Raw genomic sequence first — 56,486 nt, 5'->3', positions numbered from 1 at the left:
CGATGCGCACCAATACCACGCGCTGCCACATCGCGGTATCGATAGCGGAAGCGTCGAGCCAGCGATCGGGACGGCCGTCGCCGTCGCTGTCCACGGCGTAGCGCAACTGCATCGCTTCCACGCCGCGCGCGAGCGCATCCGAGGTCCAGGCGCCGGACTTGCCCTGATAGCGGCAGCGCAGTTCGGGTTCGTTGCCGGTGCCTGGCGCGATGTAGTAGATGACCCAACTGCGCGCGGTTTCGTCCAGCGGTCCGTTCGGTACCACAGCGCCGCTGCAGTTGACGATGCTGCCGGCAGCGTGGTCCGGAGCGCCAAAAAATCCCAGCATCAGGATGTCGCTTTGGTTGAGGCCGCGGCCGGTGTCGGCGGTGACAAGTCCCTGTGCCGGATCGAGCCCGTTGGCCTGGCTGCTGTTGTCGATGCCGCGCAGGCCCGGTGCCGATGCCGGCAGCTTATCCAATGCCGTTTCCCACGGCAGGTGGTTGGCCTGGCGCACGGCGTCGGCAAGGTGTGCCATGGCCATGCGGCCGGTTTCCTGTACACGTCCGGCATCGTCGATGTCCTGGTAAGCGGCGCGTGCGTTCTGCAGCAGTGCCGTGGCGGCCAGGATCACCAGCAGGCCGACGGTTAGCGCGGCCATCATTTCGACCAGCGTCAGGCCCCGTTGGAAATGGTGTTGATGCATCTTCATGGTGGCGTGTTCAGCGATCGATGAAGAGCTGAATCAACGGCGCTGCATTGGATGCATCATCAGGCGCAGAATCGGCGCGGCGCCAGCCCAGTTTGACCATGACCGGCGATGTCGGACTGTCGTCGCAGCGCCAAGCGGGCTGCTTGCCGGCGCTGCTGTCGCGGCAGACTATGGCGCGGGCGGCAGGGAAGTCGCGCGCCAGCCGTGCGGACCAGTCAGCGATGGCGGCGTTGGCAAAGCCGGTGGCATCGCATGGCGAGGATGAACAAGCGGCGATGGAGGAGGGCGACGTTTTTCCTGCGTCGAACGCGAACAGGTAGGGATCGGCGCCGCCGGTTGCAACCGCGTGGTAAGCCGCGCGCAATTCGGCCAGCTCGCCTGCCATGGCTGCGGCCCTGGCCTGCAGGCTGTTGTCGCGGCTGCTGCGCAAGGCATGCAACTGCAGCATGACCATCGCCAGTGCACCGGTGCCGATGACGAGCATGGCGACCAGCACTTCTATCATCGTGAAGCCGGAGGAGCGGTGGGGCATGGCCGGATGGCGAAAGAGATAGGGAAAGCGGCGAGTGTAGGGAAAGAAAAAGCGCCTTCATATGGAAGGCGCTTATTTTTACGGCGGCGTCGAACTAGTTCAGCCCGAGCTTCGAATCTGGCAGGTTCAGAAGGAAGAACCTGGCTGTTGCAGGAAGGCGCTTTCCTCGGCAGTGGAGGCGCGTCCGAGGATCTGGTTGCGGTGCGGGAAGCGGCCGAAACGCTCGATGATCTGGTGGTGCTTCTTCGCATAGTCAGCGAAGTGGGCAAAGATTTCCCGGTCGGCTTGGCCGGCTTGTTTGGCCAGCGTGCGGAACAGCTCCAGCGAATATTGCTGGTCGTCGATGTCTTCCGAATGTTCCAGCGGCAGGTAGACGAACACGCGGGCGATGGCCGGCAACTGCTGGTCCAGGCCCATGGCCAGCGCCAGGTGGCAATGCTGGCGAGCCAGTTCATCGAAGGCGAATGCCTGCGCGGTATCGCGGTAGATGTTGCGCGGGAATTGGTCCAGCAGCAGGAGCAGCGCCAGCGTGGTGCGCGGCGCATCGGCCCAGTCGGCCAGCCGGTTGGCCGCGGCATCCATGAGCAGCGGCTCGAAGCGGGTACGGCAGTCGGCGTCGATCTCCGGATTCTTGCTCCACCACAGCACCGACTGGCGCGCAGCCACTTCTGCGGCGCCGGCGTTGTCGAAACCGGCGCCAAACCAGAAGTCGAGGATGGTGTCGGCCTGCTGTTGCGATGATGTCGCCATGCTTATTCTTCGACCACGATGATCTGGACGTCGCCCAGCACGACCTTCTGGCCCGCAGTGATCTTGCAGGTCTTGCGCGACTCGGGTTTGCCGTTGACCTTGACGTGGCCGTCGGCCACCAGCTGCTTGCCGGCGCCGCCGCTATCGCACAGGCCGCACAGCTTCAACAATTGGTTCAGTTCCACATGGGGATGGCCTTGCAGCGGGAAGGTGATTTTTTGCATCGTGGTTCTTTCTGCGGCACGCAGCATCAGCTGGGCGCCAGAGTATGTGAGGCTTTATCCAGCCAGGTATGGAGGCTGTCGATCAGGTCGTGCTGGCTGAACGAGCAGCTTTCTTCGGTAAACAGGCTGCCGGCTTCGAGGCGGCCGAGCAGGTCTTCGGCAACTTGTTCGTAGCGTGGCGGCAGCGCCGACAGTACGGCGCCTTGGGCGCGCCAAGCGCCGCACAAGGCGGCGACGCCGATTTCGCCTTCCTGCAATTGGCGCAGTGCGGCGCGCATGGTGTCGAGGCTTTGGCTGAGGTCGTTGGACATGGGGCGTCTGGTTTTTTAGAGCTGCTGCGCAGCAAAGGTATTGCAGGCGCTGACCTTGCCTTCGGTGATGCCGCGCTTGAACCATGCTACGCGCTGGGCCGAGGTGCCGTGGGTGAAGGAATCCGGCACGACTTCGCCGCGCGCCTGGCGCTGCAGGGCATCGTCGCCGATGGCCGAGGCAGCGTTGAGGGCTTCCTCGACGTCGCCGTCTTGGATGATGTCGCGTGCCTTGTTGGCATGGTAGGCCCAGACGCCGGCGAAGCAGTCGGCCTGCAGTTCCAGCCGCACCGACATGGCGTTGGCCTGCTTCTCCGTCGCATTGCGGCGGGCGGCGTCGACCTTGTCCGAGATGCCCAGCAGGTGCTGCACATGATGGCCGACCTCGTGCGCGATGACATAAGCCTGGGCGAAATTGCCGGAGACCTTGAAGCGCTGCTTCATCAGTTCATAGAAGGACAGGTCGATGTAGACCTTCTGGTCGCCCGGGCAGTAGAAGGGGCCGGTGGCGGTCTGGCCCATGCCGCAGGCGGTCGCTGTACTGCCGGAGAACAGTACCAGCTTGGGGCGGACATATTGCTTGCCGCTGGCGGCGAACAACTGGCCCCAGGTGTCTTCGGTATCGGCCAGCACGGTCGAGACAAAGCGTGCCATCTGGTCGTCCGGCGGCGGTTTGTGGGCAGGCGCTTGTTGTTGTATCGGCGCCTGGCCGCCGCCTCCGGAGAGCATATCCAGCATCGTCAGCGGGTTGATGCCGAGGAAATAGGACGCCACCAGCGCCACCGCCACCGTACCCAGCCCGATCGAACGGCCGCCGAAAGGGAGGCCTCCGCCGCCTCCGCCACCATCGCCGCGGCGGTCTTCAACATTATCGCTTTCGCGGTTGCCTTCCCATTTCATGATGTTTCCTTTTCCGGTCCTGTGCCGTGCTTGCATGCAATGCCGGGATTGTAATGGACTGAGCGGCCGGGCGGCTGAACTTGACGGGGGCCGTTGCGATCACACGGTAGTGTTGTCGGTTTTGTCTGACGGTGGGAGGGTGGTGGTGTCCGATTGCCCGGGGTGATGCGGCACGGTATGTTGCAGGGGAAAACCGGAAAATCTTTGCAGCAAGGCAATTTGGTGGGACTATAAAGTCGGATAGGGCTACGGCATTGCGGCCGTGCCGCCGCCTTTCGAACAATAAACAGAATTGGAGGCTTGACATGATCTTATGGCTCATCATTCTGCTGGCCGGCTGCCTCGTATTGATGATGGCGCGCGTCAACGCGTGGATATGGCTGCTGGCCGAGGCTGTCTGGATCTGGCTGGGCGGTTCCCTGGCCGGCGTCGAACTGCCGGTAATGGTCTTGCTGGCCATCCTCCTTTTCACTCCGACTACATTGGTTGCCATGGTCTCGATACGCCAGGCGCTGATCAGCCGCCCGGCATTGGACGCGTTCCGCAAGATCATGCCCGGCATGTCGTCCACCGAGCGCGATGCCATCGAAGCCGGCACGGTCTGGTGGGATGCCGAGCTGTTTTCCGGCAAACCGGACTGGCGGCGCCTGTTCGAAGTGCCGCCGCCGCGGTTGACGGCTGAAGAGCAGGCCTTCATGGACGATGAGGTCGAGCGCTTGTGCGCCATGGTGAGCGACTGGGACACCACCGTGAAGTACCAGGATATCCAGCCCGAGGCCTGGCAATTCATCAAGGACAAGGGCTTTCTCGGGATGATCATCCCCAGGCAATACGGCGGCAAGCAGTTCTCCGCCTACATGCATTCCCAGGTGGTGATGAAGCTGGCGTCGCGCAGTTCGGCGGCGGCGATCTCGGTGATGGTGCCCAATTCGCTGGGGCCGGCCGAGTTGTTGCTGCATTACGGCACCGAGGCGCAGAAGAACCATTACCTGCCGCGCCTGGTGACGGGGCAGGAAATCCCGTGTTTCGCGCTGACCAGCCCGTATGCGGGTTCGGATGCCGCGGCCATTCCCGATATCGGCATCGTTTGCAAAGGCATGCACGAAGGCCGCGAGACGCTGGGCTTCAAGGTGAGCTGGAGCAAGCGCTACATTACGCTGGCGCCGGTGGCGACCGTGCTGGGGCTGGCCTTTCGCGCGCGCGATCCGGATGGCCTGTTGGGCGACAATCCCGAGCCGGGCATTACTTGCGCGCTGATCCCCACCGGCCATCCGGGCGTGACGATCGGCCGCCGCCATTGGCCGTTGAATGCCGTGTTCCAGAACGGTCCGACGCACGGCCGCGATGTGTTCATTCCAATGGAGTGGGTGATTGGCGGCATCGTCCAGGTCGGCCGCGGCTGGCGCATGCTGATGGAATGCCTGGCGGCGGGCCGGGCGATTTCGCTGCCGTCTTCCAGCGTCGGCTTTTCCAAGCTGGCGGTGCGCGGGACCAGCGCTTACACGGCGATGCGTCGCCAGTTCAGGATCGAGATCGGCAAGTTCGAAGGCGTGCAGGAGGCGCTGGCGCGCATGGGCGGCCACCTGTACATGATCGATGCCACGCGCCGGCTCTCGGCATCGGCGGTGGATGCGGGCGAGAAGCCCTCGGTGATCTCGGCGATCTCCAAATACCACGTGACCGAACGCGGCCGCATTATCGTCAACGACGGCATGGATGTGATCGGCGGCAAGGGCATCTGCATGGGGCCGGGCAACTTCCTGGCGCGCGCGTACCAGCAAATCCCGATTGCCATCACGGTGGAGGGCGCCAACATCCTGACGCGCTGCCTGATCATTTTCGGCCAGGGTGCGATCCGTTGCCATCCCTATGTGCTCAAGGAGATGGCGGTGGCTGCGGACGACAATCCCGAGCGGGCGGTGCAGGAGTTCGACAAGCTGCTGTTCTCGCACCTGTCCTTTGTCGCTGCCAACAAGGCGCGCGCTTTTGTCGGCGGCATCAGTTGCGGCTGGCTGTTGCCGTCGACCGGGTACGCGGCGCGCCAGACCCGGCGTTATTACCGCTCTGTGGTCCATCTGTCTTCGGCCTTCGCCTTGCTCACGGATGCCAGCATGGCGGTGCTGGGCGGCACGCTGAAGTTCCGCGAGCGCATCTCGGCGCGGCTGGGGGATGTGCTGTCGCAGCTGTATCTTGTCTCGGCCACGCTCAAGCGCTATGAGGATGAGGGGCGGCAGGAAGACGATCTGCCCTATGTCGAATGGTCGGTGCAGGATGCCTTGCATCGGGCGCAGGAGGCGATCGTCGATGTGCTGCATAACTTCCCCAATCCGTGGATCGCCTTCGGCTTGCGCATGGCGATCTTTCCGATCGGGCTGATCTACCGCAAGCCGTCGGATGCTTTGGGGACGCTGGTAGCCAAGGCCATGCAGAGGCCGGGGGAGAGCCGGGATCGGCTTGTTTCGGATGCGTATCTGCCGCAGGGTGACGATGCGCTGGCTTGCGGGGAGAAGGCGTTTGCGCTGACGCCGGTGGTGCAGCAGCTTGAGCAGCGGTTGAAGCAGCCGATCAAGGATGGGGAGTTGCCGGCAATGCCGCAGAGCTTGATTGAGATGACGGCCTGGAATGCTGTTGCGCTTGAACGTGGGTTCATTAACGAGCAGGAGAAGGCGGCGTTGGACGAGTTTGCTCGCTATGGCGATCTGACTGTGCAGGTGGATGATTTTTCTGCGGATTTTGATCGTAATGAGATATTGGGGCGGTTGCCTTGATGAAGGTGTAGATTGGGTAGTCTGCTCTTGCTGCTTATTTGCGTACTGGCTTTATGCTTTTCTTTCTCCGGTCGGAGGTGAGCGCCGGGGGCGGCCCGGCAGCCGCTTACTTTCTTTTCTTCGTCAAAGAAAGTAAGCAAAGAAAGGCGACCGCTACTGCTGAGCACAATGAATAAAGTTAGTTGAAGACTGATCCCGTAATGCTGCCTCAAATTTCAAAGCCACCTATGCGGGTGGCTTTTCTTTTGCGACATTAGCAGCATTCCGTCCGTTATCGGCCATAAGGGGGCTCTCGATGTTTTACCCGCTCATCGGTGACCGCCCGACGTCATATAAAAATTGAGGACTTATTCATGCGTGTTGATTGCGGCCAGAAATTCGATCAGTTCGGCATTAACCTCCACAGGTGCTTCTTGTGAGAGCCAATGTCCCGCTCTTGGGACGATTTTTGAACCACGAAGATCCGTTACCAGCATCGGCATCAACTCGATGATCTGTCGCATTCCCGGCATCGCCAAGCCCGTATCATTCTCCCCCACCAGATAGAGCGCCGGCACGTGAATCAGCAATCCAGTAAATGCTGCTTGTTGCGCCCAGTTGAGATCCAGATTGCGATAGTAGTTGAGACCGCCCTGGAACCCCGAGTGCCGAAATGCCTTTGCGAAAATATCGAGATCTTCCTCGGATAGCCATTGCGGCAGCTTTTCCGGCGTCGGTAACGTGTCCAACAAGCCCTTGTTCCGCGGCAGCAATCCAAACGGATTGGGCATCGTGATAGTTCGCGGGCCAGCATCGCCCGATGCCGCAGAGTAAATCTTCAGAAGTGTCATTGTGACGTCGCGTTCGAACTCTTCTTCTGCAGTGCCGACTTCTGAAAAATAATGTGTGTAGTGCCAGGTATTGACGTCCTTCGGGAAAAGTCCGCTCGGCGCCATCGGCGCGCGCCCCATCATCGGAACCCCTAATGCCACCACGCCACGGAAACGATCCGGTCGTAGTTGCGCGGCCTGCCACGCAATCGTTGCTCCCCAATCACTACCGACAATCACCGCGTCATGCGCACCCAATGCATCTACTAGGGCGACCAGATCTCCCACCAATTCCAAAGAAGAAAAACGCTCTGTCGCAACTGGCGAATCGCTCAGGCCGAACCCGCGCATGTCCGGCGCAACGGCGCGATAGCCGGCTCGTGCTAAGGCACTGAGTTGATGGCGCCAAGCGTAGGCGGTCTCCGGAAAACCATGGCAGAGAAGTACAAGTGGTCCTTCTCCTTGTTCCGTTACATGAAATCTGAGATTGTTGCTTTCAACAAATGACTGTTTGAATGTGCTCATGCAATGTCCTGTTGTGAAGTAAACCAAAGTATCTGCGTTTACTGTAACATCAAACATTACGAATAATCAAAACACCATTCGATCATGCAACTCGATACGCGATTGGCCCGATTACTGCATGTCCTTATTCACATGCATTTGAGGGAAGGAACGACGACCTCAGACACCATTGCACAAATGTTGCATACGAACCCGGTCATTGTGCGAAGGACGATGGCAGCCATCAGGGAAGCCGGATATGTAAGCTCTACGGGCGGTCCAGGTGGAGGTTGGAGACTGGAGCGTGCTATCAGCGACATCACAGTACGCGATGTCTACCAGGCGATCACCCGATCGTCTTTGTTTGCTGTCGGACTGACCCAAGACAACCCCCATTGCCCGGTCGAAGCCTCAGTCAACAAGCATCTGCGCGCGGCGCTCAATGCCGCAGAACGAACATTGATCCAGCAGTTGGGTGCACTACGTCTTTCTGATATTGCAGAAGAAGTCGGACGTGATTAATGTCAGCAGAAAACCATTGGGTCATGCAAGATCCCTTGAAATCTGCTCGCACTTACTCAGGCTAGAAATTTCTACAAAGGCTGCTGTCGGCCAGAAGCGGACTTCGTCTCCGGTTCGCCTTCGGCATTGCGTTGCTTGCCGCTCGCCTACGGCTTCGATGAGTCGGTTTGCTACCTTCCATCACCGCCGTCCTGACGAAAGTCAGGATCCAGTGTCGTTCAGCCCCCCACATGATTCCATCCGGAATTTCGCGTATCCTCCATCGCTTCACCTGCATTGCTTCAAGTATTCCTCATGACCCATCCCCGCATCTACATGGCCGGCCCCGACGTCTTCCAGCGCGACTATGCGCAGCACAAGGAGCGCATCAAGCAGTGGTGCGCCGAACTCGGTTTGGCGGCGCTGTGTCCGGGCGATGATGAAGTAACAGGGGAGAGCAAGGCGGAAGTCTCGCGCGCTATCTTCGATCTCAACATGGCGCTGATCGATTCGGCCGATTATGTGGTGGCGAACGTCTCCAACTTTCGCGGCCATGAGCCGGATTCGGGCACCGTGTTCGAGATCGGCTATGCCGTCGGCCGCGGCAAGAAGGTGTGGTGCTACAACACGCCGCAGGCCGATCTGCTGAGCCAGATACCGCATGCCGAGCCCGGTTATTGCCGCGACGGCATGCTGATCGAGGACTTCGGTTTGCCGCGCAACCTGATGCTGGCGCATGCGTGTGAACTGGTGCGCGGCGATTTGCGCGCCTGCCTGGCGCTGGTGGCGCGCTGGCATGGCGGCGTGCGCTGACAGGTCCTTATTGCACCGGCACCCGGCCCAGCAGGTAAAACTCGTCGTTGGGCCGCATGCTGGTGACGTTGGCCAGTCGGTTCGACATGCCGAAGAATGCCGCGATCGCGGCGATGTCCCACGCTTCTTCCTCTCCGAAGCCGTGCTGCCTGAGCACGGTGAAATCCTCATCGCTGACGGCCCAGGCGCTGGCTGAAACCTTCATGGCGAAGTCCAGCATGGCTTTTTGCTTGTCCGTGATATCGGCCTTGCGGTAATTGATGGCGACCTGGTCGGCGACCAGCGGGTCCTTGGCGCGGATGCGCAGGATCGCGCCGTGGGCGACGACGCAATATTGGCATTGGTTGGCGTTGCTCGTGGCCACCACGATCATCTCGCGCTCGGCCTTGGTCAGCTTGCCGGGTTTGTCCATCAGCGCATCGTGGTAGGCGAAGAAGGCGCGGAATTCTTCTGGACGGTGGGACAGCACCAGGAAGACGTTGGGGATGAAGCCCGACTTTTCCTGCACGGCCAGGATGCGCGCGCGGATATCTTCGGGCAGGTCTTTCAGATCGGGAATGGGGAAGCGGCCAATCGGTGGCTGGGGCATGGTGGTCTCCTTGTCGATGTCTTTTTTGCCGGGCGCGATGTGCGCCCGATACATTCCAACTTACCACTTTTGGTGCGGGGCAAGTGTCGCCGGCCTGACGGTGGGAGCACTCTCTTTTTCATTATTTCCTTTTCAACAATAAAAATATTATTAAGATATATCTTGATTTTGTTATTTCTAAGATATATCTTAATTTCATCGATCGATAAGGGCTTCAAGCAAGTCCCTACCCAGGCGCCATTCAGGCAAAGAACCAGATGAACAACACAGACGAAAAGGAAGCACCATGTTCAGACATTTGATGGCACGTGCAGGCCACGGTCCCAAGCATCACCGTTTTGACCGTCCGCATCATGGCGGGGGCGGCATGTTCGATGAAGGCGGCCCGCGTGGCCGTGAAGGCGGAGGCCGCGGCGCGCGCATGTTCGAGCAAGGCGCATTGCGCATCGTGATGCTCCATCTGCTGCAAGAGAAGCCGCGCCACGGCTATGAAATCATCAAGGCCATCGAGCAGCTGGTCGGTGGCGGCTACAGCCCGAGCCCGGGCGTGGTCTATCCCACGCTGACGCTGCTGGAAGAAATGGGTTACGCCACGGTGGAAGCGGAAGAGGGCGGCAAGAAGCTGTACCGCATCACCGCCGAAGGCGAGGCCGACCTGAAGGAAAATGAATCCTTGCTGCGGCAGGTGCTGCGCAAGTTCGAGATGCGCCGGCAGGAACGCCCGGATGCCGACTCGCCCGAACTGCGCCGCGCGGTGCAGAATTTCCGCATGGCGCTGCATACCCGCCTGGCCAAGGGCGAGCTGAGCAAAGAGGAATTGCATGCGGTGATCGACATCATCGACAAGGCCGCAGTGGCGGTGGAGCGGGTTTGAGCGAGTGATCGGCGCTTACGAGCCGATCAGTCCATCAGTCCTTAACCATTGGCAGGCGCAATCATTTCTGCATAGTCGTACAGCGCACCGAGGATATCCTGGGTGCGTTCATCGTCGGCCTGCTCTTGCAGCGTGTCGATCTGTTCGAATAGCTGGGCGATGGTACGAGCGCCTCCTTTACCTTCGAACAGGCGCGCCGCGCGGTGTTCTTCCCAGTGTTGCGTTTCTTCGGCGCTGAGCGTCTCGGGGAAATTGCGTGCGCGGTAGCGGAACAGGATTTCGTTCAGGCGTACGTCGTCGAAGGAGACGCTGGCGCGGGACAGTTCCTGCGGCGGCATCGAGCGCAGTTGCGTCAACTGGCGGCGGTCGCCATTGCCGATGAAGCCGCCGTAAAGGTCTTCGTCGACATCGGGGGGGCCATCGCTTTCACGGTGGAAGACTCCTTGCCACAGTGCCGAAAGGTCAGGGAGCGCGGCGGCGATGTCGGCATTGCGCAGCGCGGCCTCGATGTCGATGTTCAGCTCGGCCGCGCGTGCCGCGGAGAGCGTCTTGAGGCTGCCGACCACCATCGGCGACTTGTTCAGGTGGATGCTTTTGATCGGCAGGCGCGTGACGCCTTCGGGCAAGGCGTCGGCCTTGCTGAACATGCGTTCGCGCACGGTGGCGGCATCCAGCGTGGCCAATTCGGCCGGATCGCTGGCCAGGTCCCAGGCGATGACTTCATTCTTGTTGGTCGGATGCATGCCAAGCGGCCACATCAGCGCCAGGCAGCCGCGCGCCACCGGGAACATGCCCGAGACGTGCAGGAAGGGCTTGCGCTGCGGCAGGCCGATCTCGGCAGCCGCCTTGTCCTTCTTGTGCAGCGCCAGCGCAAAGTCGAACAGGCGCGGGTTCTTCTCGCGGATCAGGCGCGCCAGGGCGATGGTGGCGCGCACGTCGGACAGCGCATCGTGCGCCGCTTCGTGCAGCAGGCCGTTGGCCTTGGAGAGATGTTCCAGCTTGAAGCTGATGCTGCCGTCTTCCTTGGTCGGCCAGACGATGCCTTCCGGGCGCAGCGCGTAAGTCAGGCGCACCACGTCCAGCAAGTCCCAGCGGCCGCAGCCGTTTTGCCATTCGCGCGCATAGGGGTCGATCAGGTTGCGCCAGAACATGAAGCGCGTGATCTCATCGTCGAAGCGGATGGTGTTGTAGCCCACGCCGATGGTGCCGGGTTCGGCCAGTACGCGTTCAATCTGCGCGGCGAATTCGTGTTCGGGCAGGCCGCGTTCCAGGCAAGTCTGCGGCGTGATGCCGGTGATCAGGCAAGAGACCGGATCGGGCAAATAGTCCGGCGCCGGTTTGCAGTAGACCATGATCGGTTCGCCGATCTCGTTGAGTTCGGCATCGGTGCGCACGGCGGCGAACTGCGCAGGGCGGTCGCGGCGTGGGACCGCGCCGAAGGTTTCGTAGTCGTGCCAGAGGAAGGTATGGTTGGACATCGCGGCATCTGTCTAAAGTGATCGCGCGATTATAGAGCGTGTTCCGGTCTGGACGTGCCGTAGTGGCACGCCAGTTGGAAGATTAGGGGATTTTCGGGTTATTGCAGCGGCGCCGTATCGCGTTTGAGCAGCTGGCGCAGCGTGTCTTGCAGGTTGCCGCTGCGCATGGGCGCCTGGCCGCCGGCATATTGGATGTTGTCGATGATCCAGCCGCGCGCGTCGCGCGTGAGCAGTACCTTGTCGGTCCACTTGGACGGCGCCTTGAGCTTGGCATCGCTGTAGATCAGTTCGACCGAACATTCGCTTTCGCGCTCGCGCATGTTGCACTGGAGGATACGGAAAGTGGAGGCGCCGCCGGGATTGGCGGTGAAGATGTCGCCTTCGACCAGCGGCGGCAGCGGATCGCCGGCCGTCTGTGCGGCGCGCGCTTCTTCGGCGACCGAGACATCTTTGAGCAGGTCGAACAGCGGCACCGAGAAGAAGTGGCGGAAGGTAATCAAGCCTTTCAGTGTGAGCGCGCCGGAGGGGCGGGCCGATTGGTGCATCTGGTAGAAGTTCGTCACCAGTTCCTTGGCCTTGCTCTCGTCATTGCCCGAGCACGCGGCAAGCAAGAGGCTTGCTGCGATGATAAATATTGTCCCTATCCGCTTCACGTTCCAATTCTCCCCTTGTGCCGTCTGTCTACGGTTCTGTTCTTGCGAGGCTGCTGCGATCCGGTGGCAAAACGACAAGCATTCTTGCTGGCAAGCTTACGCTTTTTTCGATAGGCCGGAGGCCGAGAACACATCGCCAAAAGACTGCCAATTCCCGGCCATCGGGCGGCAGGATGTTGCTTATAGGGAAAGAGTGAAGCTTGTCGGCGCCTGGCCATTTATCGGCACTTATTCGGCTTCCTTGATGGCGTCGGCCAGGGTGTCGCTCAGGTATTCGCGCTGCGAGGACTGGTCGTTGCCGGTGAACTCGATATCGTCGATGCGCCAGTGGTTGTCTTCACGCACCAGCAGGATCTTGTCGCTCCATGCTTCTTCGGCGCCGTCTTTCTTGTATTGGAAGGCGACCTGGCAGGAGGCGCGCCGGTCATCGGTATCGCAGGACTTCACCGAGAACGATGTCGCGCCTTCATACAGCGAGGTGAACAGGTCGCCCTCGATGATAGGCGGCGCTTGCTTGTCGACCATCGTATGGTAGCGGGCGTCGGCCGCTTCGGCCTGGACCAGCAGGGCGTACAGCGCCTGGCTCACCAGCGGCTGGTATTGCTTGAGCTCATCGGCTGGAGGCAGGCCGGGCGCATTGGTCTTGATGTGGAGCTTGTAGAAAGCGCCGATGACATCGGCTTGCCGTTGCTCTTCGCCGCTGAAATTGTTGCAGCCGCCCAGCACCAGCGCCGCAGCCAGGGTGGAAGCGCCTGCGAGCAGGCGGGACCGGCGGCGGGTGTGGATGGAGGGGAAGTTCAAACGGGGTAATCTGGTCATCCGGCTGTTCCTGGCGCGCGGGAAACCGCGCGCTGGTCTTGTCATGGCAGTGTGTTGGCAGGCGGTAGCGGCGCTGCTGGCTGTTCTTGCAAGCGCGTAAGCCTGTTCGCGGTTTTTAGTCAGGTTTTACGCGCAATCGTTCCGCAAGCTGCCGGCTGGTGGCCTGCAGCGGGAGCGGCTTCTTATTCCGATGCGGTCAGCAGCGAGAAATGCTCGACTTGCGGCGGGCCGGCGAAGAAGGGGCCGACGATGCCGCGCCATTCGGTGAAGGCGGGCGATTCGCGGAAGTCCACGGTATGGTTTTCCAAGGTAGCCCACTGCACCATCAGGATGTAGCGTTCGGGCGACTCGATGCCCTTTTGCACCTTGTGGCCGAGATAGCCCTTGGATTTGGCGATGGTCTGCGCTACGCCGCGTGTGATGGCTTCGTCGAATTCGGCTTGCTTGCCGGGTTGGATGCGGATGTCCGCCAGTTCCAGGATCATGTGGGTCTCCATAGTCGAATAGTCGAATAGTCGATCAAGTGGCGCCGGCGCAGGCCGTGGCAGCCTGGCACGGCACTGAAGGATTATCACATTTTCCGACGGGGGGCGCGTTCAACAAAATTCGCGCGGCCGGTGAATTCGCTTCACGCAGCGGGTTTCCTATCGGCGATGGAAGCGCGCCGTCCTCGCCGTTTTGGGGCAGGCGCGTGCACCACCGACGGTTTTCCGCACCGCTGTGCGGCAGCATCAGCCGCCGTGGAAATCTTTTTGCATTTTTTATCGTGCCCCGCCGCCCAGCCAATTGTTATTTGGAGCGGCCCTCAATACACTAGCCGACGATCCAATAACCCATAACGAAAGGATATCCATGTCGGGCTCTTATTTTCCCCAATGGCGGCTGCGCAGCAGCACCCATGACGGCCAGGGGGCCGTAATCGCCGCCGATGAGCGATTGCCCGTGCCGCAGACCGTGGCCATGGGTGTGCAGCACGTGGTCGCGATGTTCGGTTCTACGGTATTGGCGCCGCTGTTGATGGGGTTCGATCCCAATCTGGCGATCCTGATGTCGGGCGTGGGTACCTTGCTGTTCTTCCTGCTAGTGGGCGGCCGCGTGCCGAGCTACCTGGGTTCCAGCTTCTCCTTCATCGGCCTGGTGATCGCCGTGACCGGCTACGCCGGCTCGGGCGCCAACCCCAACCTCGGTGTGGCGCTGGGCGGCATCATCGCCTGCGGCGCGGTGTACACCGTGATCGGCCTGGTGGTGGGCCTGGTCGGCACGCGCTGGATCGAGAGCCTGATGCCGCCGGTGGTGACCGGCTCGGTGGTGGCGGTGATCGGCCTGAACCTGGCACCGATCGCGGTCAAGGGCGTGAGCGGCAACAGCTTCGACTCCTGGATGGCCTTGGCCACGGTATTGTGCGTGGGCTTCGTCGCGGTGTTTACGCGCGGCATGCTGCAACGCCTGCTGATCCTGGTCGGCCTGCTGCTGGCCTATGTCATCTACGCCATCCTGACCAATGGCGCCGGCCTGGGCAAGCCCATCGACTTTTCCATCGTGGCCAATGCCGCCTGGTTCGGTGTGCCGCACTTTGCCACCCCGGTATTCCAGGGCAGTGCAATGGCATTGCTGGCGCCGGTGGCCATCATCCTGGTGGCCGAGAACCTGGGCCATATCAAGGCGGTGTCGGCCATGACCGGCCAGAACCTGGACCGCTACATGGGGCGCGCCTTCGTTGGCGACGGCCTGGCGACCATGCTCTCGGGCAGCGTCGGCGGCACCGGCGTGACCACCTATGCCGAGAACATTGGTGTGATGGCCGTCACCAAGATCTACTCGACGCTGGTGTTCGTGGTGGCGGCGGTGATCGCTATCCTGCTGGGTTTTTCGCCCAAGTTCGGCGCGGTCATCCTGACCATTCCCGGCGCGGTGCTGGGCGGCGTGTCGATCGTGGTGTTCGGCCTGATCACCGTGTCCGGCGCGCGCATCTGGGTGGAGAACAAGGTCGACTTTTCCAGCAACACCAACCTGATCGTCGCTGCGGTGACGCTGGTGCTGGGCGCGGGCGACTTCACGTTGAAGCTGGGCGGTTTCGCACTGGGCGGCATCGGTACCGCCACCTTCGGCGCCATCATCCTGTACGCGCTCTTGAAGCGCCGCGGATGAGTTGCTAAAGGCGGCGCGACGCAGGCCGCGCTTGCCGGAAATGAAACGGGGCGGTCGGGGCGACCGGCCCGTTTTTTGTATCTCTTTCAAGTTTCATGGCGTGTTTGCCAATGATCTGGAAAGAATCCAGGGAGCGGGTGCAGCGCTACATCAAGTCGGTAGAAGATTTCCATTGAGCAATCCAATTTTGCTGACTATACTTTGCGGCGTTGCAGCGCGATATGACCATAAAACTGGCCCCGGGGAGGGCGCCGGACGCGGGCGACACCGGAGGCCATCCGGGCAAGACGTCCACGCAGGGACGCGCGGTTTCATCAGATCCTGCGTTTTACAAGGGGAAATCCAATGAGCACCACCATCCGTTTGTCCGCACTGCTGTGCGTCATGTTGCCTTTGCTGTCCGCGTGCGATGCTTTCGCCGGCAAGAAGGACTACATCTACTTCCGCCAGCATCTGGACGAAGCCAAGTCGGTAGCCGACCAGTGCTTAATGAACGGCACCTCAGGCATGAGCGCGGCCCAGATCAAAGTATGTGACATTGCGCGCGAAGCCTACGCCAACCGCAACTTAAATTACTGATTGAGGACCGCCGCTGCCGGCTTATCCCCAGCGGCAGATTAAGTGGTGGGATGGGGGGACGAGGCTTGTGCGGTTACCGCGATACGCGGCCGCATGCGCCCGTTCCCCAGGTTCGCGTCGGCGGGAGTCACCGGCCTGTCACAAATTTGTCAAAGTCGGCTTGTAGAATGCCTCGACTTTCACGCCGCCCAGCCCATCCATGCACAATCCGCCGGAAACTCCGCAAGCCTTGCATCTGCTCTATGAGCCGGCCGGTTTCATTTGCGCCTTCCGCTTCGAAGACAGCTGCGCGCACCAGATGAAGTGGAACGAGGTGATCGACCACCGCCCCGCGGCGCCGGAGTTCACTTGGCTGCATGTCAAGACGGCCGATGTGAAGATCCAGCAATGGATGGAGCACCACAGCGGCGTGCCTGAACACATCACCGAATTCCTCCTCAGTAACGATACCCACCCCGGCTTGCACATGACGGCCGACAGCGTCTACGGCACGCTCACCGACATGAAGATGGAGATCGGCGACACCGGTACCGAAAAAGGGGCGCTGCATTTCTACCTCGACCGCACCCGCCTCCTGACGTTGCGCACGCAGCCGCTGTGTTCGACCAACCTGCTGCGCCAGAAAGTGCTCGACGGCGCCGGTTTCGACAACACCATGGACTTGTTCGCGGAGCTGTTGCGTTGCCTGGCCGACGGCTTCAATGCGCGGCTCGACAGCCTTAACGACAAGGTGGACGACATCGAGTTTTCGGTGCTCTCCGACCGCCGCTCGGAAGACCGCGCCGAACTGGGCAGCATACGCCGCCAGTTGGCCGAACTGCGCCGCTTCATCGTGCCGGAGCGCCGCATCCTGAGCCAGTTCAACCGCCTGCGGCCATCCTGGGTGCCCTCAGAGGCGCTGGAAGACCTGACCCACGCGCTGGACGAGCTCAATGAATTGCATTCGACCGTGGAAGCGTTGTATGAACGCGCCAAGCTGCTGCAGGAAGAAATCGCTTCGCAGATGTCGGAGCAGATGAACCGCAACCTGATGGCGCTGTCGGTCCTGACGGCGCTGCTGATGCCGGCCACGCTGGTATCGGGGATTTTCGGGATGAACGTGGCGGGTTTGCCGGGCCTGCATGACGAGGCTTCGTTCTGGATGGTGATGTCGGTGATGGCCGGCCTCGGTGTGGCGACCGTGGCCTTCCTCAAATGGATGAAGATCTGGTGAGCTGACCGCCGACAGGTTGCGGCAGGTCAGTCGCGTTCGGACAAGGCTTCTTCGCTCTCGCGAATCAGGCGGTCGATATCGAGGTTGTCGACCGGTTCAACACGCAGCGACAGCGGGCGCCACAGCGAATACAGCCACAGCCCGATGGTGCACAGCGTCCCCAGGAACAGGGTGATGAAGCCCGACAGGAACAGGCCGATGAAGGGCGAGGCGACCAGGCCGTCATAACCGATCAGGTGCTTGCCGTCCCAGGTGATGGTTTGTGCGCCGAACAGCGAGAGCACGCCCATCAGTACCGAAAACGGCACCAGCGAAAATGTAGTGCCGATAGCCAGCAGCTTGTAGATGGTGCCCATCGACATGCGCTGGATCTTGATCTGCTCGAACATGAGCTTCTTCCTCTCTTGCTTGTCCGGCCCGTATGGTTGCCGGTGTACCTGTGATGCCGCGCCGCGCATTCCCCGAATCGATTGCGCGGGCGGGTACTTCATTCCCGTCTTCCCTGCTTACTTGCCCCAACTGTCCTTGAGCGTCACGGCACGGTTGAACACCGGCTTGCCTTCGGTGGAATCGACCCGGTCCGCCACGAAATAACCGTGGCGCTCGAACTGGTAGATGGCGCCGGGCTTGGCGTCCTGCAGCGTCGGTTCCAGGTAGGCGGTGATCACTTCCTTGGAGTTCGGGTTCAGCGCGGTCAGGAAATCCTTGCCGCCGGCATCCGGATGCGGGTCGCTGAACAGGCGGTCGTACAGGCGCACTTCGGTGGCCAGTGCGTGCGCGGCGCTGACCCAGTGCAGGTTGCCCTTGACCTTGTAGTTCGAGCTGCCTTCGGTGCCGCTCTTGCTGTCTTCGAAGTAGTTGCAATGCACGGCGATGACGTTGCCGTTCTCGTCCTTGTCGCAGCCGGTGCATTCGACCACATAGCCGTAGCGCAGGCGCACCTTGTTGCCGGGGAACAGGCGGAAGTAACCCTTGGTTGGCTCTTCCATGAAGTCTTCGCGTTCGATCCACAATTCCCGGGTGATCGGGAAATGGCGGTGCTCGGTGTCATGCAGCGGATGGGCCGGCGGGTAGACCGGGGCGCTGCAATCGATGCTCAGGCCTTCCGGGAAATTGTCGATGATCAGCTTCAGCGGCCGCAGCACGGCCACGGCGCGCGGCGCCTTGGGGTCGAGGTCTTCGCGCAGCGCGCCTTCAAGGACGCTGAAATCGATCCAGCTATTGTTCTTGGAGGCGCCGGTGCGGTCCGACATCAGGCGGATCGCCTCAGGCGTATAGCCGCGGCGGCGCAGGCCGACGATGGTCGGCATGCGCGGGTCGTCCCAGCCGGACACGATCTTCTCGTCCACCAGTTGGCGCAGCTTGCGCTTGCTGGTGATGATGTAGGTCAGGTTCAGGCGCGCGAATTCATACTGGTGCGGCAACGGCCGCTTGAAGAAGCCTTCTTCGGCCAGGCGGTCCAGCAGCCAGTCGTAGAACGGGCGCTGGTCTTCGAACTCCAGCGTGCAGATCGAATGCGAGATGTTTTCCAGCGCGTCTTCGATCGGGTGCGCGAAGGTGTACATCGGGTACACGCGCCACTTGTCGCCGGTGTTGTGGTGGGTGGCGTGGCGGATGCGGTAGATGGCCGGATCGCGCAGGTTCATGTTGGGGCTGGCCATGTCGATCTTGGCGCGCAGGATCATGGAGCCGTCCGGGTGCTTGCCGTCGCGCATTTCCTCGAACAGGCGCAGCGATTCCTCGGGCGTGCGGTCGCGCCAGGGCGAGTTCTTGCCGGGTTCGGTCAGGGTGCCGCGGTTCTCGCGCATCTGCTCGGCATTTTGTTCGTCGACATAGGCCAGGCCGCGGCGGATCAGCGCCTGCGCGGCTGCGTACATGGTGTCGAAGTAGTTGCTGGCGTAGTACAGGTGCTGCTTGCCGTCATGCTCCCATGAGAAGCCCAGCCACTTGACCGAGTCCAGGATGGTGTCGACGTATTCCTGCTCTTCCTTCTCCGGGTTGGTATCGTCGAAGCGCATGTGGCAGCGGCCGGCGTAGTCGCGCGCCAGGCCGAAGTTCAGGCAGATCGACTTGGCGTGGCCGATGTGCAGGTAACCGTTGGGTTCGGGCGGAAAACGGGTGATCACCTGAGGCAGCGCCTCTCCTTCCTTGCTGCTGCGTTCGGCGTAGGCGCCGGAAACCAGGTCGGCTTCGATGATGCCGCGCAGGAAATTGGTGGAGGGTGCCGGTGAATGTCCGTTTTTCAGTTCGTTGCTCATGGATGAATCGGGAGAATGCCTATATATGCGGATCAAGCATTCTACCGCAGCGCGCCTGCTTGCATCGGGCTTTGCGCTGGAGCGAAGGCGAAAATGTGCCCGACTTAGGCGAATCTGGCTGCCGTTTTCTTGTTACAGATGATACGGCTGCGAATTACCTGTCATTGGCGCCGGGTGGCAATCTGCCTGCATGGCCAGGACCGTTTCCAGGCCCGTTACAGGATAAAGGAGAGGGCATCATGAAACGACTTATCAAATTGCTGGTGGTCGCCGGCGTGGCGGCGGCGACCTTGTCGGCCTGCGTGGTGGTGCCGGTCGGCCAGCCGCATTACTACCGGCCGTATTACGGTCAGGGTTATTACTACGGCCGTTAAGCGGGCTGATTGGGCCTGATTGGGATGGAGATGTCCGCCAGGCAATATAGGGCGGATTTGTCCCGATCCATCTTTACGATTTCTCATGGCGGCAGCCGGTATCCCGGTCGCCGCCATTTGTTTTTCGCTGCCCGTTTGCGGCGCTTCGTCGCATGGCGCTGGCGCGGCGCCCGCTGTGGCGCGACATTGGCGCATTTCGATTTCCTTCGATGAAAGTGAAAACGCCATGTCGCTGACAACCTTGAAGGCCATCCATCTGCTGGGGGTCGTGCTTTTCCTTGGAAATATCATCGTCACCGCCTTCTGGAAAACACTGGCCGACCGCAGCGGCGACCTGGCCGTGATCCGCTTCGCGGTGAAGGCAACCAACTGGGCGGACGTGGTCTTCACGCTGGGCGGCATCGTCCTGCTGGCTGCGGCAGGCCATATGATGGCGCCGGCGTTTGGCGGCATCGCGGCCAGCTTCTGGCTGAAAACCGCTTATGGGCTGTTCATCGCCACCGGTGTCCTGTGGCTGGCGGTGCTCATTCCCGTGCAGTGGAAGCAGGCACGCCTGCTCAGTGCGTTGCCGGCGGGCGCAACGGTTCCGGCCGCCTATCGCAGGCTGGCGCTGGTCTGGGCAGCGGCGGGATCGGTGGCGACCTTGATGCCGTTGGCGGCGGCCTGGCTGATGGTGGCCAAGCCGGGCTGAAGCTTTTCACATCTGCTTGAAGAGGTGGGCGAACAACCGGCTTACCGCCAGTTTTTCCGGGCGATTGCGCAGCAGCAGGGAGAGCTTGCCGGCCTCGTCGCGTACCGCGGCCTGCACATGGCGCACCTGCACTACCGTGCCCCGGTGAACCTGCCAGAACTGCTGCGCATCGAGCAGGGGAATCAGTTCGCGCAGGCTGGTGCGGATCAGCGCTTCGCCTTCGGCGGTCACGACATTGACGTATTTGTCGGTGGCTTCGAAATACAGCACATCGCCCACCGGGATCATGCGCACCTGATTGCCGACCGCAGCGCGGATGATGTCCAGGCGCGGAGCCGGTTGCGGCGCTTCCGCGTCGTGCGAGGCCAGGCGCCGCAGTTGTGCCAGCGCGCGTTCCAGGTGTTCGTCCGGGGCGCTGGCGGCGCGCTGTTCCAGCAATGATTTCAGGCGTTGCACCGTGGTGGCCAGGCGCGCATCGTTGACCGGTTTCAGGAGGTAATCCACTGCAGCCTGCTCGAAGGCTTCCACCGCATAGTTGTCGTAGGCGGTGACGAACACGATCAGCGGAAACGGCCGCGTCGGCGGCCAGGCGTCGGCCAGTTCGCGCGCCACATCCAGCCCGTTGCGGCCAGGCATGCGGATGTCCAGGAACAGGACATCCGGCAGCAAGGCCACCGCCTGCTCCAGTGCCGCGATGCCATTGATGGCGACCGGCACCGCACCCAACTCCGGCCAGGTGCGTGACAGTGCCTGCTGCAGTGCCGAGGCCAGCAGCGGTTCGTCTTCAGCGATGAGGGCGGAGAGGGATGGCATGGCGGCTCCGGTGCTGTGAGGAGGGGGTGTTATTTGCCGGTGATACGCCCGCCCCTGGAGGGACGGTGTACTGCCTTGAGCGCCTTGAGCGGGATCGTGATCTGCGCCATGGTGCCGGCCGGCACGTTGTGCGTGAGGATCAGTTCGGCCAGCGGGCCGTAGAGCGTGGACAGGCGTTCGCGGATGTTGTCCAGGCCGAAGTGCATGCCGATCTCCGGTTCCTTCTTGCCGGCCAGCGCCGCCAGCTCGGATTTGGGGGAAGGGCTGTTGAAACTGATGCCGGTGGCCAGCCCGACGCCGGTGTCGAACACGCTCAGCACCAGCATATCCTGGTGCAGGGCGGCGCGTACCGTGCAGTTGCCGCCTTCGACCTTGGGTTCCAGGCCATGTTTGATGGCGTTTTCCACCAGCGGCTGCACCAGCATCGGCGCCAGGCGCAGGCGCCCCAGTTCTTCCGGCAGTTGCAGCGTATAGGACAGGCGCATGCCCATGCGCAGCGACATCAGCCCGAGGTAGGCCTTGATCAGGTCAAATTCCTTCTTCAGCGAGGTGCTGTCGGCACGCGACGCCGACAGCGTGGTGCGCAGGTAATGGATCAACTGGTCGAGCATCTGCTGCGCGCGCAACGGTTCGGAGCCGATCAGCGTCTGCAGCGTGGCCAGGGTGTTGAACAGCATGTGCGGTTCGATCTGCGCCTGCAGCATCTGCAACTGCGCCTGTACCGCCTGCTTTTCGACCTGGCTGGCATGGGCTTCCAGCGCGGTCATCTTTCCGCGGTTCCAGAAAAAGATGGCCGCGCCGAAGCAGGCGAGGAAGGTCAGCACGATCACGCCGATGATGTTGTCGCTGCGTTCGGGCAGGAAGGACGTCACCGGCTGCCCCATCAGGTAGCTGGCGAGCAGGCGTCCCAGCAGCACCGACAGCGGCGCGAGCACGACCAGCAAGAGGGAAAAGCCGAGCTTGTTTGGCTCACCGTCGCCCCAGATCAGCAGCCGTGTGCCGTTGATCAGCACCATCGCCAGGATGCCGATGCACATCGCCACCTGCAGGTTTTCGTAGAAACTGCCGCCGATGCGCATGAGGTAGGTCACGGCCAGCGCGCACATCAGGTTGATGACGAGCGTGGGCAGCAGCGATTGCGCCAGTTCGCGCAGCAGCAGGGTAAGGCGGGGCGGGACGGAAGTGTCTTGTTGATTCATTCGTTCTGGCAATTCGGGTAAGGCCGGTAAAGCACGACGCAATGGCGCCCTGAGCAACGGTTTCAGCGATCGCGGCGCAATTCGCGCTCTAGCATCGCCTGCTTCCAGCGGGTGGGAAAATGGGCAAAAACGTTCAGGGCGTGAAATAGTAACCCGATTCCCCAGCCGAGTAGCGGTCCAAGGCTCCACAAGACGTGGCGGGAAGTGCTCAGGTTGAGTATGAGCAGGCCGGCGTTGACCAACAGGTAGATGCAAAGGTGGCGCAGGAAGCCCAGCTTGCGGTTCACGCGGCGCATCGCGTCGAGGCGGGTTTGGTCGGAAATGGAAGGTTCGGTCTGGCGCATGGAAGTCCTTGATGGGGAATCCGGCCGATCCGGATTGCAGGCGCCAAGATGCGCCTGCGATTGCGCCCGCGCCAGCGGCAGGCGACAAAATGCCGGGACGATGGCGCAAAGCGCTTGAAGCATGGCGCGATCTGTTCTACCTTAGGCGCCGTACCGATAACGGAGAACGATCATGTGGCCTTACCCCAAGGTTCTCGCCCATCGCGGCGGCGGCACGCTGGCGCCGGAAAACACGCTGGCGGGTTTTCGCACCGGCCTGCAGTTCGGTTACCGCGCAGCGGAGTTCGACGTCATGCTGACCCGTGATGAAATGCCCATCCTGATGCACGACCCCCAGCGCGGCCGCACGCTGCCGGGCGTCGGACAGATTGCCGAGACCGACTGGGCGCAGCTGTGCGAGCTCGACGCCGGCGCCTGGCATGGCCCTTCGTTCGCCGGCGAGCGCATCTGCACGCTGGAGCAGGGGCTGGATTTCTGTATCGGGAATGGGATCTGGATGAACGTCGAGATCAAGCCCGGCGCATCGGCGCAGGCAGTGCGCACCGGTGAGCTGACTGCGCTGGCGGTGGGGCGGCGTTTCACTGCGGCGCTGGAAGCCTTGCGCGACGATCCCGCGTCGCCCCAGGCAGCCGTGCTGCCGGTGCTGTCTTCGTTTTCTTTCGACGCGCTGATGGCGGCCAAGGAGGCTGCGCCCGACCTGCCGCGCGGTTTTCTGGTGGACACGATTCCCGACGATTGGCAAGCGCGCCTGCAGCAATTGCAGGCGGTCGCCCTGCACACCAGCCACAAGAACCTTACGCCGCAACTGGCGCGCCAGGTCAAGGATGCCGGCTATGGCTTGTTCTGCTATACCGTCAATGATGCGGCGCGGGCGGTGGAGATCATGGGCTGGGGAGTGGATGCTTTCTGCACCGACCGTATCGACCTGATCCGCGCCGATGCTTATTAAGGCCCGCGGAACCTCCGGTGAAATGGGCGGCAAATCCTGTTCTTACCGGAGGACTGAATGCCGGGCGGGCTGGCTATGATGATTCTGCTGTTCGCATCAGGACGGAAGGGATACAGGCACTGTCAACGTCCCGAAAAGAAAGTGCGTTAAGGAGACACAAGGCCGGTGAAAGAGCGTACCGGTGGACTTGTGGAGAACATAACACTGAGATGAGGAAAACGATGAAGATCAATAAACTGCTGGCTGCCGTACTCGTTGCCGCCTTCGCACTGCCGGTCATGGCACAGCCTGCACCGGCCCCGGCTCCAGCTCCGGCCGCCGAAGCTCCAGCAGCCAAACCGGCGCCGAAGCACAAGAAGCACGCCAAGAAGCACAAAAAGCATAAAAAGCATGCCAAGAAGGCGAAACCGGCCATGCCCATCAACAAGGGCGCCTGATTGAATTGAAACCGCACGGCCGGTACGCCGGCCGCAAGGGTTGACCGGAAGGGGAGGCTGATCTGTTAAGGGCCTGGATGGTGCAGGGCAGCGCACCGTCTGGAGGAGCCAAACCTGTAACCCGTCGGGATTTCCGGCGGGTTTTTTTTCGCCGGTGGGCTGCCCGGCGGCAGCTTTCAGGCACAGCAGGCCTGTTGGGCAAAGCGGAACAGGGCCCTTGTCTGGTAGTTCTGGCCCGCCCGGGGCCGCCCGTCGCAGTGTCCCGCGGGCAATGCCCTGAGGGCGTGGCGCGCCTGCTTATCGTGCGCAGTATCACGTATAATCGCCGATTCGCAATCACTTTTTGCACCGTTTTTTACCAGCCTTCGAACCATGAACTCAGCCGAAATTCGCGACAAGTTTCTGAAATTCTTTGAATCCCAAGGACATACCATTGTCAGGTCCTCCAGCCTGGTTCCGGGCAACGACCCGACCCTGCTGTTCACCAATTCCGGCATGGTTCAGTTCAAGGACGTGTTCCTCGGCACCGACAAGCGCAACTACGTGCGCGCCGCTTCGGTGCAGCGCTGCCTGCGTGCGGGCGGCAAGCACAACGACCTGGAAAACGTCGGCTATACCGCGCGCCACCATACTTTCTTCGAAATGCTGGGCAACTGGTCCTTCGGCGACTACTTCAAGCGCGAATCGCTGAAGTGGGCCTGGGAACTGCTGACCAAGGTCTATGGCCTGCCGGCCGACAAGCTGTGGGCCACCGTCTACGAGACCGACGACGAAGCCTACGACATCTGGACCAAGGAAATCGGCGTGCCGCCCGAGCGCGTGGTACGCATCGGCGACAACAAGGGCGCGCCCTACGCTTCGGACAACTTCTGGCAGATGGCCGAGACCGGCCCTTGCGGCCCTTGCTCCGAAATCTTCTACGACCACGGCCCGGAGATCTGGGGCGGCCCTCCGGGCAGCCCGGACGCCGACGGTGACCGCTACATCGAAATCTGGAACAACGTGTTCATGCAGTTCGACCGCCAGATCGATCCCAAGACCGGCGAATACGTGCTGACCCCGCTGCCGGCGCCCTGCGTCGACACCGGCATGGGCCTGGAGCGCCTGGCTGCGATCCTGCAGCACGTGCACAGCAACTATGAGATCGACCTGTTCCAGGCACTGATCAAGGCCGCCGCGCGCGAGACCAATACCACCGACCTGGCGAACAATTCGCTCAAGGTCATCGCCGACCACATCCGTGCGACTTCCTTCCTGATCGTCGACGGCGTCATTCCCGGCAACGAAGGCCGCGGCTACGTCCTGCGCCGCATCATCCGCCGCGCGCTGCGCCACGGCCACAAGCTGGGCCAGACCAAGCCGTTCTTCTACAAGCTGGTCAAGGACCTGGTGGCGCAGATGGGCGCGGCCTACCCGGAATTGCCGGAAGCCGCCGAGCGCGTCGAGCAGGTCTTGAAGCAGGAAGAAGAACGTTTCGGCGAAACGCTGGAACACGGCATGAAGATCCTGGAAGCCGCACTGGCCGACAATACCGGCAAGCTGGACGGCGAGACCGCCTTCACCCTGTACGACACCTACGGCTTCCCGCTGGACCTGACCGCCGACATCTGCCGCGAGCGCAATGTCGAGCTGGACGAGGCCGGCTTCGACGTCGCGATGGAACGCCAGCGGACCAAGGCACGCGAAGGCGGCAAGTTCAAGATGGCCGCCGCCATCGAATACAGCGGCGACAAGACCAAGTTCGTCGGCTATGAGTCGCTGGCGCAGCAGGCCAAGGTGGTCGCGCTGTACGTGGCGGGTTCGCCGGTGCAGAAGATCGAGGCCGGCCAGGACGCCATCGTGGTACTCGACACCACCCCGTTCTATGCCGAATCCGGCGGCCAGAGCGGCGACGCCGGCGTGCTGGAAGCGGCAGGCGGCCTGTTCGCCGTGGCCGATACGCAAAAGATCCAGGCCGACGTGTTCGGCCATCACGGCCAGTTGGCCAAGGGCAGCCTGGCAATGGGCGACACCGTGCAAGCCAAGGTCGATGCCGCCCAGCGCGCGCGGATCATGCGCAACCACTCGGCTACCCACCTGATGCACAAGGCCCTGCGTGAAGTGCTGGGCAGCCATGTATCGCAGAAGGGTTCGCTGGTCGATGCCGACAAGACCCGTTTCGACTTCAGCCACAACGCACCGCTGAGCGCCGAGGAAATCCGCCGCGTCGAAGAGATCGTCAACCGCGAAGTGCTGGCCAATGCCGCCACCAGCGCCAAGCTGATGGGCTATGACGACGCGATTGCCGCCGGCGCCATGGCACTGTTCGGCGAGAAGTACGGCGACGAAGTGCGCGTGCTCTCCATCGGCACGTCGACCGAACTGTGTGGCGGCACCCACGTGGGCCGCACCGGCGATATCGGCCTGTTCAAGATCGTTTCCGAAGGCGGCGTCGCCGCCGGCATCCGCCGGGTCGAAGCCGTGACCGGCGAAGGCGCACTGGCGCTGGTGCAATCGCTCTCGAACCGCGTGGCCGAAGCGGCCGCTGCGCTCAAGACCCAACCTGAAGAACTGCTGCCGCGCATCGGCCAGGTGCAGGACCAGGTCAAGGCGCTGGAAAAGGAACTGGCTGCGTTGAAGTCCAAGCTGGCCTCGAGCCAGGGCGACGAGCTGGTGAACCAGGCTGTCGATATCAAGGGCATCAAGGTGCTGGCCGCGACGCTGGAAGGCGCCGATGCCACCACCCTGCGCGAAGCCATGGACAAGCTGAAGGACAAGCTCAAGACCGCCGCCATCGTGCTGGCCTCGGTGAAGGACGGCAAGGTCAGCCTGATCGCTGGCGTTACCGCCGACGCCACTGCCAAGGTCAAGGCCGGCGAACTGGTCAACTTTGTCGCCCAGCAGGTTGGCGGCAAGGGCGGTGGCCGTCCCGACATGGCGCAAGCCGGCGGCACCGATCCGTCCGGCCTGCCCGGCGCACTCAAGGGTGTGGCCGACTGGGTCGGCGCCAAGCTCTGATCAATCACGGGGTTCGCGCATGAGCGATTTCAAATTCTGTCCGGTCTGCGCAGTCGATCTGGTGCTGCGCGCCGATGAGGGCGAAGCGGGCAAGGTGAGGCTGGGTTGCCCCGAGGGCCACTGGACCCATTGGGACAATCCGCTGCCGGTGCTGGCCGGACTGGTTGAAATCGACGGCAAGATGCTCACCGCGCGCAATGCCGCCTGGGCCGAAGGGCGCTTCGCGCTGATTACCGGCTTCATGGAGCGCGGCGAGACGCCGGAAGAGGGCATCGCACGCGAGATCAAGGAAGAGACCGACCTCGATGCGCAGGAAATCTCCCTGATCGGCGTCTATGAATTCATCCGCAAGAATGAGTTGATCATCGCCTATCACGTCAAGGCGACCGGCGCCATCAAACTGTCGCCGGAACTGCTCGAATACCGCTTGTCGGATCCGGCCGATTTGCGCCCTTGGCCGGCCGGCACCGGGCATGCCGTGGCCGACTGGATGCGAGAGCGCAAGCTGCCTGTGCAGTATGTGGAATTCGCCGGTTCGACGACGCCGATCGCGACCCCGGAAGCGGTACGCTGACGCGGTTTAGTTGCTTTTGCGCAAGCTTAGTGCGGTGAATACAACAGTTCTTGTGCAATGCATCAACTCGGCGCATCTTTGCAGTAGAATCGTCTTCGTTGTGTTCCATATTGAGTCGCTGTAATGACCATAGAATTTCACCGGGAATTGGATGCGCGCGGCCTGAACTGTCCGCTGCCGATACTCAAGACCAAGAAGGCGCTGGCCGATATGTGCAGTGGCCAGGTATTGAGGGTCACCGCCACCGATACCGGTTCGGTGCGAGATTTCCAGGCCTTTGCCAAGCAAACGGGCAACGACCTGCTGTCGCAAGTCCAGAACGAAGACCACGAGTTCATCTTCTTCATGAAGCGCAAGTGAGCAGGCGGGCAATTGCCCCGCATGTGCGCTTGGCGTGATGGGATTTGCTTGCCAGGCTGGTAATGAGTTGAATTGAAAATGCCGTTCGGTGTATGCCGAACGGCATTTTTGTTTTCTGCCTATCGAGTCACCCCGGCGCAAGCGGGGGCGATGCTTTAAAACTCCGGATGAAAGCTCTCCGCCCTGGCGATCGGCCAGAATTTCTCATACACCTGATACCGGTAATTGCCGTCCAGCAGATCGTTGGGTTGCAGGTATTTCAGCAGGTTCGACATCAACTGCACTTCATGGTCATTGATGCGCCGTACGATATGGTGCGGCCGTAGCGCCGAGGTATGCGGCAGGCCGGCGGCCTGCACCAGTTCCTGCAGCGCATGCAATGTGCTCTGGTGAAAACGGTAGACGCGTTCAGCCTTATCCGGCACCACCAGGGCGCGGGCACGCGTGGGGTTCTGTGTGGCCACGCCGGTCGGGCAGCGGTCGGTGTGGCAGCTCTGCGATTGGATGCAGCCCAGGGCGAACATGAAGCCGCGCGCCGAGTTGCACCAGTCCGCTCCCAGCGCCAGCGTGCGTGCCAGGTCGAAGGCCGTGATGATCTTGCCGGATGCGCCGATCTTCACCTTGTCGCGCAGGCCGATGCCCACCATCGTGTTGTGCACCATCAGCAGGCCCTCTTGCAGCGGCATGCCGACGTGATCGACGAACTCCAACGGCGCGGCGCCGGTGCCGCCTTCAGAGCCATCGACGGTGATGAAATCGGGAACGATGCCGGTCTTGACCATGGCCTTGGCGATGCCGAAGAATTCCCAGGGATGGCCGACGCACATCTTGATGCCGACCGGCTTGCCGCCGCTGCGCTGGCGCAGCTTTTCGATGAATTGCAGCAGGCCGATGGGCGTGGAGAACGACGAGTGTGTGGCCGGCGAGATGCAAGCCACTCCCATCGGGATGCCGCGGGTGGCAGCGATTTCCGGGGTGATCTTGGCGGCCGGCAAGACGCCGCCGTGGCCGGGTTTGGCGCCCTGCGAGAGCTTCACTTCGATCATTTTGATCTGCGGCGACTGTGCCTGTACCGCGAACTTCTCCTCGTCGAAGCTGCCATCGGCGTTGCGGCAGCCGAAGTAGCCGGAAGCAATCTGCCACACCAGGTCGCCGCCGAACTCGCGGTGGTAGGCCGAGACCGAACCTTCCCCCGTGTCGTGCGCGAAGTTGCCTTTCTTGGCGCCGTGGTTGAGCGCGCGGATGGCGTTGGCGGAGAGCGAGCCGAAACTCATGGCGGAAACATTGAACACCGACATGGAATATGGCTGCTCCCGTCCCTCTCCGACCGTCACGCGGAAGTCGTGGCTGGCGATCTGCGTGGGCGACAGCGAATGGCCTATCCACTCGTGGCCGCCTTGTTGCATGTCGAGTTCGGTCCCGAAGGGGCGGCTGTCGACGTCCGCTTTGGCGCGCTGGTAGACGATGCTGCGTTTTTTGCGGGAGAACGGTCGGCCGTCCATTTCACCTTCAAAGAAGTACTGGCGAATTTCCGGCCGGATCGATTCGAAGATGAAGCGGAAATGCCCGATCAGCGGGTAGTTGCGCAAGACCGCGTGCTTGCGCTGGATCAGGTCGCGGATTCCGATTCCGGAAAAAATCAAGGGGATCAGCATCCAGCCCCAGCTGATGTACCGGCCTGCGGCCAGCAGTGCCAGGGCCGTGGTCAGGAGGATGACCAGCCAGAATACGAAATAACGATTTGCCCACATGATGAAAATCCGCTCGTTGTTGTCGTTGGGCCGATGCCGCCGGCGATGTTTGCAGGATTCTAACGCCGCTACAGCGTCCCCGCTTGACTCGAACTGAGGGGTCTTTCTGGCCGATTTGCCCGGACGGGACTGTTCGGTGCCGCTGCCGCGCAGAGTTTAGGCGAGTGGCATCTTTATTGCTTGGGGTGAACGGTACAACGAAGCCGCCTGGGGAAGGGGGCAATTGATAACTTTTACTTGCGCTGCGGGGCGAGACACGCAATGTTTTTATGAAAACAGCAGCTTCATCAGTTATTTCCGACAACGACAATACGCCTGCTCAATCGATTCCACGTTCACCGCGCCTGTTGGAGACCCTGCTCGCCAATCTGGATGGCGTGGTTTACCGTTGCCGCGACGACGCGCAATGGACCGTGGAATTCGTCAGCGAAGGCTGCCTGCAATTGACAGGGTATTTGCCCGAAGAGCTGTTGCTGAATCAGCGCATTTCCTTCCTTGAACTGATTCATCCCGATGATCGCCAGATGGTGCGCGCGCATGTCGACGATTGCGTGCGGTTGCGCCGCCGCTTCGACGTGGAGTACCGCATCGTGCATGTCGAAGGCGCCATCCGCTGGGTGTGGGGGCGCGGTGTCGGCATCTACAATGCCGACGGCGAGGTTGAGGCCCTGGAAGGCTTCATGCAGGACGTGACCGAACGCAAGGAGGCGGCGCAGGCGCTGCAGGAGGCGGAGCGGCGCTATCGCAGCATCTTCGAAAACGCCATCGAAGGCGTTTTCCAGACCACGCCCGACGGCACTTATATCGCCGTCAACCCGGCATTGGCGCGCATTTACGGTTATCGGTCGCCCGAAGACCTGATCGTCAGCCTGCGCGATATACGCCACCAGCTCTATGTCGAGCCCGAGCGCCGCAGCGAGTTCATGCGGCTGATGGAGGAGCATGGATCGGTCTCCAATTTCGAATCGCGCGTCTACCGGCGCGATGGCGACATTATCTGGATCTCCGAAAACGCCCGGGCCGTCTATGGCGACGCCGGCACGCTGGTGTTCTACGAAGGTACCGTGGAAGCCATCACCGAGCGCAAGCTGTACGAAGCCGAAATGCGCCATCAGGCCACGCACGATGCGCTGACCGGATTGCCCAACCGCAATATGCTGCATGACCACCTGCAGCGCGCCATCCAGAGTGCGCGACAGAAAGGCGGCCTGACCGCGGTGGCCTTCGTCGACCTCGACCAGTTCAAGTACATCAACGACAGCCTTGGGCACCAGGTCGGCGACGAACTGCTCAAGACGGTGGCGCAGCGCCTGATGTCATGCGTGCGCGACAGCGATATGGTGGCGCGCCAGGGTGGCGATGAATTCGTCCTGGTCTTGCAGAACCAGACCGAGGGCGATGTGGGCATTGCCGAGGTCATGCAGCGCATACTGGCGGCGGTGTCGCGTCCCTGGCAGGCGGGGGATCGTGAGTTCCATATCACCTCCAGCATTGGCGTGAGCCGCTACCCGACGGATGGGAAGGATGTCGAAACGCTGCTCAAGAACGCGGATTCGGCCATGTACAAGGCCAAGGAACAGGGGCGCAACAACTTCCAGTTCTTTGCGCCATGGATGGACACCCAGGTCAGCAATCGCCTGGAAATGCTGATCAGCCTGCGCCGCGCACTGGACCAGCAGGAATTCAAACTGTTCTACCAGCCCAAGTTGAGCCTGAAGGATGGCCGCATCATCGGCGCCGAGGCGCTGATCCGCTGGGAGTCGCCGGAGCAGGGCATGGTCGCGCCCGACCGCTTTATCCCGTTTGCCGAAGAGGCCGGGCTGATCGTGCCGATCGGGGAATGGGTGCTGCGCACGGCTTGCCGCCAGAACAAGGCCTGGCAGGATGCCGGACTGCCGCCGATCCCGGTGGCGGTGAACCTGTCGCCGCGCCAGATGAACCAGGCCTTGCCCGAATTCGTGGCCAACGTACTGACCGACAGCGGCCTGTCGGCTTCCTGGCTTGAGCTGGAAATCACGGAAAACGTGGTCATGAAGGACGCCGAGAAGACCGTGGCGACCTTGAATACGCTAAAACGCCTTGGTTTGCAGATATCGGTGGATGATTTCGGCACCGGCTATTCCAGCCTGAGTTATCTGCGCCGTTTCCCTGTCGATGCCTTGAAGATCGACAAGTCCTTCGTGCGCGATATCGCCCGCGATGCCGACAGCGCGGCCATCGTCAAGGCGGTGATCTCGCTGGCGCACATCCTCAACCTGAGGGTGATCGCCGAAGGGGTGGAGGATGAAGAGCAACACGCGTTCCTGCGTGAAAATGGATGCGACGAAGTGCAGGGTTATTACTTTGGCAAGCCAATGACGGTGAAGGACTTCACCGACCGCCTGCGCAAGGAAGCGGTACAGGCGGCGCCCTGACGGGAGCTGCAAATAATTGTGTAGGCGCTGCAACAAGCGCCATGCCCGGAAATCTTTGTGCTACACTCCACGCAGTACTTTTTCAGCTTTTCGCCCGACCGCCGCAACCTCTGCGGCTCTTAGTTTCCAGCTCATTCAATCTCCTATAAGTCGGGCACCGGAAAGCAGCATCAACAGCATCAAGCACAGCGCAGCAGGTTTGCGAGTGACGGTCCCATGGATGGCGCCGCGGATTGGCGCAACCATGCCGCCGGGCTCAGTGCAAGCCAAACTTTTGTTTAACAAGACGCACAAGAGTCGTACATGAATATTGCAGAGGCGAAGAAAGTCCTCGAAACCGCATTGCTTTGCACGCATGAGCCTTTATCGATCAATGACCTGAAAAAGCTGTACGCCGACCCGGAAAGCGATCAAGCCAGCGAAATCACGGCTGATGTCATCCGGCAATTGCTCGAAGAGCTGCGTACCGACTGGGCGGACAAAGGGGTGGAAGTGGCAGGCCTGTCGACCGGCTGGCGCTTCCAGAGCCGTCCGGAGATGAAGGTCTACCTGGAACGCCTGAATCCGGAAAAACCGCCGAAATACACGCGCGCCACGCTGGAAACATTGGCGATCATTGCCTACCGCCAACCGGTAACGCGCGGTGATATCGAAGAAATCCGTGGTGTGGCTGTCAATTCGCAAACCATCAAGATGCTGGAAGATCGCGGCTGGATCGAGTCGATCGGTCATCGCGACGTGCCGGGACGCCCGGCCCTGTTTGCCACCACCCGCAAGTTCCTGGACGACCTGGGCTTGACTTCGCTGGAAGAGTTGCCGCCGTTGCAATCGGTTGGCGGTGAAGCGGCAGTCCAGGGGGCGCTGCTGGAATTGCAGGCATTGGAAGGCAGTGGGGCGGCCGTGCTGGAAGGCGCGGAAGAAGGCGAAGCGGATGCGGTGGAGCAGAATGGCCAACTGGCGTTGGGCGAGCCGCTTGCCACCGGGGATGCCGTCAGTGTCGTCGCTGTCGCGCAGCCTGAGGCAAATGCCGATACCGCGCCAGATGACGGTGAAATGGCCGGCCAAGTGCAGCATATCGAACAAACGCAAGAACCTTTTGAACAAGACGTTGCCGTAACAGGCACAGACGCCCTCGAGACCGCCGATGAAGCGGCCGGCGTGCACATCGACACCACTGACCAGGCCGGCGAGCGGGAAGATAAAACCGAGCCAGGTCTGCACAATCAAGATTTGAAGAATGAAACCAATTAGTTCCAAAGACGAGCAAAGCGTTGAGCTTGCTGCGGCTGATGCTGCCGCGACCGAAAAGCCGGTGAAAAAGCGCACCCGCAAGGCTGCAGTCGCGGCGCCTGCCGATGCTGGCGCGTCTGTCGCGGTTGCGGTCGATGCCGAAGCGCCGGCGCCCAAGAAGCGCGCGCCCCGGGCCAAGAAGGTCGTGAGCGAAGATGTTGCTGCTCCAGCCGAGGCTGTTGCGGCGCCTGCCGATGCGGCAGTGCCGGAAAAAAAGCCGCGCGCCGTCAAGCCGCGCGCGAAGAAGGTCGACAAGGTTGAAGAGCCTGTGACGGCCAAGCCGGCGAAGCAGTTGAGTTTGGCGATGGACGCACCGGCCCAGGAGCCGCCCAAGGTCATTGTCACTGTCGGCGAAGAAGTCGTGGCGCCGCCGGTGCTGCTGGATGCCCCGGCCGACCCGAACAGGGCCAAGCCCGCCCGCCGTGGCGTGCGCGGTCCGCGTGCCCTGCGCAATAATCGTGCAGCCCAGCGTGCCGAAGCCAGTGCCCAGCAAAAAGGCGGCGCGCCCGAAGCAGGGGTTGCGCAAGAACCGCGCGGCCAGTTCAAGGGACCGAATCCGAACCACGGGCAGCAAGGCAAGAAGGCTTTCGACAAGGGGCACAAGAAGCCCAAGGCGCCGCAACTGGGCCTGCGTGCGGCTGAGCCGTCGGATGACATTTTCTCCTTTGTTACCTCGGAAGCCTATGACCGGGAAGACGGCGGCAAGAGCCAGAACCGTCATCCGCACCAGTTGCGCGGCAAGAATGGTCGCCGCGACCTGACCGCCGAGGACGATGCGCCCAAGCTGCACAAGGTGCTGGCCGACGCCGGCCTCGGTTCCCGTCGCGACATGGAAGAGCTGATCGTCGCCGGCCGCGTGTCGGTCAATGGCGAGCCTGCCCACATTGGCCAGCGTATTTTGCCGACCGACCAGGTCCGCATCAACGGCAAGTTGTTGCAACGCAAGGTTTCCAAGCGCCCGCCGCGCGTGCTGGTCTATCACAAGCCAGCCGGTGAAATCGTCAGCCATTCCGATCCGGAAGGCCGCAGTTCGGTGTTCGACCGCCTGCCGACCATGAAGGCGGGCAAGTGGCTGGCCGTGGGCCGCCTTGACTTCAATACCGAAGGCCTGCTGCTGTTTACTACCTCGGGAGATCTGGCCAACCGCCTGATGCACCCGCGCTACAACATCGAGCGCGAATACGCGGTGCGTACGCTGGGCGAGCTGGAAGAAGGCATGCGCCAGAAGCTGCTGCACGGTGTTGAGCTCGACGATGGCCTGGCGCAGTTCTCGAAGATCGCTGATGGCGGTGGCGAAGGCGTCAACAAGTGGTATCGCGTTACTATCGGCGAAGGCCGTAACCGTGAAGTGCGCCGTATGTTCGAAGCAATCGGCCTGACCGTGTCGCGCCTGATACGTACCCGTTACGGTGCGATGACGCTGCCGCAGACCTTGAAGCGCGGCCGTTGGGAAGAGCTGGAAGAAAACGCTGTGCGCAATCTGCTGGTCGCCTGTGGCCTGGAAAAGTCGGGTGGCGGTGAGCAGAGGGCAGCAGGCAATCCCAAGAATACCGGTCCGCGCGGCAACCAGATGCAAGGCAACAAGGGCGGTCCGCAGCAGCGTGGCCGTGGCAATAGCGGTAATGGTAATGGCGGCAATGGCAACAGCAGCGGCAATAAGGGCGGGCAGCAGAAGAGCCGCCAGCCTGATCCGCTGCAAACCGCGTTGGGCTTCCCGGACATCGGTAGCCAGCGTCGCCATAATCGCCCGCAGCGTGGCGGCGCCGGTAACTTTGCATCGCCAGGGTTGCCTGGCATGGCGCGTCGCCGTACGCGCTGATGCTCCCCGCTCCGGGCGTTTTGATTGCCGCAGGGTAATCGAGGCGCCTGGCGGGTTTGCGAGGCGCCTTTTTCGGGCGTTTTTGTCGCGCCCGGCGCACTTCATCCCAATCTTGAATTGCTGCGCATACCGTAATCGAGTATAATGCGCAAGTTAAACGCAACCGCCGCGAATCGCATATGTGCTAATTCATTGAAAGATCCGCCTTTGCCATGAGTTAGATGGATGTAGGGGCGGTTCGCGTGATGTGATCTCAGTGTTGTGTGGGGGATAACAAAAGATGGGCGGATGCCCATTTTTTTTTTGCTGAACAGATTCGACATCGGCGCCGCAGGGCGGGTCGCGCCGGCGTCTATTACGGAGAAATAGTCTTGCAATTGCTGGAGTTGATTGAATCCACCCTGTCGGGTATGGGCTACGAGCTGGTCGAGTTCGAGAAGGCTGCGCGCGGTCTCGTGCGTGTCTATATCGATTTCCCGTTCGACCCTGCTGCCGAAGAGGAGCGTTCGATCACCGTCGAGGATTGCGAGAAAGTGACGCATCAGCTGGTGCACGTCTTCACTGTGGAGAACGTGGCCTATGAGCGTCTGGAGGTTTCCTCGCCAGGGCTGGACCGGCCCCTGAATAAGCAGGCGGACTTTGTCCGCTTTGTCGATTGCGAAGCGATCGTCAAGTTGCGTGTGCCGATGCCGGGCACGGCCAACCGCAAGAGCTATCAGGGCATGCTGCGTGAGCCGGAGGGCGAGAACCTGATGCTGGAATTTGAAGCAAACGATGGGTCGGCAGCCGTATTGACTTTTACGCTGGCTGATGTGGATAAGGCACACCTGGTGCCACAGGTCGATTTTAGGAGTCGCAAAGGATGAGTCGCGAAATTTTGTTGTTGGTCGATGCACTGGCACGCGAAAAGAACGTCGATAAGGAAGTGGTCTTCGGAGCGCTGGAACATGCGCTGGCCCAGGCCACCAAGAAACGCTATGAAGGCGAAGTCGACATTCGCGTATCGATCGACCGCGAGAGCGGTGAGTTCGAGTCGTTCCGCCGCTGGCACGTGGTGCCTGACGAGGCAGGCCTGCAGCTTCCCGACCAGGAAGTGCTGCTGTTCGAAGCCAAGGACCAGTTCCCGGATATCGAAGTCGATGAATACATCGAAGACCCGATCGAATCGGTCGAGTTCGGCCGCCGCTTCGCGCAGGATACCAAGCAGGTGGTCCTGCAGCGTATCCGCGACGCCGAGCGCGAGCAGATCCTGGCCGACTTCCTGGCCCGTGGCGATGCCCTGGTGACCGGCACCATCAAGCGCATGGAGCGCGGCGATGCCATCATCGAATCGGGCAAGATCGAAGCGCGCCTGCCGCGCGACCAGATGATCCCGAAGGAAAACCTGCGTATCGGCGACCGTGTGCGTGCCTTCATCCTGCGCATCGACCGCAGCGCCCGTGGCCCGCAAGTGATCCTGTCGCGTACCGCGCCTGAATTCATCATGAAGCTGTTCGAGCTGGAAGTGCCGGAAATCGAACAAGGTTCGCTGGAAATCAAGTCGGCCGCGCGCGATGCCGGCGTCCGCGCCAAGATCGCGGTGTTTACCGCCGACAAGCGCATCGACCCGATCGGTACCTGCGTGGGTATGCGCGGTTCGCGCGTGCAGGCCGTGACCGGCGAGCTGGGCGGCGAGCGCGTGGACATCGTGCTGTGGTCGGAGGACCCGGCGCAATTCGTCATCGGCGCACTGGCCCCGGCCAATGTCACCTCGATCGTCGTGGATGAAGAGAAGCACGCCATGGACGTCGTCGTGGACGAGGAAAACCTGGCCATCGCCATCGGCCGCGGCGGCCAGAACGTGCGCCTGGCTGCAGAGCTGACCGGCTGGCAGATCAATATCATGACCGCCGAGGAATCGGCCGACAAGTCGGCGCTGGAAACCGCAGCGATCCGCACGCTGTTCATGGAAAAGTTGGACGTTGACCAGGAAGTGGCCGACATCCTGGTCGAGGAAGGTTTCTCGACCCTGGAAGAAATCGCCTACGTGCCGATCAACGAGATGCTCGAGATCGAATCGTTCGACGAAGAAACCGTCAACGAGCTGCGCAACCGCGCACGCGATGCCCTGGTCACCGAAGCGATTGCTTCCGAAGAAGGCCTGGAAGGCATGGACGAGGAACTGATCAACTTCGAAGGCCTGGACCGTGTGCTGGCCGGCAAGCTGGGCCTGGCAGGCGTGAAGACGCTGGCGGCATTCGCCGGCCTGGCGTATGACGAGTTCGGCGCGATCCTGGCCCTGCCGTCCGAGCGCGCGCGCCAACTGATTGAAAATGCATTTGAAGATGTGACCGACGATGAAATGAAGCTCATCGATGCCAAATACGATGAGCGCGCCAAGGCGTTGCAGGCCAAGGCATGGAGTGCAACCGAAGCCAACTGAGGCTTCGCATCACTTCACATCATCTGCCGAGCCACATAGAAAAGAGGACTGAATGGCGAGTACCAACGTTGCCCAATTTGCCACCGAGCTGAAAATGCCCGCTGATCTGCTGTTGACCCAGCTGCGTTCGGCCGGGGTCGAAAAGAGCTCCGAATCCGACGCCCTGTCGAAGGAAGACAAGGACCGTCTGCTTGAACACCTGCGCCGTGCGCGTGGCGCTTCGCCCGAAGGCGAGAAGAAAAAGATCACGCTGACCCGCAAGGAAACGACCGAGATCAAGCAGGCCGATGCGACCGGCAAATCGCGCACGATCCAGGTGGAAGTGCGCAAGAAGCGCACTTTCATCAAACGCGACGAACCGGCGGCGGAAGAAGCTTCGGCGCGTGCCGCGGCGGTTCCGCACGAGCAGGCCGAAACTCCGGCCGAGGTGCAGGCGCGTCAGGAAGAGGAAGCTCGCCGTCAGGTCGAATTGAAGGCCCAGGAAGAGCGTCTGGCGCAACTGGAAGCAGAACGTGCCGCCCAGGCGCAGGCTGCTGAATTGGAGCAGCAGCGTGCCCGCGAAGCCGCCGAGGCGGAAGCCGCACGCGCGGCCGCTGAGGCTGCAGTTGAAGCCGAGAAGGCCAAGGCTGGCACGCAGGCTGCACAGCCCGCGCCGAACCCGGCCGAGGAAGAAAAGAAGCGCGCTGCCGCCGAAGAGGCCAAGAAGAAGGCTGCTGAAGTCGCCAAGGTGGCGGCTGAACGCGCTGCCGCTGCCGAGCGTGCACGCAAGGCGGTAGAAGATGAAGTGGCCCAGATCAAGGCTATGATGAATGCGCCGCGCAAGGCCGTGAAGGCGCCCGAACCGGCGCCGGCTGCTGCGGCCAAGACATCGGAAGGCACGTTGCACAAGCCGGCGGACAAGAAGCCGGGCGACAAGCCAGCGGACAAGAAGCCGGTAGTCGCGGCGGACAAGAAGTCGATCAAGTCGGCCAATGTCTCCTCGACCTGGCAGGACGACGCCAAGAAGCGCGGCACCGGCATGAAGGCCCGTGGCGCGACCGGCGCCGGCGGTGGCCGCGACGGCTGGCGCTCGGGCCCCAAGGGCCGTCGCCATTCGCATGGCGACGACCAGCGCGAAAGCAATTTCCAGGTGCCGACCGAAGCCGTGGTGCACGATGTGTACGTGCCGGAAACCATCACCGTGGCCGAAGTGGCGCACAAGATGGCAGTCAAGGCATCTGAGGTTATCAAGCACCTGATGAAGCTGGGCCAGATGGTCACTATCAACCAGGTGCTGGACCAGGAAACCGCGATGATCGTGGTCGAGGAAATGGGCCATCGCGCACATGCCGCCAAGCTGGACGATCCGGAAGCATTGCTGGTCGAAGGCGAAGAGCACACGGACGCCGAAGCGCTGCCGCGCGCTCCGGTGGTGACCGTGATGGGCCACGTCGACCACGGCAAGACCTCGCTGCTGGACTACATCCGCCGCACCAAGGTTGCGTCGGGCGAAGCCGGCGGCATTACCCAGCACATCGGTGCATACCACGTGGAAACCCCGCGCGGCATGATCACCTTCCTGGATACCCCGGGCCACGAAGCGTTTACCGCGATGCGTGCCCGTGGCGCCAAGGCGACTGATATCGTCATCTTGGTGGTGGCGGCCGACGACGGCGTGATGCCGCAGACCAAGGAAGCGATCGCTCACGCGAAGGCCGGTGGCGTGCCGCTGGTGGTGGCGATCAACAAGATCGACAAGCCGGGCGCCAACCCCGACCGCGTCAAGCAGGAACTGATTGCGGAAGAAGTGGTGCCGGAAGAATACGGCGGCGATGCACCGTTCATCACGGTATCGGCCAAGACCGGTGAAGGCATCGACTCGCTGCTGGAAAACGTCCTGCTGCAAGCCGAAGTGCTGGAACTGACCGCGCCGATCGATGTACCGGCCCGTGGCCTAGTGATCGAAGCCAAGCTGGACAAGGGCCGTGGCCCGGTGGCGACGATTCTGGTGCAGTCCGGTACCTTGAAGCGCGGCGACGTCGTGCTGGCTGGTTCCGCCTATGGCCGCGTGCGCGCCATGCTGGACGAGAACGGCAAGAACATCAGCGAAGCCGGTCCGTCGATTCCGGTCGAGATTCAAGGCCTGACGGAAGTGCCGTCGGCCGGTGAAGAAGTGCTGGTCATGACCGACGAACGCAAGGCGCGCGAAATCGGCCTGTTCCGCCAAGGAAAGTTCCGCGACGTCAAGCTGGCCAAGCAGCAGGCCGCCAAGCTGGAAAACATGTTCGAACAGATGAGCGAAGGCGAGGTCAAGAACCTGCCGATGATCATCAAGACCGACGTGCAAGGTTCGCAGGAAGCGCTGGTGCAATCGCTGCAGAAACTGTCCAACGCGGAAGTTCGCGTCCAGGTGGTGCATGCGGCCGTTGGCGGCATTACCGAAAACGACGTCAACCTCGCGGTGGCATCGAAGGCGGTCATCATCGGCTTCAACACCCGTGCCGACGCATCCGCACGCAAGCTGGCCGAAGCCAACGGCGTCGACATCCGTTACTACAACATCATTTACGATGCGGTGGACGAGGTGAAGGCGGCGATGTCGGGCATGCTGGCGCCGGAAAAGCGCGAACAGGCGCTGGGCCTGGTGGAAATCCGCCAAGTCTTCGTGGTCAGCAAGGTCGGTTCGATCGCGGGCTGCTACGTGCTGGAAGGCCTGGTCAAGCGCGGTTCCCAAGTCCGCCTGCTGCGCAACAACGTGGTGGTGTGGACCGGCGAACTGGATTCGCTCAAGCGCTTCAAGGACGACGTCAAGGAAGTCAAGTCGGGCTTCGAGTGCGGTCTCTCGCTCAAGGGCTACAACGACATCGAAGTGGGCGACCAGCTCGAAATCTTCGAAGTGCAGGAAGTGGCGCGTACGCTGTAATTCCGGGGCCATCGGCGGGATCATCCCGCCGGTGGCTGCGCAGAAAATGCGCACCAACAACGCGCTCCAACAAGCAACAGCAACATCCGTCGCAGCAATGCGGGAGTTTCCCGTGAAGCCACCGGCGGATTGTTTTTTTGAACAATGGCAAAACACAGCAAATCCATCCCCGGGCGCGGCTTGCGCGTCGCCGACCAGATCCAGCGTGATTTGGCGGAATTGATCGCCTTCGAATTGAAGGATCCGCGCGTAGGGATGATCACCATTACCGAAGTGCAGGTCACGCCTGACTATGCGCACGCCAAGATCTTCTTCACCACGCTGGTGGACAATCCCGAGGCAGTGAAGAACACGCTGGCAGGCCTGCACAAGGCGGCAGGGTTCCTGCGTACCCAGTTGGGCCGCAGGCTGACTATCCATACCTTGCCGGAACTGCATTTCGTGCACGACAACTCGACCGCACGCGGCATTGAAATGTCGCGCCTGATCGACGAAGCCAATGCCACGCGCGCCAAGGACGCGGACGACGAAGCCTGAGGCTTTGCGTTCCATGCCTCGTGCGGTCAGGTACCGCTGCATTCATTGACGATATCAATTGGCCGGCCCGGCCGCGAACGCCCAGCATCGCCTGGCGCTCGACGTAGCTCACAGGCCGGCCGCCCATCACATGGCAGACAACATACCGGCGGACGAATCGTCCTCTACCCAGGCAACGCAAGAGCAGGATAGCGAACGCAAGAAACGCCCGGCTCAGGCGGCACGCGTACCGCGCCCACCGCGGGTGCCGGTGCACGGCGTGCTGCTGCTGGACAAGCCGGCAGGCCTCTCCAGCAACGATGCCCTGATCCGCGCCAAGCGCATGCTCAATGCGCCCAAGGCCGGGCATACAGGCACCCTTGATCCGTTTGCCACGGGCTTGTTGCCGTTGTGCTTCGGCGAAGCCACCAAGTTCTCGCAAGATTTGCTGGAGTCCGACAAGACCTATGAGGCCGTCGTTCATCTGGGTATCAAGACCGACACCGGCGATACCGAAGGCCAGGTCATCGGCGAGCACGCCGTCGAGGTCGGGGCCGAACAGATTGAAGCGGCACTGGCGCAGTATCGCGGCGACATCCGCCAGGTGCCGCCCATGCACTCAGCCCTGAAACGCGACGGCAAGCCTTTGTACGAATACGCGCGCGCCGGCATCACGCTGGAGCGCGAGGCGCGCGAGGTCACCATCCATCATCTGGAGATGCTGGCCTACCAGGCGCCGATGCTGACCATCCGCGTCACTTGCAGCAAGGGAACGTATATTCGCGTGCTGGGCGAGGACATCGGCGAGGCGCTGGGTTGCGGCGCACACCTGAATGCATTGCGCCGTACCGGCGTCGGCCCGCTGACACTGGAAGGCGCCGTGACGCTGGAACAGCTCGACGCGGCTGGCGAAGTGGCGCAGCGCAAGGACATGCTGTTGCCGGTGGACGGTTTGCTGCAGAGTTTTGCGGCCGTACAACTGCCGGATGAACTGGCGCGCCGTTTTCTGCATGGCCAGCGGCTGGCCTTGGGCAAGGAAGGCGTCGCGGTGCCGGAACAAACCGGCCGGGTGCGGGTTTACCGTGTTTCCGACGGTTGTCTGCTGGGGACCGGCTTGTTGCAGGAATACGCCATCCTGGCGCCGGAACGATTGGTGTCCACCGTCTGAGCAAGCGCTCTGGCGGAGGATGCAAATGGGCAGTAAAGCGGTTTCTGCCGCGCCATTCGCGGTTGTCGCGGATGGGCGGCAAGCCGTTGAAAATACAGGTCTTTTTAAATTTCATGCGGCGCAGCATGCTATAATGCGCGCCTTCCAAGAATCGGCATCAACCTACATTCACCATGTCAAACAATATCCGCGCAATTCGCAACATCGCCATCATTGCCCACGTTGACCACGGCAAAACCACCCTGGTCGACCAACTGCTGCGCCAGTCCGGCACCTTCCGCGACAACCAGCAGGTCGATAACCGCGTGATGGACTCGAACGACATCGAAAAGGAACGTGGCATCACGATCCTGTCGAAGAACTGCGCGGTGGAGTACAAGGGGACCCACATCAACATCGTAGACACCCCGGGCCACGCCGACTTCGGCGGTGAGGTCGAGCGCGTGCTGTCGATGGTCGACAGCGTGCTGCTGCTGGTTGATGCCCAGGAAGGCCCGATGCCGCAGACCCGTTTCGTCACCCGCAAGGCGCTGGCGCTGGGCTTGAAGCCCATCGTGGTCCTCAACAAGATCGACCGTCCGGGCGCGCGCGCCGAGTGGGCCATCAACGCCACTTTCGAACTGTTCGACAAGCTGGGCGCCACCGAAGAGCAACTGGACTTCCCGGTGATCTACGCGTCGGGCCTGAACGGTTATGCCGGCCTCACCCCGGACGTGCGCGAAGGCACGATGGAGCCGCTGTTCGACGCCGTCCTGAAGTACGTGCCGGCGCGTGAAGATGACCCGAACGCACCGCTGCAACTGCAGATCACTTCGTTGGAATACTCGTCCTACGTCGGCAAGATCGGCGTCGGCCGTATCCTCGCCGGTCGCGTCAAGGGCGGTCAGGACGTGGTCTGGATGAACGGTCCCAATGATAAGCCGACCAAGGCGCGCATCAACCAGGTGCTGACCTTCAAGGGGCTGGAGCGCGTGCTGGCCGAAGAGGCATTGGCAGGCGACATCGTGTTGATCAACGGTATCGAAGAAATTGGTATCGGCTCCACCATCTGTGCGCCGGATGCGCCCAATGGCCTGCCGATGCTGAAGGTTGATGAACCGACCCTGACCATGAACTTCATGGTCAACACCTCGCCGCTGGCTGGCCGCGAAGGCAAGTTCGTCACTACCCGCCAGATCCGCGATCGCCTGGAAAAGGAACTGAAGTCCAACATGGCACTGCGCGTGGTGCAAGCCGAGAACGACGACTCGACCTACGAAGTGTCGGGTCGCGGCGAACTGCACCTGACCATCCTGATCGAAAACATGCGCCGCGAAGGTTTCGAGCTGGCCGTCTCGCGTCCGCGCGTGGTGTTCCGTATGGTTGATGGCGTGCGTGAAGAGCCGTACGAAAACCTGACCGTCGACGTCGAAGAAACCCATCAGGGTGGCGTCATGGAAGAGCTGGGCCGTCGCCGTGGCGACCTGCAGAACATGGAGCCGGACGGCAAGGGCCGTGTGCGCCTGGAATACCACATTCCGGCGCGTGGTCTGATCGGTTTCCAGGGCGAATTTATGACCCTGACCCGCGGCACCGGCCTGATGAGCCACGTGTTCGACGACTACAAGGCGGTTGATACCACCAAGGGCGAACTGGCCGGCCGTCGTAACGGAGTGCTGATCTCGCAGGACGACGGCGCCGCCGTGGCCTACGCACTGTGGAAGCTGCAGGATCGCGGCCGCATGTTCGTCAGCCACAACGACCCGGTCTACGAGGGCATGATCATCGGTATCCACTCGCGTGACAACGACCTGGTTGTGAACCCGATCAAGGGCAAGCAGCTGACCAACGTGCGCGCTTCCGGTACCGACGAAGCGGTGCGCCTGGTGCCGCCGATCGAGCTGAACCTGGAATACGCGGTCGAATTCATTGAGGACGACGAGCTGGTCGAAGTGACGCCGAAGAGCATTCGCCTGCGCAAGCGTCACCTGAAGGAACACGAGCGCAAGAAGGCATCGCGCGAAGAATCGATTTAATGCGGGGAAGCGGCAGCCGCATGCGGTTGTCGTTGGAGCGGGGCAGGTCTGCGCTGATATCTTTTTTGTGAATACCTGATATCAGCATAATAAAGCAGACAGCTATGATGCGCTGCCATATAGTTACACCTGTCTCCTCCAATTTCCTCCTAAAGAATTGGATTCAAGCCCGCAACTTCGGTTGTGGGCTTTTTTTTTTGCCGCGCTCCCGGCAGCATGCCGAGACGTCTGCGGCGCTGTTATTGGAGGGGCGGCTGCCAATATCAGCTTGCCTGGTGGCCGCCGGAAAGTCATTTCTGCTGGCGGCGTGGTTATTTGTTATTTCCGTAGCACTATTTTTGTGCAATGCGAAATGACGGCTGTCGGTTTGTGGTGCAGAATCGTGTCCGCAGTATAAAAATCCTATCTCACAGAGGATAGAGGGGACACCAGCCCGCAACGCGAAAGCCTTGCGGGCTTTCTATTTGCCCACCGGTTTGCCCCTTTGAACTGACGCGATCGCCGAATGGCGGCTCCTGCTTGCAGCCTGCGATGCCATCGCGGACACTGGAGATGCGGTGGGCCGGACCGCACATTGGCAGCCGAAACGATTTACGGATTACGATTTCTCAGCACATGAAGAAACACTTGCCTCCACGCACTGTCAGCGTGGCCCCGATGATGGATTGGACCGATCGGCACTGCCGCGTCTTCCATCGCCAGATCACGCGCCACACCTGGTTGTACACCGAGATGGTGACCACCGGGGCGCTGCTGCATGGAGACGTGCCGCGCCACCTCGATTTCAATGAGGAAGAGCACCCGGTCGCCTTGCAACTGGGCGGCAGCGAGCCGGCCGACCTGGCGCACAGCGCGAAGCTGGGCGAGCAATGGGGCTATGACGAGATCAATTTGAACTGCGGTTGCCCATCCGAGCGGGTGCAGAAGGGCGCTTTCGGCGCTTGCCTGATGGGCGAGCCGGCGCTGGTGGCCGATTGCGTCAAGGCCATGCGCGACGCGGTGTCGATCGATGTCACCGTGAAGCACCGCATCGGCATCGACGACGTGCAGTCCTATGACTTCGTGCGCGATTTCGTCGGCGCCATCGCCGAGGCGGGTTGCAAGACATTCATCGTGCACGCGCGCAACGCCATCCTGAAGGGGTTGAGCCCCAAGGAAAACCGTGAAATCCCGCCGCTCAAGTATGACTACGCGTACCAGCTCAAGCGCGATTTCCCCGCGCTGGAGATCCTGATCAATGGCGGTATCAAGACCGCCCCCGAAATCGACGAACATCTGAAGCATGTGGACGGCGTCATGCTGGGCCGCGAGGCCTACCATAATCCTTACCTGATGGCGGGCTTCGATGCGCGTTATTACCCGGGCCTGGACGGCGGCCGCCAGCCAAGCCGCGAAGAGGTGATCGCCGCCATGCTGCCTTACATGCAACGCCAGCTGGAATTGCACGGCGACAACGGCCGTGGCCTGCGCTTGAACAGCATGACCCGCCACATGCTGGGCCTGCTGGCCGGCGTGCCGGGGGCGCGGGCGTTCCGCCAGACCTTGTCCGACTCCAAGAAGCTGGCATCCGGCGATCCGGCCCTGTTGCAGGAAGCGTTGGCGCGCACGCAAGCTGCCGCATATCAATGAAACCGTCGCCGGCGCTTGCCGGCATCGTGGAAGACCGCGCAAATCCTTTAAAATAGCGGGTCCAACAGGGAAACCACTTATGCCACTCGCAACAACAGAAGAAATCGTCGCAGAACTCCGTGCTGGACGCATGGTGATCCTGGTCGACGAAGAAGATCGCGAAAACGAAGGCGATCTGATCCTGGCGACCGATTTCGTCACGCCGGAAGCCATCAATTTCATGGTCACGCATGCGCGCGGCCTGGTGTGCCTGACGCTCACCGAAGAACACTGCGACCAGCTCGACCTGCCAATGATGTCCAGCCGCAACGGTACGCAGTTCGGCACCAACTTCACCGTTTCGATCGAAGCGGCCGAAGGCGTGACCACCGGTATTTCCGCCGCCGACCGTGCACGCACCATCCAGGTGGCTGCGGCCAAGCACGCCAAACCGTCGGACCTGGTGAATCCGGGCCACATCTTCCCGCTGCGCGCGCAAAAGGGCGGCGTGCTGATGCGTGCCGGCCACACCGAAGCCGGTTGCGACCTGACCGCCATGGCCGGGCTGACGCCGGCTGCCGTGATCTGCGAGATCCTGAAGGAAGACGGCACCATGGCACGCCTGCCGGACCTGATGGAATTTGCCGAGAAGCACAACCTGAAGATCGGCACGATTGCCGACCTGATCCACTACCGCAGCCGCAACGAGAGCATCATCGAGCGCGTGGCCGAACGCGACATGCAGACCGTGCATGGCAACTTCAAGGCAATTGCTTACCGCGACACGCCGTCCGGCGGTGCGCATCTGGCGCTGGTGCACGGCGCTATCCAGCCGGGCCAGGAAACGCTGGTGCGGGTACACCAGCCGGTATCGATCCTCGATCTGCTGGAGTCGGAAGTCACCACGCACTCGTGGAACCTGGCTGCCGCCATGAAGGCGGTACAGGCGGCGCCGGGAGGCGTGGTGGTGCTGCTCAATTGCGAAGAATCGGCCCAGCAGATGTTCGACCAGTTCGGCGCGCTCAACCAGGTTGGCGGCGCCAATGCCGCCAAGCCGCTTCGCGCCGACCGCCTGGATTTGCGTACCTATGGTATCGGCGCCCAGATTCTGAAGGATTTGGGCGTGTGCAAGATGAAACTCCTGGCCAGTCCGCGCAAGATGCCGTCCATGGCAGGCTTCAAGCTTGAAGTGACCGGTTATCAGGCGCGCGAAGGCGTATAAGTACGGAACGTACAGAATCAGCAATCACGCAAGTCAACAACCTAATAAGGAAAAGCCATGACCATTGGAACTTTTGAAGCGGATTTGAATGGCGAAAGCTTGCGCATCGGCATCGTGCAGGCGCGCTTCAATGAAGACGTCTGCCATGGCCTGCTGGCGGCCTGCCTGGCCGAATTGAAGCATTTGGGCGTATCCGACGAGGACATCCTGCACGTCACCGTGCCGGGCGCCCTGGAAATCCCGCTGGCCCTGCAGAAGATGGCCGAGACCGAGCAGTTCGATGCGTTGATCGCGCTGGGCGCGGTAATTCGCGGCGAAACCTATCACTTCGAGCTGGTTTCCAATGAATCCGGCTCCGGTATCACCCGCATCGCCCTGGATTTCGGCGTGCCCATTGCCAACGCCGTGCTGACCACCGAGAACGACGAACAGGCTGAAGTGCGCATGGCCGAGAAGGGCGCCGACGCGGCCCGCGTTGCGGTCGAAATGGCGAACCTGTCCATCGTCCTGGAAGAGCTGGGCCAGGCAACCGACGAAGAGGAATAAGCCGTTGCCGCACTGCTGCCAGGGCAGCGGTGCGGCGGTTTTTCTTTTCAGCAGTTTCAAGTATTCATTCAAGTAAAGCATTCACGGCTTCGCGCCGCACTCATCATGTCGAACAAATCTCAACACGCCAATTCGAACAAGAACCGCACACCGCGCCACCGGGCGCGCGAGTTTGCGTTGCAGGGCTTGTACCAGTGGCTGCTCAACCATGAGGACAGCGGCGCAATCGAAGCCCACATCCGCGAAGCGCATGGTTTCGACAAAGCCGATGCCGAACACTTCGACACGCTGCTCAACGGCACCATCCGCGATGCACAAGCGTTGCGCGCCGGCCTGGCGCCGCTGATCGACCGCTCCATCAAGGAGTTGTCGCCGGTGGAACATGCGGCGTTGCTGATCGGCGCCTACGAACTGCAGAATCACATTGAGATTCCCTACAAAGTAGTGATCAACGAGGCCGTGGAATTGACCAAGTCTTTCGGCGGTATCGATGGCCATAAGTATGTCAACGGCGTGCTCGATCGCTTCGCGGCGCAAGTCCGCGCCACCGAAGTCGGCGCCGCCCGCCGCTAAGCGCGGCGCCTCGGGCGGCTGGCGTCAAGCCTGGTCCGCTGCCCGGCTTTGCGGCCAATCCGGCCGCACCATCCCCGTTGAATGCGTTGCCGCCAGGGCGCGCCCCAGCTTCCCGGATTTCCCATGAGCCTGAACGAACTCGCTTCCCGCCTGAATAACATCGCCCCCTTCCATGTCATGGAGCTGGCCAAGAAGGCCGCTTTGCTGGAGAAGCAGGGGCGCCACATCATCCACATGGGCATCGGCGAACCCGACTTCACCGCGCCGCCGGCCGTAGTGGAGGCCGCCACGCGCGCCATGGCCGACGGCAAGATGCAGTACACCTCGGCCACCGGCCTGCCGCAGTTGCGCCAGGCGATTTCCGGCCACTATCGCAGCGTCTACGGGTTGGATATTGCGCCGGAACGCATCGTGGTCACGGCCGGCGCCTCGGCTGCCTTGTTGCTGGCCTGTGCCGCGCTGGTGGAGAAGGGCGCGCAAGTGCTGATGCCCGACCCCAGCTATCCTTGCAACCGTCATTTCGTCGCGGCCTTCGAAGGCCAGGCCAAGCTGATCGCCAGCGGCCCGGAACACCGCTTCCAGCTTTCCGCGCAAATGGTGCGCGAGCACTGGAACGAAGCCACCCGTGGCGTGCTGCTGGCCTCGCCGTCCAATCCGACCGGCACTTCCATCCTGCCAGAGGAATTGCGCGCCATCGTGGCTGAAGTGCGCGCGCGTCGCGGCTTCACCATCGTGGATGAGATTTATCAGGGCTTGTCGTATGAAGGAACGCCGTTCTCGGCGCTGTCGCTGGGCGAGGACGTGGTGGTGATCAACAGCTTCTCCAAGTACTTCAACATGACCGGATGGCGCCTCGGCTGGCTGGTGCTGCCGCCGGCGCTGGTGCCGCAGATCGAGAAGCTGGCGCAGAACTTGTTCATCTGCGCCTCATCGATTGCCCAGCATGCCGGTGTGGCCTGTTTTTCTCCGGAGTCGATTGCCATCTATGAAGAGCGCAAGGCGGAGTTCAAGCGCCGCCGCGACTACATCGTGCCGGCGCTGGAAAGCCTGGGTTTCAAGGTGCCGGTGGTGCCGGACGGCGCTTTCTATGTCTACGCGGATTGCAGTGCACTGTCCGACGATGCCGACCAGTTGACAATCGACATGCTCAACGAAGCCGGCGTGGTACTGGTGCCGGGCCTGGATTTCGGTCCCTTTACCGCGCGCCGCTACATTCGCTTGTCGTATGCGACTTCGATGGAGAACCTGCAGGAAGCAGTGGCTCGCCTGAGAACCTTCTTCGCCAACCGCAAGGTGGCCTGAACGTATCGATGGCTTCAGCCGCCAGCGCAGAAGCCGGAAAAGAAAAAGGAGCCCGAAGGCTCCTTTTTTGCGTTTTGAATACCGGTAATATTCAAGCGCAACACGCTCATAAGGCAGCGAGTTGTTCTTCCGTCCTCGGCTTGGCGGCAGATGCCGAGGCGATGTTATTCGTGGCTGCCGGCTTGGGTCCGGCACCGGCGGCGATCGCCGGGGCGGCCGGCGGCAGCTTCACGGTTGCAGTGGTGTAGATCGAAACGTTCTTCCCCATCGCCACTTGCTTCAGGTTCTGGTACTCGGACAGCACCTTCACGCCATAGCCGCCGTCGTTGGCCATGTCAGCTGCGCCGACGTAGGTCTTCAGACCGGCTTCGATGGAGCCGCCGCGGGTCACATATTCTTTCAAGATCTGCGAGCCGACACGAATGTTGGCTACCGGATTCAGGGCTGCCTTGATGCCGCCCAGTTCCTGGAACTTGTCATGGTGCACCTTGGACATCACCTGCATCAGGCCTTGCGCACCCATCGGGCTTTCCGCGAAAGGATTGAAGCGCGATTCGATGGCGATCACCGACAGGATCAGCAGCGGATCGAGTTTGATGTCGCGTGCCGTCAGGTAAGTGGCCGATACCAGCATATCTGCGGCATCGCTGGCGACGCGGTAGCGTTTGGCCAGCCAGCTGGTCACCAGCTTCTGTTGATGCGGCGTACCCAGCAACTGGCGGTCTTCTGCCGACATTGCCTGTCCGCTTGCCGACGCTGCTGTGGCGGCGCCAGCGATCACCGGAATGGTGGGAACCGGTGTAGCCGGCGACATCAGCTCTGCCAGCGGCGGCGCAGCCACTGCGTCGGCTGTCTGCACGTCGTCGGCCGAATCCGAAAAGGGCGACATGCTGATCAGCTTGTCGGCCAGGTCCGGATTGAAGAACATCAGCCCAAGGACGAACAGGGCGGCGATGCCGAGTACCGTGATGGCACGGTGGGCAACGCTGAAAAATTGACCAATGCGCGTGTTCAGGGATGAATCCCAGAGCGCGGCGCGCTGAACCATCTGCGGGGTGCCCGCTAAGGGCGCCTCGGTAGTTTGGTTAGACATTGAACCTCCTGCGTTATTGCGGCAAATACAGGGCTCGCCGGCCAAGAAGTGGAGACCGGATAGCTGGACTGACATCGCTGCAATCTATTACGTTACCGTCGCAAGGCGTTACGGCAAGTAGTCGTCCGCGAGGCCTGCTGGCCGTGCCGTCGGACGACAATGTTTCGGGGAGTAAGGCTGACGCCTTGGATGACACTTCTTTGTGTTGCGGGGACCCCGGTCCCTGGATTCCTTGCAAGCTTGTTATGATTAATTCAAGCTTGTTGAGCTTCTAGCCCGTTCCCTTTCGTTTAAGGTGGGCGCATTGTAGAAGTCACTTTATATCGAGTCAATACTATAAAAACTAGTTTTTATAACTTTTGTGTCTCATTTTGACCGTGGCCTTTCTTCAAAAATCAATAGAATCAAGCGTTTGCCGGGGATACCTGAGCCGGCTGTCATGCAAAAAGAAATTTGTTAAAAAGTATGAAATACACGGATCTGCGCGATTTTATTTCCAAGTTGCAACAAAAAGGCGAATTAAAACGCGTATCCCACCCTGTTTCCTCCCATTTGGAGATGACCGAGATCTGCGATCGCACTCTCCGGGCGGAAGGTCCAGCGCTCCTTTTTGAGCGTGTGGACGGGAAAAATATCCCAGTCTTAGCGAATCTTTTCGGTACCCCACGCCGGGTCGCACTGGGCATGGGCGCAGAAGATATCGGGGAATTGCGCCGTATCGGCCACTTGCTGGCGCGCCTGAAAGAACCGGAGCCGCCCAAGGATTTCAAGGATGTGCTCGGGCTGGGAACGCTGGTCAAGTCGCTATGGGACATGGCGCCCAAGGAGCGCAGTTCGGCGCCTTGCCAGGATGTGGTGTGGGAGGGCAAGGATGTCGACCTCTCGCGTTTGCCCATCCAGCATTGCTGGCCGGGCGACGTGGCGCCCCTGATTACTTGGGGCCTGGTGATTACCAAAGGGCCGCATAAGAAGCGCCAGAACCTGGGGATTTATCGCCAGCAGGTACTGGGTCCGAACAAGGTGATCATGCGCTGGCTGGCGCATCGCGGCGGTGCGCTCGATTTCCGCGAGCATTGCATCGCCAACCCCGGTCAGCCTTATCCGGTGGCCGTTGCCCTGGGCGCCGACCCTGCCACTATATTAGGTGCGGTGACGCCGGTGCCGGACAGCCTGTCCGAATACCAGTTCGCAGGACTCCTGCGTGGCAGCCGCACCGAGCTGGTCAAGGCCATGGGCAGCGAGCTGCGCGTGCCGGCCTCGGCCGAAATCGTGCTGGAAGGGCATATCTATCCGGATGCCAACCACCCATCGGGTTATGAGCATGCACTCGAAGGTCCCTATGGCGACCATACCGGTTATTACAACGAGCAGGACTGGTTCCCGGTATTCACCATCGACCGCATCACCATGCGGCGCGATGCCATTTACCACTCGACCTATACCGGCAAGCCTCCCGACGAACCGGCGGTGCTGGGCGTGGCGTTGAATGAAGTGTTTGTGCCGCTGTTGCAGAAGCAGTTCTCTGAAATTACCGATTTCTACTTGCCGCCGGAAGGCTGCAGCTACCGCATGGCGGTGGTGCAGATGAAGAAGTCGTATGCCGGGCATGCCAAGCGCGTGATGTTCGGCGTGTGGAGTTTCCTGCGCCAGTTCATGTACACCAAATTCATCGTGGTGGTGGACGAGGATGTCGATATCCGCGACTGGAAGGAAGTGATTTGGGCCATCACCACACGGGTCGATCCGGTGCGCGATACGGTCATGGTGGATAACACGCCGATCGATTATCTCGATTTCGCTTCGCCCATCAGTGGTTTGGGCAGCAAGATGGGCATCGATGCCACCAATAAATGGCCGGGCGAAACCAACCGTGAGTGGGGCACGCCGATCGCCATGACCGATGAGGTCAAGCGCCGCGTAGACGATATCTGGCAGCAGTTGGGGATCTGATTCTGCTTGCATCTCCTCGATTGAAGAAGCCGCGCAAATTGTTTATACAATTGCGCGGCTTTTCATTGTGGAGCTAGCCGGATGTTGAATTCGCTGGCCCGGGCAGTCCGAAATGGAGTACAATTCGCCCCGGCGGGCCCCTGCGCATTGTGGCATGGTCAACCTGGTCAGGTCGGGAACGAAGCAGCCACAGCCATTTCCCGCAAGTGCCGCAGACAAGGCTCGCCTCTTCTCTTTCTACTCCCCCACAGTCATTAAGTGCCTTGAACCTCAGGCAATGTTGGTGTGCCGGTCGCCCAGCTTGCAAGGTTCGGCTATGCATCGCGTTTGTCGCGCAGCTTTTCGCCGAGAATGGCGGAGACGCCGATGAAGGCCGGGTAATCGGCAGTGATGACGAAGGTTGGAATCTTTTTCGTCAGCGCCGTCATGCGTCCCTTGTTCTCGAAACGCGCACGGAACGGCGAGCGTTCGAAGTAATCACCCAAATGCAGCACTACGCCGCCGCCGATGTAGATGCCGCCCAGCGCACCCAGCGTGACCGCCAGGTTGGCTGCCACGGTGCCGAGCATGCTGCAGAAAATGTCGACGGTTTCCTTGCAATGCAGGTCGCCTTGCTGCAAGCCGCGTTCCACGATTTGTTCCGCCTTCAGCTCTTCAGCCGGAAGACCTTCGATGTCGAGCAGCGCCTGGTGGATCAGTTCCAGCCCCGGCCCCGATACCAGCCGCTCGGCCGACAGATGCTCATAAGTACGCCAGCCATAGGCAAGAATTGCCGCCTCACGCGGATTGGCTGGCGAGAAGGACACATGCCCGCCTTCGCTGGCCAGCGGCAGCCAGCGCCCCCCGCCATATACCAAGCCGCCCACGCCCAGGCCGGTACCTGCGCCGACCAGGCCGATGGGGCTGCCGGCTGCCGCTTGACCGCCGCCCACCTGCAGCAAGTCGGACGGCTTCAACTGCGGCACCGCCATCGACAGCGCGGTGAAATCATTGACCAGCAGTAGCGTATCGAAGCCCAGCAACTGGCGCGCGGCCTCGATCGAGAATGCCCAGTCGTGGTTAGTCATCTTGATCTGGTCGCCTTGCACCGGATTGGCGATGGCGACTACCGCATGCCGTACCGGCGGATGACCGGCTTGTTGCAAGTAGGCCAGCACGGCATCGGTGAATTCCTGGTAATCGGCAGCGGGCAGGGTCTTGATGGCTTCGATACGGTTCGGCCCGGGCTCCAGGGCGAAGCGCGCATTGGTGCCGCCGATATCGGCCAAGAGGCGGGGGCCATCGGCATATTCGTCATTACCGACATGAGAGGTGGCGCTGTTCTGTTGGCCAGTCTGCATTCCTGTAGTCCTTGTCGTTGCAGGATGGCGATGGGCGCGCCGCCATCCATGTTGTATCAGGTCTGGGCAGGATAGTGAATCGCCCTGCATGTTATGAGGCCGCATACCGATACAGGTTCCGGTCGCATGCTTCGCCGATGGGCAGGCGTTTGTTGCCGCTGGGCGTGAAAAAGCCGGATTGCCTGCTGGAAGCAACCCGGCGCTTGCACGATGGCGTTTGCGGGCTTATTCGCCGGCGAGGTGCTGCGACAGCGCTTCCCGCATCTGCGCCACGACACCGGCCCAGTCCCCTTGGGCGCCTTGGCGGAAGATGGTGAAATTCTGGTACCAGGGCGTATCCGTGCGGTCGACCTGCCAGCGCCAGCAGCCGTTGAACCGGTCCAGCAGCCAGACCGGCTTGCCCAATGCGCCGGCAAGATGGCAAACCGATGTGTCGACGCTGATAACCAGGTCGAGATTGGCAACCAGTGCGGCAGTCTCGGAAAAATCGGACAGATGAGCGGAAAAATCGTGCACACGGTCGCGCAGCGGATGCGCTTGCAACTGCGCAACGGCAGCGTCGCCTACCTGGAGCGAGACGAACTCGACGCCGCCCGCCAGTTCGACGATGGGCGCCAGCTCCGCAAACGGAACCGAACGCATGGCATCGATGGCGACGGCACTGGGATCGGTCGATTGCGAGCTGCCGGACCAGGCCAGCCCCACGCGCAAGGCGCGGTTTTGCGGCAGGCGCTGGTGCCAATCGGCCCATTTGCGGGGATCGGTGCTCAGATAAGGCGCGCGCGGGATAGCGTCTTCGGAAAAGGTGCCGCATGCCAGCGGCAAGCTCATCAGCGGGCAGTGGAAATCGAAAGCGTGGCGCAGCGCCGTGCCGCTGGCGACCAGCTCGCTCACGCCAGGCACATTGCGCATCAGTTGTTCCAGTGCCGGCTGTACTTCCAGGATGACCTTGGCGCCTTTTGCCGCGACTACCGGCACGTAGCGGGCGAACTGCAAGGTGTCGCCGAAGCCCTGTTCCGCGTGCAGCAGGATGGTTTTTCCTTGCAGGGATTCTTGGCCAAGCCACAGGGGCTGCTGGAAACTGCGCCGCTGGGCCTGCATCTGCTGGGTGTCCCAGCGGGCTTCATACTGTTGCCAGCCGTTGCGGAAGTCGCCTTGGCGCAATTGCATCAAGGCCTCGTTCCAGCGTGCCGAGTTCGTGGCCGGATTGAGCATCTGGGCCCGGTGATAGCTTTCCTTGGCCTCGTCGAAGCGGCGCAGTTCTTCCAGCGTCGCAGCGCGGTTGAACCACAGGTCATGGGAGCTATCGTCAAGCGCCAGGGCGCGGTCATAAGCTGCCAGCGCCTCATGCGGGCGGTGCAGGCGGAACAGCACGTAACCCCGGTTGGTATGCGCCTGGGTGAAGTCCGGTGCGGCGGCAAGCGCGAGGTCGTAGGCTTCGAGCGCCTCGCCGAAACGATAAAAGTCCTTGTGGGCGTTACCCAGATTGAACAGCGCTTCGATAAAGCCCGGCCGTAGCGTTACCGCACGTTTGTAGCTCTCCTGCGATTCGCGGAAGCGGAACTCATCGTTCATGCAGTTGCCGCGCTGGAACCAGGCGTCGGCGTTATCAGGTGCGATCGCCACGGCCTTGTCGCAGTCCGCGAGGGCGTCGCGGCTGCGTCCAAGCCGCCGCAATACCTGTGCGCGTTTGATGAAAGCATCGGCGAAATCCGGCTTGAGTTCGATGGCGCGGTCGTAGCTCTGCACCGCATCCTGGTCGCGGCCGAGGTGCTCAAGTACGCCGGCATGGTCGAAATAGGTATCCACGTGCCGCGGATTGAGTTTGATCGCTTTTCCCAACTGCACTTCGGCGGCGTCCCAATCTTCCTGGTGCAGCTTGAGCATGCCATACAGATAGTTGGCCTCGAAATGGCCGGGAGCCTTTGCCAGTGCTTTTTTGTAGAGTGCTTCAGCGGGCGCCATCTGGCCCTTCTGATGCATCGCCAACGCCTGTTGCAACAGGACGGTGGCGGCATTTGCTTGTTGACGCATAGGAATAGGGGGTTTGATCTACGGCAATGAAAAAAGCGGAGTGGCCGGCAATGTCGGGCGCCGCGCGTTGTATTGACGCAAGTGTCCCAAATTCGCCGTTTTTTATCCAGCGGATTACAGCCGGAATTGCCGCCTATATCTTAGAACCTGTTCCCGATCTCGCCGGGAGTCGGTCAAATGTCATTTCAGGATGGGATGCAAGGCGTAAAACGCAGCCGGGCCGGTTGGCCCGGCGAGGCTTTACAACGCCGCAGACCGCCTGAAAGGGCATTTGAACGGCCCCGAGCGAGATCGGGAACAGGTTCTTGGCCAGCGGTATTGGCGGCAGGCCTGCGGGTAGTGCCAAGCAGCCCTGCGCCTTTTCTTTTACAC

Annotated in this window: 51 protein-coding genes and 1 other RNA gene (1 of these 52 running past the window's edge); 30 read left to right on the top strand and 22 right to left on the bottom strand. The window is 61.5% G+C overall.

The window, feature by feature from the left end; translation table 11 throughout:
* From AKL28_RS15515 to ypfJ, 6 genes are all read right to left on the bottom strand, one after another.
* On the bottom strand, positions 1–691 hold the 5' portion of the coding sequence (locus AKL28_RS15515) for a PilW family protein (protein WP_050469072.1). It extends 197 nt beyond the left edge of the window; the window shows 691 of its 888 coding nt (coding positions 1–691); the start codon lies at positions 689–691; its stop codon lies beyond the left edge, outside the window.
* Positions 692–701: 10 nt separating this feature from the next.
* A complete protein-coding gene (pilV, locus tag AKL28_RS15510) occupies positions 702–1,223 on the bottom strand; it encodes a type IV pilus modification protein PilV (RefSeq protein ID WP_050469071.1) in 522 nt (173 codons plus the stop codon).
* Positions 1,224–1,349: 126 nt separating this feature from the next.
* Positions 1,350–1,973, bottom strand: coding sequence for a DUF924 family protein (locus AKL28_RS15505; RefSeq protein WP_050469070.1), 624 nt, complete (start codon positions 1,971–1,973; stop codon positions 1,350–1,352).
* A gap of 2 nt (positions 1,974–1,975) precedes the next feature.
* Positions 1,976–2,197, bottom strand: coding sequence for an RNA-binding S4 domain-containing protein (locus AKL28_RS15500; protein WP_050469098.1), 222 nt, complete (start codon positions 2,195–2,197; stop codon positions 1,976–1,978).
* A gap of 26 nt (positions 2,198–2,223) precedes the next feature.
* The gene (locus AKL28_RS15495) at positions 2,224–2,508 is read right to left on the bottom strand and encodes a hypothetical protein (protein ID WP_050469069.1); all 285 of its coding nucleotides are present in this window, start codon (positions 2,506–2,508) and stop codon (positions 2,224–2,226) included.
* Positions 2,509–2,523: 15 nt separating this feature from the next.
* On the bottom strand, positions 2,524–3,405 hold the full coding sequence (gene ypfJ, locus AKL28_RS15490) for a KPN_02809 family neutral zinc metallopeptidase (RefSeq protein WP_050469068.1): 882 nt from the start codon (positions 3,403–3,405) through the stop codon (positions 2,524–2,526).
* 305 nt (positions 3,406–3,710) lie between these two features.
* On the opposite strand from ypfJ, the gene AKL28_RS15485 reads away from it, so the two are divergent.
* Entirely contained in the window at positions 3,711–6,173 is a 2,463-nt protein-coding gene (locus tag AKL28_RS15485) for an acyl-CoA dehydrogenase (RefSeq protein WP_050469067.1), read from the top strand.
* Between the two features lie 347 nt (positions 6,174–6,520).
* Here the strand turns inward: AKL28_RS15485 and AKL28_RS15480 are convergent, their stop codons facing one another.
* On the bottom strand, positions 6,521–7,507 hold the full coding sequence (locus AKL28_RS15480; RefSeq protein ID WP_050469066.1) for an alpha/beta fold hydrolase: 987 nt from the start codon (positions 7,505–7,507) through the stop codon (positions 6,521–6,523).
* A gap of 84 nt (positions 7,508–7,591) precedes the next feature.
* Between AKL28_RS15480 and AKL28_RS15475 the strand changes: the two genes are divergently transcribed.
* Together AKL28_RS15475 and AKL28_RS15470 are read left to right on the top strand one after the other, a co-directional pair.
* On the top strand, positions 7,592–8,008 hold the full coding sequence (locus tag AKL28_RS15475; protein ID WP_050469065.1) for an RrF2 family transcriptional regulator: 417 nt from the start codon (positions 7,592–7,594) through the stop codon (positions 8,006–8,008).
* A 294-nt stretch (positions 8,009–8,302) separates the two neighbouring features.
* Entirely contained in the window at positions 8,303–8,800 is a 498-nt protein-coding gene (locus AKL28_RS15470) for a nucleoside 2-deoxyribosyltransferase (RefSeq protein ID WP_050469064.1), read from the top strand.
* A gap of 7 nt (positions 8,801–8,807) precedes the next feature.
* Here the strand turns inward: AKL28_RS15470 and AKL28_RS15465 are convergent, their stop codons facing one another.
* Positions 8,808–9,389, bottom strand: a complete 582-nt coding sequence (locus tag AKL28_RS15465) for a peroxidase-related enzyme (protein ID WP_050469097.1) — start codon at positions 9,387–9,389, stop codon at positions 8,808–8,810.
* Positions 9,390–9,675: 286 nt separating this feature from the next.
* Here AKL28_RS15465 and AKL28_RS15460 point away from each other — a divergent pair, with 286 nt between their 5' ends.
* Entirely contained in the window at positions 9,676–10,263 is a 588-nt protein-coding gene (locus tag AKL28_RS15460) for a PadR family transcriptional regulator (RefSeq protein WP_050469063.1), read from the top strand.
* Between the two features lie 41 nt (positions 10,264–10,304).
* Here AKL28_RS15460 and sbcB read toward each other — a convergent pair whose 3' ends face one another.
* The 4 genes from sbcB to AKL28_RS15440 all read right to left on the bottom strand — a co-directional run bounded on the left by sbcB (position 10,305) and on the right by AKL28_RS15440 (position 13,698).
* The gene (gene sbcB, locus AKL28_RS15455) at positions 10,305–11,741 is read right to left on the bottom strand and encodes an exodeoxyribonuclease I (RefSeq protein WP_050469062.1); all 1,437 of its coding nucleotides are present in this window, start codon (positions 11,739–11,741) and stop codon (positions 10,305–10,307) included.
* A 98-nt stretch (positions 11,742–11,839) separates the two neighbouring features.
* Complete coding sequence (locus AKL28_RS15450) at positions 11,840–12,352, bottom strand: YqhG/Tai3 family protein (RefSeq protein ID WP_231602454.1); 513 nt, start codon at positions 12,350–12,352, stop codon at positions 11,840–11,842.
* Between the two features lie 270 nt (positions 12,353–12,622).
* Positions 12,623–13,213: a DUF3828 domain-containing protein gene (locus AKL28_RS15445; RefSeq protein ID WP_050469060.1), complete on the bottom strand. Its 591-nt coding sequence runs from the start codon at positions 13,211–13,213 to the stop codon at positions 12,623–12,625.
* A 182-nt stretch (positions 13,214–13,395) separates the two neighbouring features.
* A complete protein-coding gene (locus AKL28_RS15440) occupies positions 13,396–13,698 on the bottom strand; it encodes an antibiotic biosynthesis monooxygenase family protein (RefSeq protein ID WP_050469059.1) in 303 nt (100 codons plus the stop codon).
* Positions 13,699–14,065: 367 nt separating this feature from the next.
* Between AKL28_RS15440 and AKL28_RS15435 the strand changes: the two genes are divergently transcribed.
* The 3 genes from AKL28_RS15435 (at position 14,066) to AKL28_RS15425 (ending at position 17,153) form a co-directional block, all read left to right on the top strand.
* Positions 14,066–15,361, top strand: a complete 1,296-nt coding sequence (locus AKL28_RS15435; protein ID WP_050469058.1) for a solute carrier family 23 protein — start codon at positions 14,066–14,068, stop codon at positions 15,359–15,361.
* A gap of 345 nt (positions 15,362–15,706) precedes the next feature.
* Positions 15,707–15,940, top strand: coding sequence for a hypothetical protein (locus AKL28_RS15430; protein ID WP_050469057.1), 234 nt, complete (start codon positions 15,707–15,709; stop codon positions 15,938–15,940).
* A 199-nt stretch (positions 15,941–16,139) separates the two neighbouring features.
* Positions 16,140–17,153: a transporter gene (locus tag AKL28_RS15425; RefSeq protein WP_050469056.1), complete on the top strand. Its 1,014-nt coding sequence runs from the start codon at positions 16,140–16,142 to the stop codon at positions 17,151–17,153.
* Between the two features lie 26 nt (positions 17,154–17,179).
* On the opposite strand, the gene AKL28_RS15420 is transcribed toward AKL28_RS15425, so the two are convergent.
* On the bottom strand, positions 17,180–17,542 hold the full coding sequence (locus AKL28_RS15420; protein ID WP_050469055.1) for a hypothetical protein: 363 nt from the start codon (positions 17,540–17,542) through the stop codon (positions 17,180–17,182).
* 117 nt (positions 17,543–17,659) lie between these two features.
* Complete coding sequence (locus AKL28_RS15415) at positions 17,660–19,411, bottom strand: glutamine--tRNA ligase/YqeY domain fusion protein (RefSeq protein WP_050469054.1); 1,752 nt, start codon at positions 19,409–19,411, stop codon at positions 17,660–17,662.
* Positions 19,412–19,650: 239 nt separating this feature from the next.
* On the opposite strand from AKL28_RS15415, the gene AKL28_RS25310 reads away from it, so the two are divergent.
* Together AKL28_RS25310 and AKL28_RS15410 are read left to right on the top strand one after the other, a co-directional pair.
* Positions 19,651–19,785 (top strand): hypothetical protein, encoded by a 135-nt coding sequence (locus AKL28_RS25310; protein ID WP_269432194.1) that lies wholly within the window; start codon positions 19,651–19,653, stop codon positions 19,783–19,785.
* A 226-nt stretch (positions 19,786–20,011) separates the two neighbouring features.
* On the top strand, positions 20,012–20,476 hold the full coding sequence (locus AKL28_RS15410; protein ID WP_050469096.1) for a DUF2269 family protein: 465 nt from the start codon (positions 20,012–20,014) through the stop codon (positions 20,474–20,476).
* Positions 20,477–20,482: 6 nt separating this feature from the next.
* Here AKL28_RS15410 and AKL28_RS15405 read toward each other — a convergent pair whose 3' ends face one another.
* The 3 genes from AKL28_RS15405 to AKL28_RS15395 all read right to left on the bottom strand — a co-directional run bounded on the left by AKL28_RS15405 (position 20,483) and on the right by AKL28_RS15395 (position 22,955).
* Positions 20,483–21,289, bottom strand: coding sequence for a LytR/AlgR family response regulator transcription factor (locus AKL28_RS15405; RefSeq protein WP_050469053.1), 807 nt, complete (start codon positions 21,287–21,289; stop codon positions 20,483–20,485).
* Positions 21,290–21,318: 29 nt separating this feature from the next.
* Positions 21,319–22,488 carry a sensor histidine kinase gene (locus AKL28_RS15400; protein WP_050469052.1) on the bottom strand — a complete coding sequence of 390 codons (1,170 nt, stop codon included), beginning with the start codon at positions 22,486–22,488 and terminating at the stop codon, positions 21,319–21,321.
* Between the two features lie 62 nt (positions 22,489–22,550).
* The gene (locus AKL28_RS15395; RefSeq protein ID WP_231602453.1) at positions 22,551–22,955 is read right to left on the bottom strand and encodes a 2TM domain-containing protein; all 405 of its coding nucleotides are present in this window, start codon (positions 22,953–22,955) and stop codon (positions 22,551–22,553) included.
* 49 nt (positions 22,956–23,004) lie between these two features.
* On the opposite strand from AKL28_RS15395, the gene ugpQ reads away from it, so the two are divergent.
* From ugpQ to AKL28_RS15370, 5 genes are all read left to right on the top strand, one after another.
* Entirely contained in the window at positions 23,005–23,781 is a 777-nt protein-coding gene (ugpQ, locus tag AKL28_RS15390) for a glycerophosphodiester phosphodiesterase (protein WP_050469050.1), read from the top strand.
* Between the two features lie 221 nt (positions 23,782–24,002).
* Positions 24,003–24,218, top strand: a complete 216-nt coding sequence (locus AKL28_RS15385; RefSeq protein ID WP_050469049.1) for a hypothetical protein — start codon at positions 24,003–24,005, stop codon at positions 24,216–24,218.
* A 372-nt stretch (positions 24,219–24,590) separates the two neighbouring features.
* Positions 24,591–27,215 carry an alanine--tRNA ligase gene (gene alaS / locus AKL28_RS15380; RefSeq protein ID WP_050469048.1) on the top strand — a complete coding sequence of 875 codons (2,625 nt, stop codon included), beginning with the start codon at positions 24,591–24,593 and terminating at the stop codon, positions 27,213–27,215.
* A 19-nt stretch (positions 27,216–27,234) separates the two neighbouring features.
* The gene (locus tag AKL28_RS15375; RefSeq protein ID WP_050469047.1) at positions 27,235–27,789 is read left to right on the top strand and encodes an NUDIX domain-containing protein; all 555 of its coding nucleotides are present in this window, start codon (positions 27,235–27,237) and stop codon (positions 27,787–27,789) included.
* Positions 27,790–27,912: 123 nt separating this feature from the next.
* Complete coding sequence (locus AKL28_RS15370; RefSeq protein ID WP_050469046.1) at positions 27,913–28,149, top strand: sulfurtransferase TusA family protein; 237 nt, start codon at positions 27,913–27,915, stop codon at positions 28,147–28,149.
* A gap of 155 nt (positions 28,150–28,304) precedes the next feature.
* Here the strand turns inward: AKL28_RS15370 and AKL28_RS15365 are convergent, their stop codons facing one another.
* A complete protein-coding gene (locus tag AKL28_RS15365) occupies positions 28,305–29,900 on the bottom strand; it encodes an FMN-binding glutamate synthase family protein (protein ID WP_050469045.1) in 1,596 nt (531 codons plus the stop codon).
* A 269-nt stretch (positions 29,901–30,169) separates the two neighbouring features.
* Here AKL28_RS15365 and AKL28_RS15360 point away from each other — a divergent pair, with 269 nt between their 5' ends.
* From AKL28_RS15360 to AKL28_RS15295, 14 genes are all read left to right on the top strand, one after another.
* A complete protein-coding gene (locus AKL28_RS15360; protein ID WP_050469044.1) occupies positions 30,170–32,314 on the top strand; it encodes a putative bifunctional diguanylate cyclase/phosphodiesterase in 2,145 nt (714 codons plus the stop codon).
* Between the two features lie 303 nt (positions 32,315–32,617).
* Positions 32,618–33,565, top strand: a complete 948-nt coding sequence (gene scpB / locus AKL28_RS15355; RefSeq protein ID WP_050469043.1) for an SMC-Scp complex subunit ScpB — start codon at positions 32,618–32,620, stop codon at positions 33,563–33,565.
* Positions 33,552–35,423 (top strand): 23S rRNA pseudouridine(2605) synthase RluB, encoded by a 1,872-nt coding sequence (gene rluB / locus AKL28_RS15350; RefSeq protein ID WP_050469042.1) that lies wholly within the window; start codon positions 33,552–33,554, stop codon positions 35,421–35,423. The genes scpB and rluB overlap by 14 nt, the downstream gene beginning before the upstream one ends.
* Before the next feature lie 371 nt (positions 35,424–35,794).
* Positions 35,795–36,289 carry a ribosome maturation factor RimP gene (gene rimP, locus AKL28_RS15345; RefSeq protein WP_050469041.1) on the top strand — a complete coding sequence of 165 codons (495 nt, stop codon included), beginning with the start codon at positions 35,795–35,797 and terminating at the stop codon, positions 36,287–36,289.
* Positions 36,286–37,845, top strand: coding sequence for a transcription termination factor NusA (gene nusA / locus AKL28_RS15340; protein ID WP_050469040.1), 1,560 nt, complete (start codon positions 36,286–36,288; stop codon positions 37,843–37,845). The genes rimP and nusA overlap by 4 nt, the downstream gene beginning before the upstream one ends.
* Positions 37,846–37,897: 52 nt before the next feature.
* Positions 37,898–40,747, top strand: coding sequence for a translation initiation factor IF-2 (infB, locus tag AKL28_RS15335; protein WP_050469039.1), 2,850 nt, complete (start codon positions 37,898–37,900; stop codon positions 40,745–40,747).
* Positions 40,748–40,891: 144 nt separating this feature from the next.
* The gene (rbfA, locus tag AKL28_RS15330; protein ID WP_050469038.1) at positions 40,892–41,284 is read left to right on the top strand and encodes a 30S ribosome-binding factor RbfA; all 393 of its coding nucleotides are present in this window, start codon (positions 40,892–40,894) and stop codon (positions 41,282–41,284) included.
* Between the two features lie 130 nt (positions 41,285–41,414).
* Positions 41,415–42,431, top strand: coding sequence for a tRNA pseudouridine(55) synthase TruB (truB, locus tag AKL28_RS15325; RefSeq protein ID WP_050469037.1), 1,017 nt, complete (start codon positions 41,415–41,417; stop codon positions 42,429–42,431).
* A gap of 173 nt (positions 42,432–42,604) precedes the next feature.
* Positions 42,605–44,446, top strand: coding sequence for a translational GTPase TypA (gene typA, locus AKL28_RS15320; protein WP_050469036.1), 1,842 nt, complete (start codon positions 42,605–42,607; stop codon positions 44,444–44,446).
* A gap of 615 nt (positions 44,447–45,061) precedes the next feature.
* Positions 45,062–46,075, top strand: coding sequence for a tRNA dihydrouridine(20/20a) synthase DusA (gene dusA, locus AKL28_RS15315; RefSeq protein ID WP_050469035.1), 1,014 nt, complete (start codon positions 45,062–45,064; stop codon positions 46,073–46,075).
* A gap of 79 nt (positions 46,076–46,154) precedes the next feature.
* Complete coding sequence (gene ribBA, locus AKL28_RS15310) at positions 46,155–47,276, top strand: bifunctional 3,4-dihydroxy-2-butanone-4-phosphate synthase/GTP cyclohydrolase II (protein ID WP_050469034.1); 1,122 nt, start codon at positions 46,155–46,157, stop codon at positions 47,274–47,276.
* A gap of 57 nt (positions 47,277–47,333) precedes the next feature.
* Entirely contained in the window at positions 47,334–47,822 is a 489-nt protein-coding gene (gene ribH / locus AKL28_RS15305; protein ID WP_050469033.1) for a 6,7-dimethyl-8-ribityllumazine synthase, read from the top strand.
* Positions 47,823–47,927: 105 nt separating this feature from the next.
* Positions 47,928–48,395 (top strand): transcription antitermination factor NusB, encoded by a 468-nt coding sequence (gene nusB / locus AKL28_RS15300; protein WP_050469032.1) that lies wholly within the window; start codon positions 47,928–47,930, stop codon positions 48,393–48,395.
* Between the two features lie 123 nt (positions 48,396–48,518).
* Positions 48,519–49,697, top strand: a complete 1,179-nt coding sequence (locus tag AKL28_RS15295; protein ID WP_050469031.1) for a pyridoxal phosphate-dependent aminotransferase — start codon at positions 48,519–48,521, stop codon at positions 49,695–49,697.
* 106 nt (positions 49,698–49,803) lie between these two features.
* Here the strand turns inward: AKL28_RS15295 and AKL28_RS15290 are convergent, their stop codons facing one another.
* Complete coding sequence (locus AKL28_RS15290; protein ID WP_050469030.1) at positions 49,804–50,790, bottom strand: transglycosylase SLT domain-containing protein; 987 nt, start codon at positions 50,788–50,790, stop codon at positions 49,804–49,806.
* A gap of 465 nt (positions 50,791–51,255) precedes the next feature.
* On the opposite strand from AKL28_RS15290, the gene ubiD reads away from it, so the two are divergent.
* A complete protein-coding gene (gene ubiD / locus AKL28_RS15285) occupies positions 51,256–52,740 on the top strand; it encodes a 4-hydroxy-3-polyprenylbenzoate decarboxylase (protein WP_050469029.1) in 1,485 nt (494 codons plus the stop codon).
* Between the two features lie 131 nt (positions 52,741–52,871).
* Positions 52,872–52,970, top strand: an RNA gene (ffs, locus tag AKL28_RS23960) — signal recognition particle sRNA small type.
* A gap of 84 nt (positions 52,971–53,054) precedes the next feature.
* On the opposite strand, the gene AKL28_RS15280 is transcribed toward ffs, so the two are convergent.
* The 3 genes from AKL28_RS15280 to AKL28_RS25075 all read right to left on the bottom strand — a co-directional run.
* Positions 53,055–54,080, bottom strand: coding sequence for a glucokinase (locus AKL28_RS15280; RefSeq protein WP_050469028.1), 1,026 nt, complete (start codon positions 54,078–54,080; stop codon positions 53,055–53,057).
* A 225-nt stretch (positions 54,081–54,305) separates the two neighbouring features.
* Entirely contained in the window at positions 54,306–56,114 is a 1,809-nt protein-coding gene (locus AKL28_RS15275; RefSeq protein WP_050469027.1) for a tetratricopeptide repeat protein, read from the bottom strand.
* Between the two features lie 133 nt (positions 56,115–56,247).
* Positions 56,248–56,486, bottom strand: a 239-nt coding sequence (locus AKL28_RS25075; protein WP_231602452.1) for a hypothetical protein, incomplete at its 5' end; no start/stop codon positions are given.

The sequence above is a fragment of the Herbaspirillum chlorophenolicum genome, assembly GCF_001189955.1.
In the GTDB taxonomy this organism is placed as follows: Bacteria; Pseudomonadota; Gammaproteobacteria; order Burkholderiales; family Burkholderiaceae_D; genus Herbaspirillum; species Herbaspirillum chlorophenolicum.
This window is presented reverse-complemented; position numbering and strand designations above follow the sequence as displayed.

Excerpts from the sequence above, each read along its gene's own strand:
- pilV (WP_050469071.1), bottom strand. The coding sequence starts at position 1,223 with ATGCCCCACCGCTCCTCCGGCTTCACGATGATAGAAGTGCTGGTCGCC.
- AKL28_RS15505 (WP_050469070.1), bottom strand. The coding sequence starts at position 1,973 with ATGGCGACATCATCGCAACAGCAGGCCGACACCATCCTCGACTTCTGG.
- AKL28_RS15500 (WP_050469098.1), bottom strand. The coding sequence starts at position 2,197 with ATGCAAAAAATCACCTTCCCGCTGCAAGGCCATCCCCATGTGGAACTG.
- AKL28_RS15495 (WP_050469069.1), bottom strand. The coding sequence starts at position 2,508 with ATGTCCAACGACCTCAGCCAAAGCCTCGACACCATGCGCGCCGCACTG.
- ypfJ (WP_050469068.1), bottom strand. The coding sequence starts at position 3,405 with ATGAAATGGGAAGGCAACCGCGAAAGCGATAATGTTGAAGACCGCCGC.
- AKL28_RS15485 (WP_050469067.1), top strand. The coding sequence starts at position 3,711 with ATGATCTTATGGCTCATCATTCTGCTGGCCGGCTGCCTCGTATTGATG.
- AKL28_RS15480 (WP_050469066.1), bottom strand. The coding sequence starts at position 7,507 with ATGAGCACATTCAAACAGTCATTTGTTGAAAGCAACAATCTCAGATTT.
- AKL28_RS15475 (WP_050469065.1), top strand. The coding sequence starts at position 7,592 with ATGCAACTCGATACGCGATTGGCCCGATTACTGCATGTCCTTATTCAC.
- AKL28_RS15470 (WP_050469064.1), top strand. The coding sequence starts at position 8,303 with ATGACCCATCCCCGCATCTACATGGCCGGCCCCGACGTCTTCCAGCGC.
- AKL28_RS15465 (WP_050469097.1), bottom strand. The coding sequence starts at position 9,389 with ATGCCCCAGCCACCGATTGGCCGCTTCCCCATTCCCGATCTGAAAGAC.
- AKL28_RS15460 (WP_050469063.1), top strand. The coding sequence starts at position 9,676 with ATGTTCAGACATTTGATGGCACGTGCAGGCCACGGTCCCAAGCATCAC.
- sbcB (WP_050469062.1), bottom strand. The coding sequence starts at position 11,741 with ATGTCCAACCATACCTTCCTCTGGCACGACTACGAAACCTTCGGCGCG.
- AKL28_RS15445 (WP_050469060.1), bottom strand. The coding sequence starts at position 13,213 with ATGACCAGATTACCCCGTTTGAACTTCCCCTCCATCCACACCCGCCGC.
- AKL28_RS15440 (WP_050469059.1), bottom strand. The coding sequence starts at position 13,698 with ATGATCCTGGAACTGGCGGACATCCGCATCCAACCCGGCAAGCAAGCC.
- AKL28_RS15435 (WP_050469058.1), top strand. The coding sequence starts at position 14,066 with ATGTCGGGCTCTTATTTTCCCCAATGGCGGCTGCGCAGCAGCACCCAT.
- AKL28_RS15430 (WP_050469057.1), top strand. The coding sequence starts at position 15,707 with ATGAGCACCACCATCCGTTTGTCCGCACTGCTGTGCGTCATGTTGCCT.
- AKL28_RS15425 (WP_050469056.1), top strand. The coding sequence starts at position 16,140 with ATGCACAATCCGCCGGAAACTCCGCAAGCCTTGCATCTGCTCTATGAG.
- AKL28_RS15420 (WP_050469055.1), bottom strand. The coding sequence starts at position 17,542 with ATGTTCGAGCAGATCAAGATCCAGCGCATGTCGATGGGCACCATCTAC.
- AKL28_RS15415 (WP_050469054.1), bottom strand. The coding sequence starts at position 19,411 with ATGAGCAACGAACTGAAAAACGGACATTCACCGGCACCCTCCACCAAT.
- AKL28_RS25310 (WP_269432194.1), top strand. The coding sequence starts at position 19,651 with ATGAAACGACTTATCAAATTGCTGGTGGTCGCCGGCGTGGCGGCGGCG.
- AKL28_RS15410 (WP_050469096.1), top strand. The coding sequence starts at position 20,012 with ATGTCGCTGACAACCTTGAAGGCCATCCATCTGCTGGGGGTCGTGCTT.
- AKL28_RS15405 (WP_050469053.1), bottom strand. The coding sequence starts at position 21,289 with ATGCCATCCCTCTCCGCCCTCATCGCTGAAGACGAACCGCTGCTGGCC.
- AKL28_RS15400 (WP_050469052.1), bottom strand. The coding sequence starts at position 22,488 with ATGAATCAACAAGACACTTCCGTCCCGCCCCGCCTTACCCTGCTGCTG.
- AKL28_RS15395 (WP_231602453.1), bottom strand. The coding sequence starts at position 22,955 with ATGCTTCAAGCGCTTTGCGCCATCGTCCCGGCATTTTGTCGCCTGCCG.
- ugpQ (WP_050469050.1), top strand. The coding sequence starts at position 23,005 with ATGTGGCCTTACCCCAAGGTTCTCGCCCATCGCGGCGGCGGCACGCTG.
- AKL28_RS15385 (WP_050469049.1), top strand. The coding sequence starts at position 24,003 with ATGAAGATCAATAAACTGCTGGCTGCCGTACTCGTTGCCGCCTTCGCA.
- alaS (WP_050469048.1), top strand. The coding sequence starts at position 24,591 with ATGAACTCAGCCGAAATTCGCGACAAGTTTCTGAAATTCTTTGAATCC.
- AKL28_RS15375 (WP_050469047.1), top strand. The coding sequence starts at position 27,235 with ATGAGCGATTTCAAATTCTGTCCGGTCTGCGCAGTCGATCTGGTGCTG.
- AKL28_RS15370 (WP_050469046.1), top strand. The coding sequence starts at position 27,913 with ATGACCATAGAATTTCACCGGGAATTGGATGCGCGCGGCCTGAACTGT.
- AKL28_RS15365 (WP_050469045.1), bottom strand. The coding sequence starts at position 29,900 with ATGTGGGCAAATCGTTATTTCGTATTCTGGCTGGTCATCCTCCTGACC.
- AKL28_RS15360 (WP_050469044.1), top strand. The coding sequence starts at position 30,170 with ATGAAAACAGCAGCTTCATCAGTTATTTCCGACAACGACAATACGCCT.
- scpB (WP_050469043.1), top strand. The coding sequence starts at position 32,618 with ATGAATATTGCAGAGGCGAAGAAAGTCCTCGAAACCGCATTGCTTTGC.
- rluB (WP_050469042.1), top strand. The coding sequence starts at position 33,552 with ATGAAACCAATTAGTTCCAAAGACGAGCAAAGCGTTGAGCTTGCTGCG.
- nusA (WP_050469040.1), top strand. The coding sequence starts at position 36,286 with ATGAGTCGCGAAATTTTGTTGTTGGTCGATGCACTGGCACGCGAAAAG.
- infB (WP_050469039.1), top strand. The coding sequence starts at position 37,898 with ATGGCGAGTACCAACGTTGCCCAATTTGCCACCGAGCTGAAAATGCCC.
- rbfA (WP_050469038.1), top strand. The coding sequence starts at position 40,892 with ATGGCAAAACACAGCAAATCCATCCCCGGGCGCGGCTTGCGCGTCGCC.
- truB (WP_050469037.1), top strand. The coding sequence starts at position 41,415 with ATGGCAGACAACATACCGGCGGACGAATCGTCCTCTACCCAGGCAACG.
- typA (WP_050469036.1), top strand. The coding sequence starts at position 42,605 with ATGTCAAACAATATCCGCGCAATTCGCAACATCGCCATCATTGCCCAC.
- dusA (WP_050469035.1), top strand. The coding sequence starts at position 45,062 with ATGAAGAAACACTTGCCTCCACGCACTGTCAGCGTGGCCCCGATGATG.
- ribBA (WP_050469034.1), top strand. The coding sequence starts at position 46,155 with ATGCCACTCGCAACAACAGAAGAAATCGTCGCAGAACTCCGTGCTGGA.
- ribH (WP_050469033.1), top strand. The coding sequence starts at position 47,334 with ATGACCATTGGAACTTTTGAAGCGGATTTGAATGGCGAAAGCTTGCGC.
- nusB (WP_050469032.1), top strand. The coding sequence starts at position 47,928 with ATGTCGAACAAATCTCAACACGCCAATTCGAACAAGAACCGCACACCG.
- AKL28_RS15295 (WP_050469031.1), top strand. The coding sequence starts at position 48,519 with ATGAGCCTGAACGAACTCGCTTCCCGCCTGAATAACATCGCCCCCTTC.
- AKL28_RS15290 (WP_050469030.1), bottom strand. The coding sequence starts at position 50,790 with ATGTCTAACCAAACTACCGAGGCGCCCTTAGCGGGCACCCCGCAGATG.
- ubiD (WP_050469029.1), top strand. The coding sequence starts at position 51,256 with ATGAAATACACGGATCTGCGCGATTTTATTTCCAAGTTGCAACAAAAA.
- AKL28_RS15280 (WP_050469028.1), bottom strand. The coding sequence starts at position 54,080 with ATGCAGACTGGCCAACAGAACAGCGCCACCTCTCATGTCGGTAATGAC.
- AKL28_RS15275 (WP_050469027.1), bottom strand. The coding sequence starts at position 56,114 with ATGCGTCAACAAGCAAATGCCGCCACCGTCCTGTTGCAACAGGCGTTG.